This window comes from uncultured Methanobrevibacter sp., from assembly GCF_937898925.1.
GTDB lineage: Archaea > Methanobacteriota > Methanobacteria > Methanobacteriales > Methanobacteriaceae > Methanobrevibacter.
In genome coordinates this window covers 1-46,822 of record NZ_CALDKF010000007.1, presented here as the reverse complement: position 1 = coordinate 46,822, position 46,822 = coordinate 1, and the positions used below count along the sequence as shown (strand labels likewise).

41 protein-coding genes and 1 pseudogene are annotated in these 46,822 nt (G+C 32.2%); 11 read left to right on the top strand and 31 right to left on the bottom strand.

Annotation, left to right across the window (positions count from 1 at the left end):
* Positions 1–4 precede the first annotated feature (4 nt).
* The 4 genes and pseudogenes from Q0409_RS10360 to Q0409_RS00570 form a co-directional block, all read left to right on the top strand.
* Positions 5–262: pseudogene (locus Q0409_RS10360) on the top strand (cyanophycin synthetase); the annotation flags it as partial.
* A gap of 36 nt (positions 263–298) precedes the next feature.
* Positions 299–466 (top strand): hypothetical protein, encoded by a 168-nt coding sequence (locus Q0409_RS00580; RefSeq protein ID WP_298533954.1) that lies wholly within the window; start codon positions 299–301, stop codon positions 464–466.
* Positions 467–498: 32 nt separating this feature from the next.
* Positions 499–822, top strand: coding sequence for a 50S ribosomal protein L31 (locus tag Q0409_RS00575; protein ID WP_298533952.1), 324 nt, complete (start codon positions 499–501; stop codon positions 820–822).
* 25 nt (positions 823–847) lie between these two features.
* A complete protein-coding gene (locus Q0409_RS00570; protein ID WP_298533949.1) occupies positions 848–1,453 on the top strand; it encodes a methylated-DNA--[protein]-cysteine S-methyltransferase in 606 nt (201 codons plus the stop codon).
* Between the two features lie 58 nt (positions 1,454–1,511).
* On the opposite strand, the gene nth is transcribed toward Q0409_RS00570, so the two are convergent.
* The 5 genes from nth to Q0409_RS00545 all read right to left on the bottom strand — a co-directional run bounded on the left by nth (position 1,512) and on the right by Q0409_RS00545 (position 6,907).
* On the bottom strand, positions 1,512–2,144 hold the full coding sequence (nth, locus tag Q0409_RS00565; protein ID WP_298533947.1) for an endonuclease III: 633 nt from the start codon (positions 2,142–2,144) through the stop codon (positions 1,512–1,514).
* Positions 2,145–2,182: 38 nt separating this feature from the next.
* Positions 2,183–3,550 carry a 3-phosphoshikimate 1-carboxyvinyltransferase gene (aroA, locus tag Q0409_RS00560; RefSeq protein ID WP_298533944.1) on the bottom strand — a complete coding sequence of 456 codons (1,368 nt, stop codon included), beginning with the start codon at positions 3,548–3,550 and terminating at the stop codon, positions 2,183–2,185.
* Between the two features lie 204 nt (positions 3,551–3,754).
* The gene (locus Q0409_RS00555) at positions 3,755–5,374 is read right to left on the bottom strand and encodes an AarF/ABC1/UbiB kinase family protein (RefSeq protein ID WP_298533942.1); all 1,620 of its coding nucleotides are present in this window, start codon (positions 5,372–5,374) and stop codon (positions 3,755–3,757) included.
* 234 nt (positions 5,375–5,608) lie between these two features.
* Positions 5,609–6,016, bottom strand: coding sequence for a DUF1810 domain-containing protein (locus Q0409_RS00550; RefSeq protein WP_298533940.1), 408 nt, complete (start codon positions 6,014–6,016; stop codon positions 5,609–5,611).
* Between the two features lie 105 nt (positions 6,017–6,121).
* Positions 6,122–6,907: an ADP-ribosylglycohydrolase family protein gene (locus Q0409_RS00545; protein WP_298533937.1), complete on the bottom strand. Its 786-nt coding sequence runs from the start codon at positions 6,905–6,907 to the stop codon at positions 6,122–6,124.
* Between the two features lie 206 nt (positions 6,908–7,113).
* On the opposite strand from Q0409_RS00545, the gene Q0409_RS00540 reads away from it, so the two are divergent.
* Complete coding sequence (locus Q0409_RS00540; RefSeq protein ID WP_298533934.1) at positions 7,114–7,719, top strand: flavodoxin family protein; 606 nt, start codon at positions 7,114–7,116, stop codon at positions 7,717–7,719.
* A 78-nt stretch (positions 7,720–7,797) separates the two neighbouring features.
* On the opposite strand, the gene Q0409_RS00535 is transcribed toward Q0409_RS00540, so the two are convergent.
* The 5 genes from Q0409_RS00535 to Q0409_RS00515 form a co-directional block, all read right to left on the bottom strand.
* Positions 7,798–9,234: an ABC transporter ATP-binding protein gene (locus tag Q0409_RS00535; protein WP_298533931.1), complete on the bottom strand. Its 1,437-nt coding sequence runs from the start codon at positions 9,232–9,234 to the stop codon at positions 7,798–7,800.
* A gap of 1 nt (position 9,235) precedes the next feature.
* Positions 9,236–9,964 (bottom strand): energy-coupling factor transporter transmembrane component T, encoded by a 729-nt coding sequence (locus Q0409_RS00530; RefSeq protein ID WP_298533928.1) that lies wholly within the window; start codon positions 9,962–9,964, stop codon positions 9,236–9,238.
* A 39-nt stretch (positions 9,965–10,003) separates the two neighbouring features.
* A complete protein-coding gene (locus Q0409_RS00525; RefSeq protein WP_298533926.1) occupies positions 10,004–10,585 on the bottom strand; it encodes an MptD family putative ECF transporter S component in 582 nt (193 codons plus the stop codon).
* Positions 10,586–10,709: 124 nt separating this feature from the next.
* On the bottom strand, positions 10,710–12,455 hold the full coding sequence (locus Q0409_RS00520; RefSeq protein ID WP_298533924.1) for an ABC transporter ATP-binding protein: 1,746 nt from the start codon (positions 12,453–12,455) through the stop codon (positions 10,710–10,712).
* Positions 12,455–14,245: an ABC transporter ATP-binding protein gene (locus tag Q0409_RS00515; protein ID WP_298533921.1), complete on the bottom strand. Its 1,791-nt coding sequence runs from the start codon at positions 14,243–14,245 to the stop codon at positions 12,455–12,457. Before Q0409_RS00515 ends, Q0409_RS00520 begins: the two co-directional genes overlap by 1 nt.
* Positions 14,246–14,557: 312 nt before the next feature.
* Here Q0409_RS00515 and Q0409_RS00510 point away from each other — a divergent pair, with 312 nt between their 5' ends.
* The gene (locus Q0409_RS00510; protein WP_298533919.1) at positions 14,558–15,049 is read left to right on the top strand and encodes an isoprenylcysteine carboxylmethyltransferase family protein; all 492 of its coding nucleotides are present in this window, start codon (positions 14,558–14,560) and stop codon (positions 15,047–15,049) included.
* A gap of 24 nt (positions 15,050–15,073) precedes the next feature.
* On the top strand, positions 15,074–15,871 hold the full coding sequence (locus Q0409_RS00505) for a class I SAM-dependent methyltransferase (RefSeq protein WP_298533918.1): 798 nt from the start codon (positions 15,074–15,076) through the stop codon (positions 15,869–15,871).
* 45 nt (positions 15,872–15,916) lie between these two features.
* On the opposite strand, the gene Q0409_RS00500 is transcribed toward Q0409_RS00505, so the two are convergent.
* A complete protein-coding gene (locus Q0409_RS00500; RefSeq protein ID WP_298533916.1) occupies positions 15,917–16,867 on the bottom strand; it encodes an AraC family transcriptional regulator in 951 nt (316 codons plus the stop codon).
* Between the two features lie 228 nt (positions 16,868–17,095).
* Positions 17,096–19,858, bottom strand: a complete 2,763-nt coding sequence (locus Q0409_RS00495) for a valine--tRNA ligase (RefSeq protein ID WP_298533914.1) — start codon at positions 19,856–19,858, stop codon at positions 17,096–17,098.
* Positions 19,859–20,120: 262 nt separating this feature from the next.
* Between Q0409_RS00495 and Q0409_RS00490 the strand changes: the two genes are divergently transcribed.
* Together Q0409_RS00490 and pheT are read left to right on the top strand one after the other, a co-directional pair.
* Positions 20,121–20,477 (top strand): hypothetical protein, encoded by a 357-nt coding sequence (locus Q0409_RS00490; protein WP_298533912.1) that lies wholly within the window; start codon positions 20,121–20,123, stop codon positions 20,475–20,477.
* A gap of 160 nt (positions 20,478–20,637) precedes the next feature.
* Positions 20,638–22,290, top strand: a complete 1,653-nt coding sequence (pheT, locus tag Q0409_RS00485) for a phenylalanine--tRNA ligase subunit beta (protein WP_298533908.1) — start codon at positions 20,638–20,640, stop codon at positions 22,288–22,290.
* Positions 22,291–22,433: 143 nt separating this feature from the next.
* Here pheT and Q0409_RS00480 read toward each other — a convergent pair whose 3' ends face one another.
* Both Q0409_RS00480 and Q0409_RS00475 read right to left on the bottom strand, forming a co-directional pair.
* Positions 22,434–22,673 (bottom strand): DUF3781 domain-containing protein, encoded by a 240-nt coding sequence (locus Q0409_RS00480; protein WP_366940033.1) that lies wholly within the window; start codon positions 22,671–22,673, stop codon positions 22,434–22,436.
* Between the two features lie 43 nt (positions 22,674–22,716).
* Positions 22,717–23,145, bottom strand: a complete 429-nt coding sequence (locus Q0409_RS00475; protein ID WP_298533906.1) for a secondary thiamine-phosphate synthase enzyme YjbQ — start codon at positions 23,143–23,145, stop codon at positions 22,717–22,719.
* Between the two features lie 232 nt (positions 23,146–23,377).
* Between Q0409_RS00475 and ade the strand changes: the two genes are divergently transcribed.
* Positions 23,378–25,102 carry an adenine deaminase gene (ade, locus tag Q0409_RS00470; protein ID WP_298533903.1) on the top strand — a complete coding sequence of 575 codons (1,725 nt, stop codon included), beginning with the start codon at positions 23,378–23,380 and terminating at the stop codon, positions 25,100–25,102.
* Between the two features lie 70 nt (positions 25,103–25,172).
* Here ade and Q0409_RS00465 read toward each other — a convergent pair whose 3' ends face one another.
* Both Q0409_RS00465 and Q0409_RS00460 read right to left on the bottom strand, forming a co-directional pair.
* A complete protein-coding gene (locus Q0409_RS00465) occupies positions 25,173–25,412 on the bottom strand; it encodes a hypothetical protein (RefSeq protein ID WP_298533901.1) in 240 nt (79 codons plus the stop codon).
* Positions 25,413–25,575: 163 nt separating this feature from the next.
* On the bottom strand, positions 25,576–26,085 hold the full coding sequence (locus Q0409_RS00460; protein WP_298533898.1) for a hypothetical protein: 510 nt from the start codon (positions 26,083–26,085) through the stop codon (positions 25,576–25,578).
* Positions 26,086–26,321: 236 nt separating this feature from the next.
* Between Q0409_RS00460 and Q0409_RS00455 the strand changes: the two genes are divergently transcribed.
* Entirely contained in the window at positions 26,322–27,209 is an 888-nt protein-coding gene (locus Q0409_RS00455; protein ID WP_298533895.1) for a DMT family transporter, read from the top strand.
* A gap of 153 nt (positions 27,210–27,362) precedes the next feature.
* Here the strand turns inward: Q0409_RS00455 and Q0409_RS00450 are convergent, their stop codons facing one another.
* From Q0409_RS00450 to Q0409_RS00380, 15 genes are all read right to left on the bottom strand, one after another.
* Positions 27,363–28,382: a transcription initiation factor IIB family protein gene (locus Q0409_RS00450; RefSeq protein WP_298533893.1), complete on the bottom strand. Its 1,020-nt coding sequence runs from the start codon at positions 28,380–28,382 to the stop codon at positions 27,363–27,365.
* A 583-nt stretch (positions 28,383–28,965) separates the two neighbouring features.
* The gene (locus Q0409_RS00445) at positions 28,966–29,493 is read right to left on the bottom strand and encodes a carbonic anhydrase (RefSeq protein WP_292787443.1); all 528 of its coding nucleotides are present in this window, start codon (positions 29,491–29,493) and stop codon (positions 28,966–28,968) included.
* A gap of 359 nt (positions 29,494–29,852) precedes the next feature.
* The gene (locus Q0409_RS00440) at positions 29,853–30,722 is read right to left on the bottom strand and encodes an Mrp/NBP35 family ATP-binding protein (protein WP_298533890.1); all 870 of its coding nucleotides are present in this window, start codon (positions 30,720–30,722) and stop codon (positions 29,853–29,855) included.
* 373 nt (positions 30,723–31,095) lie between these two features.
* On the bottom strand, positions 31,096–33,963 hold the full coding sequence (locus tag Q0409_RS00435; RefSeq protein ID WP_298533888.1) for an Ig-like domain repeat protein: 2,868 nt from the start codon (positions 33,961–33,963) through the stop codon (positions 31,096–31,098).
* 860 nt (positions 33,964–34,823) lie between these two features.
* The gene (locus tag Q0409_RS00430) at positions 34,824–35,333 is read right to left on the bottom strand and encodes a hypothetical protein (RefSeq protein ID WP_298533885.1); all 510 of its coding nucleotides are present in this window, start codon (positions 35,331–35,333) and stop codon (positions 34,824–34,826) included.
* Between the two features lie 125 nt (positions 35,334–35,458).
* The gene (locus Q0409_RS00425) at positions 35,459–36,073 is read right to left on the bottom strand and encodes a flavodoxin family protein (protein WP_298533883.1); all 615 of its coding nucleotides are present in this window, start codon (positions 36,071–36,073) and stop codon (positions 35,459–35,461) included.
* Between the two features lie 93 nt (positions 36,074–36,166).
* The gene (locus tag Q0409_RS00420; RefSeq protein WP_296856393.1) at positions 36,167–36,559 is read right to left on the bottom strand and encodes a C-GCAxxG-C-C family protein; all 393 of its coding nucleotides are present in this window, start codon (positions 36,557–36,559) and stop codon (positions 36,167–36,169) included.
* 264 nt (positions 36,560–36,823) lie between these two features.
* On the bottom strand, positions 36,824–38,872 hold the full coding sequence (locus Q0409_RS00415; RefSeq protein WP_298533881.1) for a cation-translocating P-type ATPase: 2,049 nt from the start codon (positions 38,870–38,872) through the stop codon (positions 36,824–36,826).
* A 376-nt stretch (positions 38,873–39,248) separates the two neighbouring features.
* Entirely contained in the window at positions 39,249–40,070 is an 822-nt protein-coding gene (locus tag Q0409_RS00410) for a nicotianamine synthase family protein (protein WP_298533879.1), read from the bottom strand.
* A gap of 147 nt (positions 40,071–40,217) precedes the next feature.
* Positions 40,218–40,736 carry a GNAT family N-acetyltransferase gene (locus Q0409_RS00405; protein ID WP_298533877.1) on the bottom strand — a complete coding sequence of 173 codons (519 nt, stop codon included), beginning with the start codon at positions 40,734–40,736 and terminating at the stop codon, positions 40,218–40,220.
* A gap of 402 nt (positions 40,737–41,138) precedes the next feature.
* Entirely contained in the window at positions 41,139–41,759 is a 621-nt protein-coding gene (locus tag Q0409_RS00400; RefSeq protein WP_298533875.1) for an ABC transporter ATP-binding protein, read from the bottom strand.
* A 5-nt stretch (positions 41,760–41,764) separates the two neighbouring features.
* A complete protein-coding gene (locus Q0409_RS00395) occupies positions 41,765–42,709 on the bottom strand; it encodes an ABC transporter ATP-binding protein (RefSeq protein ID WP_298533872.1) in 945 nt (314 codons plus the stop codon).
* A gap of 8 nt (positions 42,710–42,717) precedes the next feature.
* A complete protein-coding gene (locus tag Q0409_RS00390; protein ID WP_298533869.1) occupies positions 42,718–43,578 on the bottom strand; it encodes an ABC transporter permease in 861 nt (286 codons plus the stop codon).
* Entirely contained in the window at positions 43,571–44,563 is a 993-nt protein-coding gene (locus tag Q0409_RS00385; RefSeq protein WP_298533867.1) for an ABC transporter permease, read from the bottom strand. Before Q0409_RS00385 ends, Q0409_RS00390 begins: the two co-directional genes overlap by 8 nt.
* A 375-nt stretch (positions 44,564–44,938) precedes the next feature.
* Positions 44,939–46,546: an ABC transporter substrate-binding protein gene (locus Q0409_RS00380; RefSeq protein WP_298533865.1), complete on the bottom strand. Its 1,608-nt coding sequence runs from the start codon at positions 46,544–46,546 to the stop codon at positions 44,939–44,941.
* Between the last annotated feature and the right edge of the window lie 276 nt (positions 46,547–46,822).

Here is a 46,822-nt window from a genome sequence, read left to right as displayed (position 1 = left end):
ATCTATACATCGAGCAATAGCAAATTATACAGGCATTGCACGACGATTTCAGTCATTTGCGCGGATAAATAAGACGCCCTTGATTCTAGATTACGCTCATCATCCGCGTGAGTTGATGGTCACGATACAAACGGCACGTAGTCTTTATAAAAAATTTTTAATTGTTTTTCAGCCACATACATATACGCGGACAATATCATTATGGCAAGATTTTGTAAATGTGCTTGAACAAGTACCTAATTTAGTATTGTATAAAACATATGCAGCTAGGGGTAAATCTATTATCGGTGGGCGAGCTTTGGATTTAAGTAGGTGTTTACATGCTAAGTATATCGCAAATCCTGAAAAGTTGGGAGAATTCTTACAACAACAGGCTCCATTGTATGATGCAATTATCCTTTGTGGCGCAGGTGACGTGGTAAGTGGTGAATTTTTAAGAAAAACAAGTTTTGTAACATTTGATTGACAAGTTTTGTTTATCGTGTTAATATCATCTTTATGAAAGAAAATATTCATCCTAATTATCACGAAGCTGAATTCGAATGTGCTTGTGGAAACAAAATTGATAATGCTGCCCATAATTTTTCAAGTTGGAAAATAGTATCTGAAGATGCTAATGGAAAAAAAGAAGAAAGGGTTTGTGAAACTTGTAAATATAAAGAAACAAAAGTTTCTGATTGTGAACATAATTACGTTGATGAAAAACAAGAATCGACATGTACTGTTAAAGGTTATGAAAAATCAACTTGTAGTAAATGTGGACATATTAAGGAAAATAAAGAATTAATATTATACAATAAATATAAGATTATATTAATTTAACTATTATATTAAAAAAGATGATAAAATGACTCTCTTTAAATACATTATTAATCCAAGCCCAATTGGAGAAATAACAATTATCTGGAGGAAAAAACCTAAATTCCAAATTGAAGAGATAATCCTCTCAAGACCAGATAAAAGCTCAACACAAATAGCTGAAGAAAAATATGAACAGGAAGCTAAACTCCAGATCAATAAGAAATCAAAGCAATTGAATAATGTATTGAAAGAATTAGATAATTACTTTAAAGAAAAAGACGCTAAGTTTTCACTTGAATATCTCAATTTGGAAAAATTTACACCATTCCAAAGAAAAGTATTGGAAACTGAATTCAATACCAAAAAGGGAACAATAAACACCTATAAGGATCTTGCAAAAGCTGCTGGCAGTCCAAAGGCATACAGGTCAGTAGGCACTGCACTTTCAAAAAATCCATACCCTATAATCATACCATGCCACAGAACAGTTAAATCAGATAGAACCATCGGAGGATTCGGTGGTGTTGCAGAAGGACTTGAATCTAAAAAAATACTTCTTGAATTAGATGGTTTGATGATTCAAGATAAAAAAGTGGTTGGTGACAGCCCTATAATTGCACTTGACAAAACAAGCCAGACAAAGTTAGTTTAAAATTAGAAATAAAAAATGATAAGATTAAAAATAAGTAAAAAAAAGTTAAAAAAAATATTTATTCTAATTTACTTACATCATATTCACAAAGGTCTGTAAGTGGACATTTATCACATTGAGGACCAATCGGTCTGCAAATGGTCTGACCAAACTGAACCATCAAATCATTCAAATCCACCCAAAGCTCTTTAGGAACCTTTTCCATCAAAACAATTTCAGTCTCTTCAGGTTCCTTTGTATCAGCAATTCCCCATCTATTGGAGATTCTATGAACATGAGTGTCTACAGGAATAGCCGCATCCTGGAAAGCAAATACAATTACACAATTAGCTGTTTTTCTGCCTACACCTGGAAGCTTTAGCATTTCATCCATTTCTCTTGGAACTTCACCGCCATATTGGTCAATCAATATTCTTGAAACTTCCAATATGCGAGCAGCTTTTACCCTATAGAATCCAGCAGGCTTGATCAATTCCTGCACATGGTCTACAGGAGCATCAGCAACTGCATAAATGTCTGGATAAACATCAAACAAAGCATTTGCGGCTTGGTCTGTATTTTCATCCCTTGTCCTTTGAGATAAGATAGTTCTAATCAAAACTTTATAAGGGTCATGGTCATGGAAAGTACGGATAGTGTAAATTTCATTCAATCTTTTAAAGATTTCTCTTATTCTTTCTTCATCATTCATATTATAATCTCCAATATTGATTCTCATAAAGATTTCAATTATTTTAATTCCATTTCAATGCCAATTTCACCCATAAGCTCAATGAAATTAGGGAAGGATACATCGAAGCATTCACCATTCTCAACTTCAACATCATGTTTCAATCCAAGCAAAGAAAATGCCATAGCCAATCTATGGTCATTGTGTGATTCAACTGTTCCATCACCAATAGTTTGGCCATAAATAGTCATTCCATCCTCAAACTCTTCAAGCTTGCATCCTAACTTTTCAAGCTCTCTGCATGTGGTGTCAATTCTATCGGTTTCCTTTAATCTGCCATGCTTGACGCCAGTAATTGTTGTTTTCCCTTCTGCAACTGCTCCAAGAACTGCCACAGTAAGCAATAAATCTGGCGCATTTGATAGGTTTACATCAATTCCCTTAAGATTTCCATCAGATCTAAGTGAAGCGTAATCATCAAACTGAGTTACATTAGCACCCATTTTCTCTAAAATATCTAAGATGAATTTATCCCCTTGCTTGGAATCACCAAATAGATTTTCAACTCTCACATAACCTCCAGCAATAGCTGTTGCTGCAAGCAAATATGAAGCAGAGGAGAAATCCCCTTCAACAATATAATCGCTAGCAATGTATTTTTGTGGCTTTACGTTAAACTTAACCCCTAAGCAATCAGTATGCTCTTTCTTGCAGGTTTCATGGAATTGATAATTATCCTCTTCAATAGCTATTCCAAATTTTTCTAAAATAGAGATGGTCATATCAACATAAGGTTTAGATACGAATTCTGGATAAACCTCAAGTTCCACTCCTTCTTTAGATAATGGGGCTGAAATAAGAATAGAAGATATGAATTGGGAACTTATACTTCCCAAAATATCTGCTTCCCCTCCATCATAGCCAGGGTAAATCTTAAGAGGGGCCTTATTATTATCATTTAATGATTCTATCCTAACACCTAAATCCTCTAAAGCATCAATCAATGCTCCCATAGGCCTTGATTTGAGAGAATCATCACCTGTGAAAATCACTTCATTATCAGATAATGCAGCTACACTTGTCATGATCCTAAGTGTAGTGCCTGAATTAGCGAGATCAATCATGTCTTCAGATGGATTCTCGCTTATATTATGTAATTTACCGCCAGTTCCTTCAACTTCCAAATAGTCAACAGTTTGACTTTTATCCCCTTTTAGGATGATCTCTTTCTTCCTATCAATTTTAGCGCCAAGAGCTTCACATGCCCTTATGGTTGATAAGACATCTTCAGAGTAAAGCACATCAAATAGCTTGGATTTTCCTTCAGCAAGTGATGCAAGAATAACTGCCCTATGGCTATAGCTTTTAGAAGAAGGAGCTTTAACGGTTCCATTAATTTTAGAAAAGTTTTTTATTTTAAGATTCATTTAATACATCCTTTGATTAATTAATAAAAATTAATCTATTTTTTAATATAATTATCTATTAAACTATTAGATTAAAATTAATAATAAACTTATCTAAAATAGAAAAATTAAAGAATATACAAATAAAAAAAAAGAAAATGAAAAATAGAAGAATAACTAAATAAAAAAGAAAAAGTTTTGATCAAACTTTTTCTAAAAGTTTGTCTAAAACTCAATGAAATACCTTACGACAGTGAATACACCAAGCACAAGGCTTATCGTAAACCCTACAAAACCAAGTACAGGCATTTCATAGAATCTAGGCCCTACATCAATCAACATTACTAGTGAAGAACCGACTAAAAGTGCTGCAATAATGATTGCAAGAGAAAGCTGGTTTGCTATTTCACTAATATGCTTTATTTCAATATTTACAGTCACTTCACCTTCTTCAACCTTATATATTGTTTTTGAAATAAGACTTGGCAATGCCCTAAGGGCATGTTCAAAGGCAAAAAAACTGTTTTTTGCATTGCTTGCCATTTTTAAAGGATTGTATCTTTGAACCATTAGCTTGCGAGCAAATGGCTTAAGAAGAGCTACAACATCAATATCCGGATCTAAACTCAATCCTGTATTTTCAACCATTGACAATCCTCTAGCCATTAAAACAAATTCATTTGGCAATCTTACATCGAATTTTTGCATTAGGAAAAGCAAGTCTTCAATAATACCATTGAAACGACTAAGCTCTACACCATAATACTTTGCAAACAAATCATTAAGGTCGCTTTTTAAAATGTTGATGTCTGTTTTTTCATTTAGAATGTCCATACGGATTAGCTGATTAATCAATCCATCAATATTACGGTCAGAGAAATAAATCATCAATTCAGCCAAATCTTGCCTGAAATCCTCATCAAGAGATCCCATCATTCCAAAATCAATATAACATATCGCATTGTCCTCTGTTACAAAGATATTGCCTGGATGAGGGTCTGCATGGAAAAAACCATCAAGGAATAGCTGTTGGAAATAGGAACGAACTATCCTATCTGCAATAAGTATCTTATTGTATTTTGGGTCATCACCAGCTATGACTTCAGATAATTTAATGCCATCAACATATTCCATAGTCAAAACTTTTTCAGTTGAATAATCAGGATATGTGGTTGGAACGATTATCTTATCATTATATTTGAAATTGTCATTCAAATGTCTGATATTCATTAATTCATTGTCAAAATCCATTTCCTTATGAATTGACTTATCGAATTCATGAAGAACAGCTGGAAGATTTAGGTGCTTGAGGCTTGTGTTGAATCTATCGGATTCATTGGCAATGAATTTCATTATGCTTAAATCAGTTTCTACAATCTCAGCAACATTAGGCTTTTGAACCTTTACAGCCACTCTCTCACCAGTAGGTAATTTAGCCTCGTGAACTTGAGCAATTGAAGCTGTGGCAAGTGGTTTTTTAGAAAATTCAGCAAAGAGTTCTTCTATATTTCCTCCAAGTTGAGTTTCAATCATTTCCTTAATCTCTTCATAGCCAACTGGAGGATTATCATCATGCAGCTGTGAAAGCTCTTCACTAATTCTTTCACCAACTATATCTGGCCTTGAAGCAAGCAATTGACCAAATTTAATGAATGTTGTTCCAAGCTCTTGAAGCATTAATCTTAATCTTTCTGGAAAGTCTTCCTTCAATAATTCCTTATTATCAGCATCACTTCTAAATGGACTTATCTTATTACGAGTAGTTTGACCTAAAAACTTATCAAAATCGTATTTCCTAAAGACTTTTATAATCTCATCAAAACGTGATAATGTTCTTCTTTGCATTATTACCACCATTTAAATTAGATGCATATTATTTATTATTTGTTTATTACGAAATGTTTTTTTAAATTGAACTTCAAGTTCAATAATATTATGAATATATTTGAATAAAAGTATAATTAAATTTATCTAAAAATACTAAAAAAGATAAAAAAATTATAAAAATTTTTAAAAATAATTAAAAAAAAATTAAAAAAATTAAAAAATATAAAAATATTTGAAAAAATGAAAAATTAATTATTTCATCAAATCCAGAGTAATTTGGTCTCTTTTTCCATCAAAATATTTTTCCAATACTAAAGAGAATACATCATTGTCACTGACCAATTCAAATAATGTCATGGAACTTCTTAATTTTTTGCTATCTATATCGCCAAATATCTCTACAGGATCATTGGTTTCCAATTTCAATAATTCATTGGATATGGCAATCAGATTATTTCCCAAATATTCATTTTCCATATATTCCCTTGCTTCATCCAAACCATCAATGCCATAATATTTAGCTGTAGAGCTCCTGCCTAAACCTTTGACTTGAGGAAATATATACCACATATAATGATTTCTTTTCTTACCGTTGCTGATTTCCCTAAAAGCAATATCATAATCTGCTTTTTGTGCATCTATAAACCTTTCAACACTCATATTATACCCCCTTTATTTGTTGAGATTCCATTTGAAAATGAATAGAAATAAAAAATAAAAAAATGAAAAAAAGAAAAAAGAAAAAATAATAGAAAGAATTTGAGATTATAAAAACTTATTCTCAAATTTTATTAAAACATCTAAAAGGTCATCAGATAACCTATTAATTGATTTAGAGTGTATATCGTTTGGAACTTCCCAGAATGCAGATGCAATTCCTCCTGCAATAGCAGCCATTGTATCTGCATCTCCACCTAAGGAAATGCAATTTCTAATTGCATCCTCATAATCCCTAGCCTCTAAAAAGCAAATGATAGATTCTGGAACAGACCCTTGACATGATACATCAAACTTATAGTAAGGCCTTATTTCATCAACTGTCCTACTTAAATCATAATCATATCTTATTTCTATATGGTCTCTGATTTCTTCCTTTGAGGATCCAAGTTTTGCCAAATAGATAGCATCTGCAGTGGCTAATGCTCCCTTGATTCCTTCCGGATGATTATGGGTTACTTCCGCGGAAATCCTTGCCAACTTTTGAACTTCCTCCAAGGAGTCTCCAACCCATGCAACAGGAGAAACCCTCATTGCTGAACCGTTCCCCCAACTATCATAAGGCTCTGGATTTTCAGTCCTCAGCCAATTGTTGAACATTCTGCCATATCCTCCTTTAGGATACCTGTGTCCAAAGATTTGAAGTTGTTTAACCAATTCTCCTTTTGAATTTTTATCATTGAGTAGCCATTGAGCTACAGCAAGTGTCATGATTGAATCATCTGTAAATGAAGAATTTTTTTTAAAAAGAGAGAATTCCTTAGTCTTGATAGGATGGAACTCATAAACAGACCCTATAATATCTCCAGCGATTGCGCCAATAATTCCTTTCATATTTTACCCCCATATTATTATATACTATAATTATGAACTCCGTTACTTATAAAAATATCTAAAAAGTATCTGAAAAGTATCTAAAAAGTATCTGAAAAGTATCTAAAAAGTATTAAAAAGTATTAAAAAGAAGTTTAGAAAAAGTTTAAAAAAGCAATTTTTATAAAGCCCATTATTTATAAATTTAATAAGAAAAAGGTGGAAAGATGAAAACTATTGTAATTAATGCAGACCCAAAAATTAAACAGGAAATAGGAAAACTATTGAAATCCGCAGCTGAAGGTGCTAAATCTGTAGGCAGTGAAGTTGAATACTTTGATTTATACAAAATAGATATGAGAGGTTGCATGATCTGTTCCATATGCAAAAAGAAAAATAAAGAAAACTTCAAATGTTACTGGAAAGATGATTTATCTCCAATAATTGAAAAGATTCTTAATGCGGATACACTTTTAATAGGTTCTCAAATATTCTTCAATGAACCAACTAGCCATTACAGGGCTTTAGTTGAAAGATTAATATATTGTATTGTTTCATATGATAGGAATTACTATTACAAAGGAAAAGTCAATGTAGGTATCTTTTATAGTGTTATCTCTCCAAAAAAGCATTTTGAAAAAAATGTTCGTCCACATCTCAAATCAACAGAAGACCTATTTAAAATGTTAAATGGTGAAGTTAAAGTTTATGAATCATACAAAGGAATGACAAGCAAGAAAAAGACTGAAGATGAAATTAAAGAAAAAGAAAAAGAGTTTGAACTGGATTTAAAAAATGCCTTTGAAATAGGTGTTGAATTAAGTAAAAAATAAAAAAAATTAAGAAAAAGAATAAAAAAAATAAAAAAGAATAAAAAAGAATAAAAAAGAATTAAATTATAAAAAATATAATTAATTTCTTAAGAAGAATTCCTTTAGTTTTTCTTCATCCATTTTGTAATTATCAATTATTCTACCCTCTTCAATATGAATTATATGTGAACATGTTTCCATAATCAATTCATAATCATGAGTGATAATGAAGGAACTTACCCCAATGCTTTGAAGATACCTTAAGTTTTCACTTACTTTCATCATATTCTTTAAATCTAATCCGCTGGTTGGTTCATCAAAAATCAATATTTCCTTTCCAGAAGCAATAGCTGATGCAATAGCTACTCTCTGCTTTTCTCCACCTGATAAAGCCATTGGATGAGCATCTTTTAAATGGATTAGATTTAAATTGCTCAAAATCTCTTCTGCAAAATCAATATCCTCTTCATCCATACTCAATAGCACTTCATCAATTACACTTTCAGAGAACAATTGATGGTTAACATCCTGCATTACCATATAAGTGCTCTTTAATCTATCCTTCCTATTAAAAGACTTGCCATCATAAATTAGCTCACCATTACATGATCTTTTAAGGCCGCATAAACAATTTGCAAAAGTTGATTTTCCAGCCCCATTCCTTCCAATGATTGCTATTATCTCATTTTTTGGAATCTTAATATTGTCAATTTTTAAGGCATGTTTCTTGCCATATTTAAAATTAAAGTCTTTAAGCTCAAAAAATTCATTATCTTTAGAATAGTAATCGTTTCTTTTAACCTTTAGATTCTCCAAGTTCAATTGCCTTAAGCCTAAATTCCTATGGTCAAGACCTTTGAATTCATCAATTGCCCATTTATTAGAAATCTTCCCATCCTTTAGATAGATTACCCGGTCTACTACATTTGGCAAAAAGAATAACTTATGCTCTGCAATGATTACAGTTTTGCCCTGTTCCTTCCATTTTTTGACTATTTCCTCAAAATGCCAACTGGACTCAGAATCTAAATTAGAAGATGGCTCATCCAAAACCAAAACCTCAGGAAAAACAGCAGAAACGGAAGCACAAGCAATTTTCTGCTTTTCACCACCGGATAACTTGAAAATATTCTTATCTAGCAAATTTTCTAGATTGAAGTCACTGACAACAAGATTTAATCTCTTTTTGATTTCATCCTCATCAATGCCTAAATTTTCACAACCAAATACCAATTCACTTGTTGTATCAACATTGAAAAATTGTGTTTTAGGATTTTGAAACACGGACCCCATATGTTCAGCTATTTCATAAATAGGCATTTCACTTATTGCATCATAATTCAAATAAACCTCCCCGTCTCTTTTTCCATCAAAGAAGTTTGGAATGAGACCATTTAAAAAACGGGTCAAGGTTGTTTTGCCGCAACCGGATTCACCGCATAATAGGATGACTTCACCCTTTTCAATCTTAAGATTGATGTTTTCTAAATTGGCCTCATCATTGTAGGAAAATGAAATATTATCAATATTAATCAAATCAATGCCCTCCTATAAAATAAAATGCATAAACCAAAAATCCAACAATTGCAATTGCAATCAATATGTAATCCAATAGCATGAATTTCACTTTAACCAAATGAGTCCTTTTTTTAGGACTGCTGAGACCTCTTGTGAGAGATGCTGCAGACAATTCATCACTTGTTTTAACAGCACTGATTAAAATGGGAACCATGTAAAATTCAACCATCTTTAAGGGATTCTTCAATGATTTCAATGTTAATCCAAACCCTCTCATTTTCATTGCATTTGTGATTGCCTTAATCTCTTCATATACTGATGGAATATATCTGAATATGACAGAAAATGGAATTGTTATGTCCTTTGGAACATTGCTTCTTTCCATAGAAGCTATAAATTCACTTACCTTTGTAGTGCTTATTGTATAATAACCCATCAAAAGAATAGGCAACATTCGAGAAGCGGTATAGCTAACAGTTATCAATATAATTGCAATTATGCCTGTAGAGCTTGGAAGCAAGTAAATTTGAATATATTTGGCAATTAAATATAACACAAAGTAAATTATGGCTGTTTTTTTATGATTTGAAAATAATAAACATAAGAATGGAATTAAAACTAAAATTCCACTTATATAAAAGGGCACATCATTAAAAACCATGAAACTTAAAATCACGAGGAGGAAAATCTTTGTACGTGGATCCAAGTTAAAGAATGTTTTCTCTTCATTATTCAGTCCTAATTCCATTTAGTCTCACCAATTTGTCAATTAAATCTTTTACAATTCTTAAGCAATACCCGCTTTTTCAAAATGCTTTTTAAGAACGATTTTTCCAATATATGCACTGATTAAACCACAAATGAATGTTAAAATTATTAAGACGATTAAAAATTCATTTGTTATGAATGGTGCAACTGTATTTACATAATCTGCTCCCATTGAAGTGCGCATAGATTCCATATAAAAGTCTCTTAAGATGAAAAACGGTAACATATTACCCATGATTCCAAGTATAAAGACACCATGACTTATAATGGAATTCTTTAAAGAGGAATAATTTCCCATCTTTAAAATGCAATCAGCAATGAATGCACATAGTGTGAATACAAGTATAGGAACCCAAGTATGGCCTGACAAAAACATTACAATTCCTAAAATCAAACCCATTAAAGTTACCATTCCAAACTTATTGACCCTTGTTAGGAACAGCATATATGGGATTCCACAAACCAATGCAGCTATAATTGGAAGTGCTAACATCACTATAGGGATATAGCCAAGCATTCCAAAAATAAATACCAAAACGATTATAATCACTGAGAAAATACCTACAGTGATCAAATCCTTTACATTTAATCTTTCACTCATAATTTTTCTCCTTAATTTTTTTAAAGTGGATAAATTTTATTATAAAAATGGAAAATGCAGTTACTCTTATTATAAAAGAGGAAGGGGAAATTAGATTTCCCCATTGCAATTATGGAAATAAGAATCAGATTTTCCAGTCTCCACTTAATTTTTGTAATTCAACCATGCGTTTGAATAAACCATCACAAGCAATTAACTCATCAGGTGAACCTTGCTCAACAATTCTACCTTCATCTAAGACAACTATTTTATCAGCGTTTGCAATGGTACGCATCCTATGAGCAATAATAATAACAGTTTTGCTTTTGATTAAAGTTGAGATTGCCTTTTGAATCTTGGATTCATTTTCAACATCCAAAAAGGAAGTTGCCTCATCCAAAAGGATTACATTAGCATCCTTAAGCAAAGCCCTTGCAATGGAAATCCTTTGCCTTTGGCCTCCAGACAATAGCTCACCATTTTCACCAATGACAGTATCATATCCATTTGGAAGCTTTTGGACAAATTCTTCACATTCTGCAAGTCTTGCTGCTTCAATTACCTCTTCATCACTTGCATCCTTTTTACCTACACGAATATTCTCCATTATAGTATCATTGAACAATATTACATCCTGGAAAACAATTGAAAAGTTCTCAAGAAGCTTTTCACTGTCAAGATCCGCCAAGTTTTGCCCACCAAGTGAAACTTCACCGGAAACAGGATCCCAGAATCTTGCTGCAAGCTTTGAAACAGTGGATTTTCCTCCACCAGAAGGCCCGACAAGTGCTGTGACTTCACCTTGCTTTGCAATGAAATTGATATCAGTCAAGACATTTTTCAAGTCATCATAATTGAAATTGACATCATTAAATTCAATATCATAACTATCCAAGGAATATTCAGTTAAGCCACCTTCAATAACAAGTTCTTCAATCTCTTTTGCCCTATCAATCTTAATATCCATCATCAATATTTCAGTTAAGAACAACAATCCGTTTTCAACTGGTGCATAAACAGTTGCAGAAGCTATCAGGAATATCAAAAGAGTAAAAATAGAAACTTGCCCATTCATGATTAGACTTGAGCCAACCACTATCACAGAAACTATTCCGAGATTCAATACAACTTTGCCTGTAACTACACCAACAGAAGCCATCAATTCAGATTTGATTCTTGATTTTTCTATTCTTCCAGTGATTTCGGTTAATTTAGACAAGTATTCATTCTCATAGTTATATGATTTCAAGTCACGAATGGATTCAATGCACTCCTGCATGGAATCCCCACATTCAAGCAAATCTGCGGTTATGATTTCACTGCCCTTATAAATCATTTTCCTTGAGAAATAAATTATTATAAAAGCTATTGGAACTACCCATAATAAGGCAATAGCCAGTCTCCAATCAAAGAACAGCAAACCGATAGCCACAAGAATCAGAGATAGTATTGAACCTAATAGTTGTGGAATTGCATGTGAGAAAACATGCTCCAAATCAGTGCAGTCATTCATGATAGTTGCAGTCAAGTCAGCCAAATCCCTTCTTTCAAAAAAGGAAAGAGGCAATTTTCTTAAGTTTTCGCCTAAATTTATTCTCCTGTTTTCACTTTCAACATAGGTTGTATTGAATACAAAATGATACTGTTTCCATGAAAATGCGAAAATGATTCCCAATACAATCAATATGGCAACAATGAACAATCCTAAATTAGGCTCAATAATTTCACCGCCAATTAATGGATTGATCCAAATATAAAGAAGCAATGAATAAAGCCCTACTGGAAACATGAATGAAATATTTTGAAGTGCAGTATATAAGATGCCTTTAAGCAAATTATCTGAACCCTCTTCTGTAAGGCCAAACCTTTCACTGAAGTACTCTCTTATCATTATGCCACCTCACTTTTGACTTTCCATTGAATGGATTGATTAAACTCATCCCACATTCTTGAATAGAGACCATCAGCCTCTACAAGAGAATCATGATTTCCCTCTTCGACAACTCTTCCTTTATCTATTACATAAATCCTATCAACATTTTTTACCGTAGACAACCTATGAGCAATCATAATGACAGTCTTATCCTTAGTGATTTCAGAAATTGCCTTTTGAATCATGTATTCATTTTCAGGGTCTGCCAAAGCGGTAGCCTCATCTAGAATGATAATTGGAGCATCTTTTAAAATAGCCCTTGCGAGAGCTATTCTCTGTTGCTGGCCTCCTGAAAGGTATGTTCCTTCAGTTCCGATTACAGTATCAATGCCATCAGGCAACTCATCAATGATATCATCACATTGTGCCAAACTCAATGCCTTTAAAACATCTTCTCTTGAAGCTCCTTTTCTACCAATAGCTACATTATTGTAAATGGAATCCTTAAATAGGGTAGTGTTTTGGAATACGAATGAAATGTTTTCCATCAATTCCCTTGTGGAAATATCCCTCACATTAACTTCTCCTACCTTGATGCTGCCTTCATCCACATCCCAAAATCTTGGAATGAGTGAAGCGATTGTGGTTTTTCCACCTCCAGATGGTCCAACCAATGCAACGGAATCGTTTTCATTAATCCTTAAATTGATATCATTTAGAATATGCTCATCATTATCAGATTTCTCATAGTCAAAATATACTCCTTCAAACTCAATTGAATGACTTTTAGGTTTTTGAGGATTGCTTGATTCGGCTAAAGGCTTTTCATTAAGGATCTCTTCTATTCCTTCCAAAGCATAGCTTGCCAACATCCAATCCTGTGAAACAGTCATGATCCTATTCATCATCACAGCACAGACTGGTGTGAAAATAATGTAAAACATGAAGTCGGCTAAGAATTTAACATCAGCCAAACCTCCAACAAGCAATATTCCTGCAGGAATCAATAAAGCGAAAAACCCATTGATTGATACAGTGAATGCAGTCATAGGAAGCTGGGTTGACAAAGAATAATTTGCTGAGAATTTTCCATAGTTTCTTATTGCATCAATGAAGTTCTTAAATGAATAGACACTTTGTTGGAATGCCTTTGTAACCGGTATTCCCCTTACATATTCCACGGCCTCTGCATTCATCTTTTCCAAATACATCTGATATTGAACCATGATATTCTGTGATTCAGCAGAAAACATTGGATACATGAAGACGAAACATAATATTATTGGAATAAGGCAAATTAATCCTAAAAGCCAATCAAAACTGAATAGCAATATTAAAAATGCTATTGGAGTTACAATAGCTCCAACCAGATCAAACATTTGATGGGCCAAGAATGTTTCAGTTTTTGCAGTGCTGTAATCAATTACCTTTCTAAGCCCTCCGCTTGTGTGGGTTGAGAAATATCCCAATGGCAATTTCAATAAGTGATTCAATGCTGCATCTTTCATATTCCTTTCATTCTTAAATGCAGATAAGTGAGTACACATTAAACCGCAAAAGTTTAATGCGATTCCTAAAACTGCAAATATGAATGCATTAAAAGCGTAGGTTCCTAAGTTCTGCGCTTTTGCAAAATCTGGAGCAACCATCAATAGTGCATTTACCACATCCCAAATGTAAATAAATGGAATCAATAAGGAAATTGCACTTAAAGCAGATAATATCCCTCCTAAAATGGTTAGATATTTATAATTTCCAGAATAATTAAGTAATCGTATAAATTTATTTTTATTTTGATTATTTGACATTATAAACTCCTATAAATTGAATTTAGGTTAAATAACATTTAATATATTGAATTTAGGTTTACCTAAACTTTAAATTAATCAAAAAAGACAACCACTAAATAATATGTTAAAAATGAATAAAACAAGTAATTTAAGGGCTTTTTCAAAAATTAAATCAAATAAACCTATTTTTCAATTAAAAATATGATTAAAATTAGTATATAAATATTTTTGAACTAAAAAGACAAAAAATATACCAAAAAGACAAACACGATTTCTTTAATATTTAGGTTTACCAAAAAATATATATTAATAAAACAAATATTTATAAATATGAATAATGAAGAACATTTACCAGTCTTTGGAATAGGGCCTTTTTTGGTATTCCCAATACTTTTACTAAGTTTCATATCTTTAATAGCCTCAATTTACAAAAAAATTCTCGTATTCCAAATTAATGAATTACATTTTCCATTTGCAATAATTGGAATTATTCTCATTTTGGCAGGAATCCTCATATGGATATCTGCTGTGCTTAAATCAAAAATCACCCAAGAGATTATAGACAATAAACTGGTTAAGACAGGAATTTATTCATATATAAGGCATCCAATATATTCTGCTTTCCTTTTTATTTCAACAGGACTGATATTCCTTTCACAGAATATGTTACTATTCTTCTTACCTATTATTTATTGGGTCATTCTAACTATTGGAATGATGAAGACTGAGGAAAAATGGCTATTGGATAAATTTGGAGATGAGTATGTCGAATATTCTAAAGAAGTGAACAGGTTTATTCCCTTTTTTAATTTTTTCAAGTAATATGAATTCTAAAGAAGTGATAAAATGAGTGACTATGAAGGTGTAGAGGATACATTGTTTATCCCGCTAACTGCGAGAGTCAATGTTTCAAAAAAGTTTCCAGAATATTTTTTAGATCCGAAAGCATTGGAAATGGAAGAATTGATTAAAAATAAGCAAATCGAGAAAAAATCATCTGAATATACAATGGTGGCTAATGTTGCTAGAAGTTATAATATAGACCAAATGGCTGAAGAATACATTGGAAGACATGAGCTATGCAATATTGTTAATTTAGGAGTTGGATTGGAAACATCTTATTATAGGATAGATCGAAAGGATTCCCTATTTTATGAAGTTGATTTGCCGGATGTAATCGAACTGAGAGAAAAATATATTGAAGTTGGAGAAAATGAAAAGTATATCAATGGAGATTTGTTTACACTTGATTGGTGTAATGAATTAGACACACGTCTGCCAACTTTAATCATTGTTTCAGGCGTGTTCCAATACTTCCATGAAGAGGACATACTTGACTTTATAAAAAACGTTAAGGAGATATTTGAAAATGCCGAGCTGATATTTGATGCAACCAATAAATTTGGAATCAGATACTGCAATTTCTATGTTAAGCGAACTGGAAACAAGTCAGCGATGATGTATTTCTATATTGAAGATGCAGAGGAATTTGCAAGAAAAGCAAATTGCAAATTGATAGAATGCAGAGGATTCTATAAAGATGCGCTGAAGATTTTAGATAAAAAATTAGGATTGTATTCAAAAATTTCAATGAGAATAGCTGATAAAAGAAGCAATGCAATGATTCTGCATTTAAAATTATAGTAAGTGCCTTAGGAAAAATCCAATAGGGAAAATTCAACACAGGAATTATTTCCTATATTCAGATGGAGTGCATCCAACATAATCCTTAAATGCTTGAGAAAATTTAGAAGGGGAAGTGTAACCTACCTTCCTGGAGATTTCAGTGATTGTTAATTCATCATCTTCAATCAATTTGCAGGCATAATTCAACTTATACTCTTTTCTCCATTTGAAAATCGGTTTTCCATAGACCTCCTTAAAGCAATTTTTCAATGCAGTCTTACTGATATCGTATTTTTCTGCCAATTGGCCTATAGTGATATTGGATTCCAAATCACTTATTAAATCATTTTTGACATTTTCAACAATTTCTGCTTGGGACTTGGACAACTGAATAATCTCAGATCTTTCTAAATCTGCAATTGAAAAAAACAATAATAATTCCAAACACTTTAGCTTAAAGTAAGACTCTTTTATTCGCTCATCAACACTATACAACTCACCGATTACATGGTCAATCTTCTTATTTGCTCTGACCAATACATAGCCATTAGATTTTTCCAGGTTTTCATATATTGCAATCAGGTCAAAGTTTGGAATATATTCTTTAATATGCTCATTTGCAACATCAATGTCAATGAAGATCTCAAATCCTTTATAGTAACCTAATGGAAAATCTGATATGGTTTTTGTCAAATCGTAAATGCTTACACATAAATCCCCTTTACCAAAATAAACTATCTTATCATCACCGACTGCATATGCATATCTGCCATCTGAACAATGATTGATTTCTAAAATGCGGGAATCGATTTTTTCTTCAAGGATTACTTCTTCCATATTTTCTATATGCATATCAATATATGCAATCATGATGCCTGGAAATAAAGAATATGTTTCCATCTTCCCATATTCCTCATTTTTCCCTAGGATAATGATCTTTCTGGAACCATCCTCTACAATATTGAACTCAGATTGAAAAACCTGATCAAATAATCTATATAGATTTTCATTCATAATACTAATCTAATTAATAATGTATATATACTTTTCAAATGGATGGGGGAATATTAGAAAAATAATATAGAAAAATAAGAATTAGAGAAAAAAGAATAAGAAAATAAGAATAAGAAAATAAGAATAAAAAATAAAAGAATAAAAAATAAAAGAATAAGAAATATAAGAAAATAAAAAAAAATAAAAAAAGATTTACATGAAAAGCAATGAACTTTTCATGAAATAAAATTATCTGATTACTTCTACGATTACGCCAAGCTTTTCAGATTGCAATATGTCAACTTTCTTACCGCTTGCACCTACGATTTCCTTTTTCATCTTTAGGAAATCTTCAGTGATTACTCCATCAGCAATAGCTATTTCACCATTTTCAGCTAATTGTTTAGCTATTTCATCAGGATCTGTTGATTTGATGAATCCAATGACTTGACCTGCATTCTTCTTAAAGGTTGGTCCAATCTTACTCATGTCCGGTTCAATTTCAATGACCTTCTCATGAACTTCAGGCTTACCTGTGGTAACTTGGAAGTTTTGGATTTTTAAAGTACCTTTAATGTCATCTGCAAAGTATTCAAATACATCCTTCAAGTCTTCTGTCTTTTCATTCAAGTAAACAGTTGCACTTTCCACATCAGCATTCAATGGGATTTTAGAAGCGGATTTGAATCTTCTAACCTCACCAATGAGTTCAATAGCCAAGTCCCCATCCTCTTCCACTTGAGAGGAATCTAATTTAGGGTCAATTTCCGGCCAAAGCTCATTGTGAATGCTTCCTTCATGGCCAAAGTATTGGTAAACCTCTTCTGCAAAGAATGGTGCAATTGGAGCGAGCAATTTTAAGGTGTCTTCAATTACAGTTCTAAGAGTGTATTTAGCTGCAATTCTAGACTCTTCACTAATATCATCATTGTATAATCTGTATTTTACCGCTTCAATGTACTCATCACAGAAGTCATGCCATACGAACTGTTCAATTGTATTGACAGCAATGCTGTAATTATAATCATAAAATGCTTCATCTACAATCTTATTGACTTTATTGAGTTTTGCAAAGATCCATGTATCCATTGGATTCAAGTTTGCTTTAATAGCTTCAATATCTCCGCTTAAAGCCTTTTCAGACTCTTCATCAAAGATGTGCATACTGATGAATCTGAATGCATTCCAGAATTTTCTAATGAATTTATAACCATGCTTGATGTTTTTCCAATCAAATGCAACATCAGAACCAGGAACACTGTTAGCAGCCCATAATCTTAAAGGATCTGCACCATATTCTGCAATAACCTCTTCAGGACCAGTTACATTTCCACGGGATTTACTCATTTTGTAACCGTCTTCACCGAATACCATACCGTTGATTACAATATCATCAAATGGCTTTTGGCCAGTTAATGCTAAACAACGGAGAGTGGTATAGAAAGCCCAAGTCCTAATGATATCGTGTCCTTGTGGACGAATGCTTGATGGGAAAATGTCTTCCCAACCAGGATTTGGCCAGTTTGCAACAGACAATGGAGAAATGGAACTGTCCATCCAAGTATCCAATACATCCTCTTCTCCAATGAATTCAGTGCATCCGCATTCACATGCATGTTTTGGTTTATCTACTGTTGGGTCTATTGGCAATTGGTCTTCATCAGGCAACATAACCTTACCACATTCCTTACAGTACCATACAGGAATAGGGGTTGCAAACAATCTTTGCCTTGAAATACACCAATCCCATTCCATGGAATCTGCCCAATTCAATAAACGGCTTTCCATATGTTCTGGGACCCAACGCATTTCATTTGAAGCCTTTTTGCTTTCATCAATCAATTTAGTTACAGCTACAAACCATTGCTTTTTGACTAAAATCTCGATAGGAGTCTTACATCTCCAGCATTGGCCTACATTTTGGTCAACTTCTTCCTGCTTGGTTAAGTAACCTTCAGCTTTCAAGTCTTCAATGGTTTGCTTTTTAGCATCAGGAAGTTCCATACCTTCGTATCTTCCAGCTGCTTCAGTCAATTTACCTTGTTCGGAAATAGCTTCAATGACATCCAAGTCATATTTGTTTACCCAAGCAACGTCAGTCTTATCCCCAAAAGTACAAATCATTACTGCACCAGTACCGTATTCCATATCTACTTCTTCATCGGCAATGATCTTTACCTTTTGACCGGATAAAGGAACTTCCACATACTTACCTAATAATGAGTTGTATCTTTCATCATCTGGGTGAACCACTACCGCTACACAAGCGGACATAAGCTCAGGACGAGTGGTAGCAATCAATACGCCAGGAACGCTTGCATCAGCCTTGTCTGGGAAATCAGCATAACGTACATAGGAATTGCCTTCAACATTTGCAAGGACTTCCTCTGGAACATCTGCAGGTGGGAAATTCACATAGTTCAAGAATGTGGTGTTGTCACTGTATTCCACTTCTGCAAAAGCAATAGCTGTTTCACATCTTGGACACCAGTTTACAGGGTGAATTCCTTGATAGATCAATCCTTGATCATACATTTTCAAGAATGATAATTGGGTTCTTTTTCTGTATTCTGGAGTCATGGTAATGTATTCCCTGCTCCAATCCTGTGAGAAACCAACAGAACGCATTTGCCCTCTCATAACTTCAATGTTGTGTGTTGTGAGTTCAGTACACATATCTCTGAACTCTGCTCTTGTTACATCATTCTTTTTAATGTTATGGGTTTCTTCAACTTTTACTTCAGTAGGGAGACCATGACAGTCCCAACCTTGTGGGAACAATACATCCATACCTTTTTCTCTTCTGTATCTTGCATTGAAGTCCATATAAGCCCAGTTAAGGATGTGGCCCATATGGAGCAATCCAGTTGGATATGGTGGTGGAGTATCTATAATGTATCTTGGTCTGGTTCCATCACCAATAAATTTGTAAACTTCATCATCTTCCCATTTTTTCTGCCATTTTTCTTCGTTTTTATGGTCATAATCTTTAGGAATTTCTTTATTTGTCAAAATATTCCTCCAAATAGAATGAATAATAAAAATAATCAAATAAAAATGTAATCTTCGAAACTTCAATTTCAAAATAAAACATTCTAATTTAATATTTATTAAAAGTATTTATTAAATATTGTTGTAAATCATAAGAATTTTAGAAATTTGAAAATAATTTTTAATTTTAATCTTAAAAACAATAATTATATAATAAATAATAGACAAAAAGAAACATAGTATATAACTAACTTTCAAAAATTAATTTTAAAGAGGTGACAAAATGCAATTATTATGGTTTTATGTAGCTATTGTACTTGCTATAAGTGATGAAGTTCACAGCAGACTTGTTTGGGACTATGTAAGAGATTTCTACATAATATTTGGCGGTGTAGTTAGCAGTTCATTAGACTCTGTAATGGAAGCATGGATTGTTCATGAAGCTTTAGAAGCGCTTTTCCATTTTATTTTCGTGTCTTGTGTATTCTTCTCATTGAAAGTGGGATTTTTAGCAGCATTAATACATTTCTTATTGGATGTAAGTCATTCAATTGCAATTAGACATATGCCATGGTTACCTCATAGAGCATTACACTTTGTTTTTGAATCTTTATTCTTTATAGCCGTATTTGGATTATAAAGAATTAATCCTATTTTTAATTAATTCCTAGATAACCCTATGATTGATTAGAAATAGCTTAAATGAAATAAAAATTTAAATTAAACTTAAATTAAGTTTAGATTATACTTAAAATTTAACTTAATACTTATGAAATTTTATAAAGAGATTAGGAGATAATATGCCTGTAATTACATTTAAATATCAAGATTTAAAGGATTTAGGTATTGATATGGAAAAAGATGAGCTTATCGATACCTTACCTATGATGGCAAGTGATATTGAAGATTATGATGATGAAGAAATTAAAGTAGAATTCTTCCCAAATCGTCCAGATAACTTATCTGTTGAAGGAGTGGCAAGATCCTTTAAAGGATTCCTAGGAATGGAAACCGGACTTCCAAAATATGAAATCGAACCAACTGGAGAGAAAGTTTATGTAAGTCCAGAAGTTGCAGAAATCAGACCTTACATCAGATTTGCAAGGATAGAAGGAGTTGACTTCTCAGGAGACAAGATCAAATACATTATGGATTTCCAGGAAAACCTTCACTGGGTAATCGGAAGAGACCGTAAGAAAGTTGCAATTGGTGTCCATAACGCAGACGTCATAAACGGACCATACAAGTACATTGCAACTCCAAAAGACGAAAATTCATTTGTTCCTCTTGAAATGGATGAGGAAATGACTCCTGATGAAATATTGAAAGATCATGCAAAAGGAGAGAAATATGCTCATTTGATTGATAAGTTCGACAAATATCCTCTCATTATTGATAAGGATGAACAGGTATTGTCAATGCCCCCAATCATCAATGGAGAATTAACCAAACTTAAAGAAGACACAACAAACATTATTGTTGATGTTACTGGAACTGATGAAAGAGCAGTTGAACAGTCATTAAACATTCTTTGTGCATCATTTGCAGAAGTTGGAGGACAAGTGAAATCCATGGAAGTGATTTATGAAGATGAAACCATAGTATGTCCTGATTTCACTCCAAAAGTAAGAAATGTTCACGTTGATTTAACCAATGAATTGATTGGTGGAACCAATTTAACTGCAGAAGACATTAAAGGATTGCTTGAAAAGGCAAGATTTGATGCTAACATTATTAATGACAACGAATTGGAAGTGCTTATTCCACCTTACAGAGTTGACATATTGCACGAAGTTGATATTGTTGAAAACATTACTATCCAATACCATATCAATGCAGTTGAAGCAAAATTGCCAGATATCGTTACTGTAGCAAGTGAAGACAACTGGTTTAAAGGTGAAAAAACAATCAGAGAAGTTATGGTAGGTTTAGGCTTCCAAGAAGTAATGAGCTTAATGTTAACAAGTGAAGAAAGCCAATATGAAAAGATGAATCAGGAAGAGATTGACCATGTTCAAGTCTCCAAACCAATTACCATTAGCGGAACCATGATCAGAACCAGTCTTCTCAATAGTTTAATGGAATTCTTGGAAGACAACAAGCATGAAGACCTTCCACAAAAGATCTTTGAAATCGGTGATGTCTTATACATGGATGAGAAATCCGCTAACAAGACAAGACAAGTTAAAAAATTAGCAGGTATGATTTGTCACAGCTCTGCAAACTTCACTGAAATAAAATCAACCGTTTCCAGCGTGCTTTCCAATTTGGGATACAGCATGGAAATCAGTGATTCAAAGAACACTACTTTTATTCCAGGTAGAGTTGCCGATTTCAGTGGTGAATCTGAAAGCGGTAAAATAACCGGATTCTTTGGTGAAATAGCTCCTGAAGTTATTAGAAACTTTGAATTGGAATATCCTGTTATAGCATTTGAAATTGAATTCCTTTAATTGAATTCAATTTATTTTTTTTCTTTTTTTAATTAAATTCTTTTTTTAAATAAATATTATTTTTAATCTTTTTTTAAATACTTTTAACTACTTTTAACTACTTTTAATTACTTTTAACTATTTTTAAAAATCTAAAAAAAAACTTATTTTTTATCTTTATGAGCAGTTATTATGGTATAGCTAGAAGCATTCACAGTGATTATAATCCCATCAACAGTTACATAATAATTCTTTCCTTTTCTTTCAATTACTGCATTTTCCTGTTTTATTTTGTCAATGCAATATGCTACAATATCATCTACATCAACTTCTATGTTTCTTCTTATCCTATCCGCACCCATTTCAGTAGTGTGCACATTTTCCAAATTATTTAATAATTCCATATTTTCCACCAAATAACTTATTACCTTATTATTTATCCTATTATTATTCTTCACCTATGAAAGTTAAATCAACTGTCCTATTTGTTCTAGGACCATCCAATTCTATGAAAAATATAGATTGCCAAGTTCCAAGATCCAATCTACCATCCACTATTGGAATGGTTTCAGATGAACCTAAGAGAAATGCCCTAATGTGTGATGCTGCATTATTGTCAATGAAATCATGTTTATAATCGTCCTTTTCCTTAACTATGTCTTTTAATGCTTTTTCAAAATCCAATAAAAGCCCTTTTTCATTTTCATTTACACAAATAGAACTTGTAGAATGCTTTGTAAATATGTTAACGATACCCTCACTTATTTTATTATCCTTACTTATCTCATTCAAAATAGCTACAATATCGTGTGTTATGTCTATTATCTGAAAATGAGAACTTGAACTAATCCTTAATGATTTGTTTATAACAACCATCTAATCACCATCATGATTATATTTGAATTTATCTTAAAAGAAGTTATCTAAAAGAATTTATCTTAAAAGAAGTTATCTAAAAGAATTTATCTTTAAAAACTTTACTTATGAAAATAATAAAAACCATTTTCATAAAACTTATTAATGCAGAAAATAAAAATTTAACTAAGTAAAAGATTAGAAATATTATGGTTTATATAATATTTACCAAGTTTTTAAGAGAGTGAATAAGATGTCATTTACAGCATATATGTTGGATGTAGTATCTGATACTATTTATCCGGCTAGAATTACAATAGAAGACGGTTTATTTAAAGAAGTGACCCCAATAACAGTTTCTGAAAAAGACATTGTTAAGATTGATGTGAAAGGATTGATGGTTCCAGGATTCATTGATTCCCATATTCATATTGAAAGCAGCATGGTTACACCTGCACAATTTGCTAAAATTGCAGTTCGTCATGGTACTACTGCTGCTGTTTGCGACCCTCATGAAATAGCCAATGTTTTAGGAATTGAAGGGGTTGAAGCAATGATTGAAAATGCAAAGCAGGTTCCTTTTAATTTCTTCTTCACTGCCCCTTCCTGTGTGCCTGCTACTGGATTTGAGACCTCTGGTGCTATATTAGATTCATCTGATATAGAATATTTGCTTAAAAAAGATGAAATTGTAGCATTAGGAGAAATGATGAATTACCCTGGCGTAATTAACGGAGATGAAGAGGTTCATAAGAAAATAGAATTGGCAAAAAAATATGGAAAGCCAATTGATGGTCACGCACCACTCGTTACTAGAGATGACTTGGATAAATATCTTGCTGCAGGTATAAGTACAGACCACGAATGCAGTAATGTTATAGAAGCTCTTGAGAAAAAGATAAAAGGTATGAAAATCATGGTCCGTGATGGATCATCCGCTATGGATATGGAAGGCCTTTTTGATATAGAAGAAGCCGGTAAACAACTTGATTTTTCAGGACCTATGGGCCTTATGTTTAGAGACATATTTGAGAGAAAAATTTACTCTCCTTTATTCGATTTTATAGTTAGTGATGATAAGCATCCAAACGATTTAATTGAGGGGCATTTAGATAAATCCATTAGTAAAGCCGTGAATTTAGGAATTGATCTTCTTAAAGCAGTGAATATGGTAACAATCAACCCAGGATACCATTATAATATAAATTGTGGAGCGATTGTGCCTGGTGCAAGCGCTGATTTTATAGTTGTTGACAGCATATACGATTGCAATATCCTAAAAACATATGTTCGTGGAGAATGTGTATTCGATGGAGAGAATGTTTTATTTGACGTTCCAGAAGTCGAACCTAGAAATACAATCAATACCACTAAAAAGACTGCAAGTGACTTTGATATACATTATGACGGCGGTGACGAATGTGAAGTCAATGTAATAGAATGCTTTGACGGTGATCTGTTAACTAAAAAAGCAACTGCAACATTGCCTGTAAAAAATGGTATAGTGCAACCGGATATTTACCAAGATGTCTTAAAGATTGCAGTTGTGGAACGTTATGGCGGAAACACTATTGCTAATGCATTCATTAAAGGATTTGGACTTAAGAAAGGAGCAATCGCTTCATCAGTTGCTCATGACTCACATAACATAATCGTCATCGGTTATAATTCCCAAGAGATGGCTGATGCAGTCAATCAAGTCATTGATGATAAAGGAGGAATCTCTGTTGTTAGTGAAGACTTCTCTGATTCATTACCTTTACCTATTGCTGGATTGATGTCTAATGAAGATGTGTATGTTGTAGCTGAAAAATTAGGCGTTTTACATAAAATGGCAGCGGCATTAGGATGTCAAATAGAAGCGCCATTTATGACAATGGCATTTATGGCATTGCTTGTTATTCCATCCATTAAAATATCTGATAAAGGATTATTTGATGGTGATAATTTCGAATTTATGGATGTAATTATTAAATAAGGTTATTCCTTTTTAATAATTTCCTTTTTATATCTTTTTTATTTCTTTTTATTTCTTTTTTTAATCTAACTTATTTTAACTTATCTCGAATTTCTAAAATCTTTTTTATGTGCTTGCAATGGTTTTCCTTATCGCTTACTTTGACTCCGCCAAATTTTAGGTTTTCCCTACGGTATTTAAAGTCTTCACAGTCACAGCTAACTGTATCCTCTAGAATGTCAAAAGTGATAATGTAATGCTTATTGGAGGATTTGCTTTTTATAAAGTAGTCTTCCCATTCCTCATTTTTAGAAACTTTTTCTATTATCATAACTAATCATCAAAAATAATTAGAAATTACTAATAAATAAAAGTTTTTGAAAATAAGTAGAATTAATTAAAAAAGTAAAAAATAAAAACCGATTAAATAAAATTAATTTAAATAAAATGATAAAAAAAGTGAAGAAAATGAAAAAATAAAAAGTTAATCAATATTATTCAATATCAATCTTGATCTTTTCATTTCTTTTTTGTTTTGCTTCCTTGATGTCATTTAGCTTTTCGGTAAACTCTTTTGCATTCTGCAATTTCAACTCGATTTCAGAAAGCTCTTCCTTAAGAATCATTTCATCTCTTTTTAATGAGTTGATATAATCTTCACTGCCATTATTGTAATCTTCATAGATTTCCAAAATCTCTCTTGCTGAAAGAATTGATTCCTCTTTAAGGAATTTTTTGGTATGAGGTTTTACTCTAACACTTAAAGGCTGTAATCTTTCCTTTTCACCAGCTTTTCTTCCAGAAGCAACAGTTTTTGAATCTTCATAAGCATCCCAGAATTCAGTGTTTAGATCTTGCAATATCTTAACTCTGTCTTTGAATATCTGTTCTAAATCCCAAATATCAAACTCATCTGCATCCTTGTAATCCTTAGCTTTGAATCCAGAGTTGTCAAATTCATAGTTATTGCTTTTTTGCTCATTATTTTCTTCATTTCCCGGCATTTTTCTCCCCCGATTAAAATTAAAATATTCTAAAAATATAAAAATAATTCAGTAATGTAATACATGAATTACTTTTGTATACTATTAAATTGTCATACAAAATATATAAATGTATTCATTTCTAATTGGAATTTGTAAAAAAATATGGGAATAATCCCCAAATTAATCGATAAAAGATAAAAATTAATAAAATGAAATAAATAAAATATAATGAATTAAAAAAAATAAGTGAAATAATGAAGAAGATATACTTGCTTTTACCAATCATTGCAGGAATAATGTTTGGATCTACCGGAATATTTGTCAGAACATTGACTGAAAATGGCGTGGATTCAACCACATTGCTTTTTTTAAGATTTTCAATAGCTATTTTATATATAGCTATAGCAATATTCCTAACTGATAAAAGCCTATTGAAGATAAATAAAGAGGATATTCCATTATTTGTACTGTGTGGACTATGCATTCTCGGATTGAACTTATGTTACAATAGCTCAATCAATACTGTCCCATTATCCCTTGCAGCTATACTCTTAAGTACTGCACCGGTTTTTGTTTTGGTATTGGAATATTTCCTGTTTAAAGAAAAAATCACTTCAATTAAAGTATTATGCGTGATTCTTGTACTAATCGGGTGTACATTGGTTACTGGACTTCTTGAGGAAAATTCAATTGACATTTCATGGATAGGAATAATTGCAGGTATTGGATCTGCAATTTTCTGGGCAATCTACTCAGTTACATCAAGGAAATCAATTGATATGGGAAGGCATACATTTACAATACTCTTATATTCATTGATTACAATCACAATAGTGACAATCCCATTTACCAGTTTCACTCAAATTGCTAATTTCGTTAGCTTGAATCCAGTTCCAAATGTATTATTCCTATTGTTGCATTCATTAGTCTCATTCGCATTGCCTTATGTATTCATTACTATTTCATTGAATCATATGGATGCGGGAACAGCAGTTATATTATCATCTGGAGAGCCAATAGCTGCTCTTGCATTTGGAATGATATTCTATATGGAAATGCCTACAGTACTGATGGTTTGTGGAGTAGCCATTACAATAGTGGCATTAATACTCTTAAGCAGAAGCTCTGCAAATGAGGTTTAATAAAAATAGAATGGGATGGAAATAGCTAAAAAAATATTTTAAAAATAGGAATTCTCAAAAAAAATATAATACTAAAAAATATAATACTAAAAAAATAGAATACTGAAATACAATAAAAATAGTTAAAAAATTAAATATTAAACAGGATTAAACTTATACAAAGTCTAATTTACTGTTTAATTCCTTAAATCTGTTTCTAATGGTAACTTCAGTTACTCCAAGGGTTTTTGCAATCTCAGTTTGAGTCTTGCGTTCACCAAACAACATGGAAGTTCCGTACAAAGTTGCAGCTGCAACACTTGCAGGATCTTTTCCTGAAGTCAATCCCAAGTCTTTTGCATCGTTAATGATTTCAATGGATCGAACTTCCACTTGGGAAGACAATCCTAATCTGCTAGCAAATCTTGGAATATAATCATTCGGAGAGATAGGGATTAATTTAATACCTAATTCTCTTGCTAAGAACTTGTAATTCCTACTAATGGTCTTCTGGTTTATTCCAGTAGCTTTCTCGACTTCATCTAAAGTACGTGGAACTTTACAGAGTCTGCATGCAATGTAGACGGTAGCAACCAAAATTTTGGAAATGCTTCTGCCTCTAATCAAATCCTCATCCAAAGCATTTCTGTAAATGTTAACAGATTCATATCTTACATCTTTTGAAAGGGACAAATTGGAAACAATCACTCCCAATTCAGTGAATGCTCTGGCTAAGTTTCTACTTTGAGGGTCACTTACACGAGCTTGATTATTCAATCTTCTTAAGCGGTACCATCTAGCTTTATCATTCAAGTGTCCTGAATTGACATCAAAAGTGGTGGACAATCCGCCATCATGAATAGCCATGTTCTTAGGTGCACCATTTTGACCATGGAAATTACCATCCTTATCTCTTGCGGTTCCTCTAAAGGTGGAATCGATAATGTTCTCTTCAACAACCAAACCACATTTCTTACAGGATTTTTCAGAACGAATGGTGTCCAAGAAAAATTCAGTGGATCCACAAGATGGACAAGTGACTACTTGAACTTCACTGTCTTCAAAGCTAGTGGATCTTCTACGTCTGGATTGCTTCCTTAAGAGATTGGAATATTCCTTTTCTCCAAGCCCATTTTTAAAATTAGTTTTTCTGTCTGATACTTTGTTTTTAATAATAGATTCATTTACGCTCATTTCTCTTCCTTAAATCATGTGAATTCAAATTACTACTCCATTATCAAAACTTATGAATAAATAGGTGGAATATGGTTTTATTAATAAAGTGGGATAATAAAGTTGACTACTAAATAGTAATTAAATACTATTGCAATGAAAAATAGAACTAAAAAAGAAAGCGTCCTATAAAGTATGATTTTGATGATGTTTGATTTTTTCTACAATTCAATTAACTGGTTATTAATTGAAAGCTAAGCCTTTGGCATAACTTAGCACGAATCCAAGTCGTGGTATAGTGTATATTTGGGAACTTGATAGCCCCATTACTAATAGCAACAGTACTGCAGTTACAATTATAATAATTAACATTTGCAAAATTGATTATTTTTAGTGATATATGATAAATTAATCTTATTTGGTGAAATAAATTAATTTTAGGTGGTTTCAATAAAAATAAAAAGATTTTAGAAAAAATTTTTCAAAGTTTTCTAAAAACTTTTGATAATTTTAATCAAATATTATAAATATTATTGAAATTAATTTAACTTTTCATACATGTCGGGTATTATATTATAAACACCGTCATATATAAAGGTTTGCATTAATAATCTTCTTTCAAGACTTTTAATTCTCCAGTTACAATGTCAATTATAAGACCGTGCACTGGAACATCTGGAATCAATGGGTGGTTTTTGATCTTGTCAACAACATCAAGGACATTTGCCTCTTCAGATTCAAATCCTCCAATCCATTCTGCCAAGTCATATTTTGCAATGTCTTCCTCTTTAATGCCTCTTGCAAGCATCTTTTCCTTCAATGCATCTGCATCAGCACCAGCCATACCACATTCAGTGTGGCCTACAACCAATACCTCTTCAGCACCGAGATTGTACAATGCAGCACCAATAGATCTTATTGCATCTTCTCCTACAATGGAGTTTCCTGCATTTCTGACTATTTTTGCATCTCCTCTTTTAAGTCCTAAAGCTGGTTCAAAGAAGTCGATTAATCTGCAATCCATACAAGTTAGAATAGCTAACTTCTTTTGTGCATGGTGAGACATTTCCTCTCCTTCAAAGTTTTCGACAAATTTCTTGTTATCTTCTAAAATACCATCTAATATAGTCATACAAACACCTCTAAATACCTTAAGACTAAAAAGATAATTTATTTTTATAACTTATAATTATAGTCTTTAAATTGATTTTTAAAGCATAAAATTGATAAAAAAACCATACAATTTTATATATTAATATATGTTTTCTAAACTATATAAAATTATCTTAATCTGTTTTAAAAAACAGTTATTTGATAATTAATCGTTTAAAAATACTTAATTAAATTAAATAATGATTAAAAAATTAAAAATGAAAATACACGAAGAAACTGGTTAAATTTAAAAAATAGAAATAAAAATGAATTTAAAAAATTAATATAAAAAATTAATAAAAAAATAAAAAAAGAAAAAGAAAAAGATGATTGAATTGATTATTCATCATCTAAAAATGCTAATTTTATATTGTCAATTATTTCGGAAAACTTTTGACTGACTTCAGAATCTGCATAGCTGTTTACCATAGTGCTGTCTTGATTTGCAGATTCAGGAACCTGTTCAGTTAAAGGCAAATTGCCCAAAAATACAACTCCCATGTCATTAGCAAACTTTTCCCCTTGGGACTCGCCGAATATATTGGTTTTTTCACCACAATGAGGACATACATAATAGGACATATTCTCAATAAGTCCAATATCCTCAATGTTTAGCATCTTAACCATACCTACACATTTCAATACATCTTCCTGTGATAGGCTATTTGGTGTAGTAACCATAATGACTGCATCAACATTAGGCAATGATTGAAGCACAGTCAACGGTTCGTCACCGGTTCCAGGAGGATTGTCAATAATCAAGACATCAAGGTCTCCCCATGCAGTGTCTGCCATGAACTGCTTGATTGATCCTGATTTTTGAGGGCCTCTCCATATGATTGGAGTGTCTTGAGATTCTATTAAAAATCCCATTGACATGACCTTGATTCCATTATTGCTCATTACAGGAATCATTTCCCCATGTTCAATCATAACATCCTTACCTTCAACCCCTAACATCTTAGGAATGTTTGGTCCGTGAATGTCTGCATCAAGTATACCAGTTAATAATCCTTTTTTCTGAAAAGCTTCTGCCAAGTTAGCAGCTACTGTGGATTTACCTACTCCACCTTTTCCACTCATAACAGCTATTTTATATTTGATATTTTTCATATGTTCAAAGAGCCTTAATTCCTGTTCAATCATTTGCTTTTGCTGTTCAGGAGTTAAATTTGCAGCTCCATGATGTCCATGTCCATTATTTGCCATTTTATGCCTCATTATTTTTTTTAAACAGTATAATATATCATACTTAAATTATTTAAATATTATTTTTTTAATAAAATTATGTTTTAATATGGTTAGATGTAGATATATGCAGACATCATAACATGAAAACTAGATAAGTATTAGAATTAATTAAAAATCAATTAATTAAATCAATAAATTTATCACAACTATTAAAATTATTATACCTAAAATTAATATAATTGAAGAAAAAAATTATTGAAAAATTATTGGAATATTGAAAAATTAATTGAAAATAAAATTTTATAAAGAAATTGAAAAATAGAAATAAAAATAGAAAAAATAGAAATAAAAAATTAAAATAAAAAAATAAAAGGTTAAAATTCAATTACCACTAGAATGTTAAGTGAACAAGTTGCTCTTTAAGGTCAAATGACTTTGTATTCCAGTTTTGAATATTACCTAACTTGTTTCTGCTACTTGTTGCATCAGCAGAATACCATACACCATCAACATAGATTTGTGCCCATACGTGACCAGTGTTCAAACCACTTGAGAACTTACAGTTCTTACCATGGGAAAACCTTGCAGGTATGTCAGCTGCTCTACAAAGAGCAACAATCAAGTTTGCATGATCACAACAGTTACCTTTTTTCTTGCTTAAAGTACCAGTTGCCTTATATTTGGTGTTTGCATAATATTCATAATTGATATTGTCCCTAACCCAATTAAATATAGCTTCAGCTTTAGCCCAGACAGTAGTTTTTCCTGATGTTAAAGAGTTAGCTAAGGATTTAATTGCTGAGTTAAGTGCATCATTTCCAGAAGCCTTCAAGTATTGGGCAAGTTGAGCGGAAGTAAGTGATTGAACTTCATTTAAACCTTTCTTATACTGAGAAGCATTTCCTTTTTTAGTGACACTTCCACTTCCACCATTCACATCTTTAGCATCGAAAGTCACATAATTAGGCAATCTATTCATATTTGAATAGAAATCTAAAGATTTAGCAAGCCCATAAATGTAAAGGTTAGGGGACATTTGACCAACAACAGTAGTAATATAATATGGAAGTCTTCCTTCTTCTTCTATGAAATCAGTCAAGATTTTTGACATTTCAACATACTTGGTCTTATTCAAGTCAGCATTGACAGAAGTGTTTCCCATATTCTTATAAGTGGAATCCACATCAACTAAAGCAACATCAATTTTTTTACCATTGTTGATATTCTCAACTGCTTTACCTAAAAGATAAGCAAAACTTGACATATTCATTTTAATTCCGTTAATGGAAATGGTAGCAGCCATCTTGCCGTTCTTTTCAACATAATTTCTTAACTTAACTGCTCCAGCTACAATATGATCGAATGTAAATATCTTATCAGACTTTACATCCAAGCTAACAGAACCTGAAGAAACATCATACTTATTGTCACCTGCAAACTTGTAGGTTAATTTAGCAACCTTTGGACTTGTTACATTAATGAGAAGTCCAACAGTTCCATTTTCATCTGTGCTGTTTTGATAAGTTTTGCCATCAAATTTGAAATCTACAGGCTTATTTGCTAAAGCTTTACCATCTGAATCTTTTAAGGAAACTGTGTATACAGTATCATTCATTATGACAGTACCGGAATTCTTTAAGGAAGTTTTAAGTTTAACTGCCAAGTTAATGGTTCCGGAAGCAGACCTGTTATAATAGGATGTTCCTGCAAACTTATATGAAAACTTATAGGTCTTTCCAGCGGCTGCATTAATGGTTAAGCTAGCAACACCTTTCTTATTTGTAGTCCTGGTATAAGTCTTGCCATTGAAAGTGAATGTAATCTTTTGACCTGCTATAGCTTTTTTATCATCACCTTTTAAAGTAACCTTATATGCAGTTCCTTTAATGATGGTAGTTGAAGCAGGGCCAGTCAATGTTGTTGCATTCTTTATTCTAAGGTTTACAGAACCTGAACTAGGACCATAGTACTTGGTTCCTGCAAACTTATACTTAAGAACATATCTTTTGCCAATAGCTGAATTGATCTTTAAGCTAACTACACCTTTGGAATTAGTGGTTTTCTTATAAGTCTTTCCTCTGTAGGTAAGAGTAACAGCCTTACCTGATAAAACATTATTGCTGGAATCCTTTAAGGTAAGATAATACTTGGTTCCTTTACCAATGGAATTACCTGAATTTATTATTTTTGTTGGTGTCTTAACAAATAGGGATACCTCTTTTGCAGATGCACCATAATAGGAACTACCAGCATACTTAACATTTAAATCATAAGCTCTTGGAGATGCTAAACTAATTTTTAAGCTAGCAACACCTTTGGAATTAGTGGTTTTCTTATAAGACTTACCATTGATTGTGAAAGTTACAGTCCTTTTAGCCAATACTTTTCCATTTGCATTCTTCAAGGTGACGCTATATTTATTGCCTTTTACAACAGTGCTAGCTCCAGTTAAGCTTGTAGCCATCTTAACCTTAAGGCTTACGGAACCTGAACTAGCCTTGTAATACTCGTCACCAGCAAATTTATAAGTCAATTTGTAGGTCTTTGCAACTGTTCCAGTAATCTTTATGCTTACAATACCTTTAGAGTTAGTTGTTTTATTGTAAGTCTTTCCATTATATGTGAGAACCACATTCTTTTTGGATAAGACTTTTCCATCCTTATCCTTTAAAACAACAGAGTAAGTTTCACCTTTAACTGCATATTTGGTATCAGTGGAAATGCTTGTTGAAGCCTTACTGACTGTCACTTTGCTTGATGAAGATGAATTTTCATATAATTCATCACCTTCAAATAAGACACTGATATCATAAGTGCCTGCTGCAGCATTAATCTTTATGCTAGCGACACCATTGGAATCAGTAGTTCTTGTATAATTATTTCCATTAAATGTGAAAATTAAATTTTTTCCAGATAAAACGTTGCCGTTTTTATCCTTTAGAGTGACAGAATAATCATTGCCGTAAACCACACTTGAACTTGAAGCTTCAATGCTTGTAGAATTCTTAGTGGTTTCATCTTCAGATAATGGGCCTGATTCCATTTCAGCAGATCCAAGCTTTGAATCCTCAGATTCACTATCACTAACAATAGAATCTGAATCAACAGTAGACTCTAAATCAGCGCTGGATAAATCTACATCTTCACTTATAATATCCTCGCTAATTGAATCTTGATCTGAAATAATCTCCTGATTATCACTTATGTCACTTACATCGCTTGCTGATACTGAAGCCATTGCAAGAATAAACAATGACATTATCAACAAAAGCAATGTTCTGTTTTTTGTTAAAATAATTTCACCTCAATACATTAAAAAAGATGAATCAATATATAATAAAAAAACAATATTAATTAATTATTTAAAAAATGAATTTTTGAAAATCTTTTTGCAAATAAAGAATTTTAGAACATATAGAATGTCTAAAATAATCTTTTTTAATGTTATATAAAAATTTTTATTTAATATAATATAAATGTTTCTCTCAAAAAAAATAAAAAACAAGCAGTATAAATCATTTAAACTCAATATAAAACAATAATTTTGATTAAAATTTTAAAAAAAAATTTGTTTATTTAGATTATAGTGAAATAAGAAAAAATATTGCATTATAAAGAAAAATAAGAAATTTTAATGATTAAAATTAAAAACAAGCAAATAATGCTTTATTAGATAAATAAAGAACTATACATATTTATTTTATTAAATAATAGGCTTATAATAACTTAATAAATGAAATATAAACTAAAATAATAGAATTTAATCAAAAAAGCATTTATTAACACTTTTTAAATTGAAAATCAAAAAAGGAAAATCTAATATTATATATATTGATAATAAATATATAATATAAGTTTTTTTAAAAAAGAAATAAGGACTTTTTTTTAAAATAAAGAATTTTACATTCTTGAAATGAAAAATAGAGAGTTTAGAATTGAAATAAAAAAAATCAATAAGTAAACCAAATTAAGTTTTAAAAATCATGAAAAAACTGTCTAATAATTTCATAAAAACATAATGAAAAATCAGCAAAAACTATTGAAAAAATATTTAAAAAATAATAAAAATAAAATAATAAAAAATAATGAAAATTTAAGTCATGTTAAATTCAATTATTATTACCCTGAATCAGTTGATCCGCTAGAAGAACCGGAACCACCAGAACCTGAATCAGATCCGCCTGAGCCAGAACCACCAGAACTTGATCCGCCAGAACTAGAACCAGACCCAGAATCAGAAGAACCGGAATCAGAACTAGAACCAGACCCAGACCCAGAATCAGAAGCACTGGAATCGGAACTAGAACCAGAATTAGATCCACTTCCAGAATTTGAATTACTGCTGGAACTAGATGAATAGCGGGTACCACTAGAAGAACTAGAGTAATAGCGAGTACCGCTAGAAGAACTAGATGAACTTACAGAACCGCTATCTGAAGAGGTATCCGCAGTGATATTTGTTAAATTTTCAGTATTATTTATTGATGTATTTGTTACATTTGTAACATTCTCTTCCATGCTGGAATCATCTGAGACTAAACCATTGGAAATGAATAGGAAACCACAGACAACTGCAGCGAAAGCAATTAAGATAAGTAAAATAACAATTATTTTATTTCCAGTATCCATAAAATTACTCCTAAATTTTTTAAAAATACTTAGTATGATTAAATCTTTTAAGATTAATACAATTTATATTTTCTTTTTTAATAGATATAAATATTATCCTATTATCAGATTAAAGGAATATCCGATTATCTGATAAAGTTGGTTCTTTGTTTTTCTTCCTCATGCTTAGGCAATTCTCTATTTTCAATTGATTTTAAAATCCAAGCCATATTGGTTGCCAATGTTCTCATGGTTTGAAGACCTTCCAAATCTTGCTTGACTTCTTCAGGAGTGTTTCCATGAACACTATTCCAATATTGTGATGCAACAATAGGCATATTTGAAATTGTGAAGTACTTGTTCAATCTGTCAAAGCTTGCACTTGCACCGCCTCTACGGCAGCTTACGATAGAAGCTCCCGGTTTGAATTTAAAGTTAGCACTTGCAGCATAGAAAACCCTATCAAGTATAGCGCATAATGCACCATTAGGACCTGCATAATAAACTGGAGAACCTACAATAACACCATCAGATTCTATTAGCTTATCAATTATTTCATTTGCTGGATCATCGTCAAATGCACATTTTCCATTGTTATGACCGCATTTAAGACAAGCGATGCAACCTCTAACAGGTTTGTTTCCAATCCAGAATATTTCACTGTCAATTCCTTCCTTTTCCAATTGATTTTTGATTTCAGTTAATGCTGTAAAAGTGCATCCTTCCTTATGAGGACTTCCATTAATTAGTAAAACTTTCATTTTCTCACTCCAAAACTAAAAAATTAACAATTATTAATCTAAATAATAAAAAAATAATAAAAAAATAAAAATAAAAATAAAATAAAGAAAAAATTATTCTTTTAAGTATTCGCAGACCTTTTCACCTGCAAATAAGCATACTTCAACACATGGAGATTTGTCATCACCATCTTTTGAGATGTATCCGCAAGTTACAGATTCATACTTATCCTTGAATTCATTGAATAACTTTTTGGAAGCGGAAATGATTTGCTTTTCATCTGCGCCTAAAAGACCTAAAGCCATTACCGCTCCAGTTACAGCACCACATGTCCCTTCAGAGAATGTTCCACCAATTCCTCCAGAGAATCCTTTTGCAAGAAGAGCCAATTCTTCAGTAGGCATACCTGCAACATCACAAATTCCCATAAGAGTTGCTTGTGAACAACTGTAATCCTTTCTGTATTCTTCAATTTTCTTTACTACTTCATTTGAATCCAATTCCATAATAATCCCTCACAACTAATTTAAATCAAATTTTGAATAATTCGAATTATTTAAAACATTGTTATAGTTAGTATAAACTTTAATGTTAATAAATTTTTATAAATCAATTAAATGAAAAAGCAGATTGGAAAACAAGTAGAATAAAAAATAGAAAAAAGATAAAAAAATAGAAATAAATTAAATAAAAATAGAATTGAAATAAAATAGGAATAGAACTAAAATAAAATAAAAATAATAATAAAAATTATTTAAAAAAAGAAAAGACTAGTTGTGATAAGCTTCACAACTTTGTCTGCTTAAAGCATGCTTGTGAGCATGCATATGCTTAATTCCACTTTCTGTTTTGATTTCATCCATTATCTTAATGCCGTCATGAGAATGTGAGTGCTCTCCATCATTGTGGAAATGATAATGGCTGTGTTCCACATTTTCAGTATCGATTTTCTTAATTGAATCATCAAATTTCCTGTCATACAGCAATGCTGCATTAAGCACTACAAGACAGGATCCTGCATTGTGAACAATAGCTCCAGTAACCGGATTCAATAATCCTAAAACGGAACATACAATAGCCACTGCATTGATTGTCATGGAAATGATAATGTTTGCCTTGATTGTAAACAAGGTTGAATTTGAAAGCTTTTTAAGATATGGAATCTTGCCGATATCATCACCTAAGAGTGCAATATCTGCTGCTTCAATAGCAACATCACTTCCTACAGAGCCCATTGCTACACTTACATCAGCAGTCTTGAGTGCAGGTGCATCATTTACACCATCACCAATCATACAGACTTTTTTGCCTTCACTTTTGAGCTTTTCAATCCAATCAAGCTTTTCTTGAGGAAGCAAGTTTCCATATACCTTTCCAATTCCAACTTGAGAAGCAAAATAATTAGCAGTTTCTGTATTATCTCCTGTAAGCAATATTGTTTCAGTTCCCAAATCATGCAAGTTCTCAATCATGTTTTTGGAATCTTCACGTATCACATCAGACAATCCGATCAAACCAACTACGCTATCATTCAAAGCAACGATAATTGAAGCCTTACCTTCATGTTTTAACTGGTTTAGTTCACTATCAACATTAAAATCAATATTATTTTCTGATAAAAATTTGGAGTTTCCTGCATATACTTGACCATAAGAGCTCTTACAACTTACCCCTTTTCCAGGGAACATCTTAAAGTCTTGTGGTTCTTCAATATCAATTTCAACTTCTTTTGCTTTGTCTACAACAGCTTTAGCCAATGGATGCTCACTTAATTTCTCACAAGAGGCAACTATGTTCAAAACATCCATTTCATCCAAATCATCTTTCAAGGAAATAATATCTGAAACTGCTAAATTACCGTAAGTTAAAGTACCTGTCTTATCGAACACTAAGGTATTCAATCCACCCAAGGTCTCTAAAGCTTCACCAGATTTAATGAGAACTCCATATTTTGTTGCTTGACCAATAGCTGCCATAATTGCAGTTGGTGTAGCAAGTATCAATGCACATGGACAGAATACTACGAGGACTGTTACTCCCCTTTCAATGTTTCCTGTAATGAGCCATGCTGCAATAGCGATTATCAATGCAACAGGAACAAGCCATGTTGCCCATTTGTCTGCAATCCTTTGAGTTGGAGCTTGCTTTTCATCAGCTGCCTTTACAAGGTCAATCAACTTTTGAAGTGAAGAGTTTTCACCTAAACTGGTTGCTTTAATGTCAATTGAACCATACAAATTCATTGTACCACAGAATACCTCATCCCCTACATCCTTATCAATCGGCAATGATTCACCAGTCATGATGGATTGATCAAGAGAAGAGGTACCGTTTATAATTTCACCATCAACAGGTACGCTTTCACCAGGAAGAATTCTTAAAGTATCTCCGATTTTAATCTCATCTACGGAAATCATTTCTTCCTTGCCATCCACAATTCTTCTACCTGTTTGTGGAGTTAAATTAATAAGATTTCTTAAACCTTTTTTAGCTCTTTCAACTGTCCAGTCTTCTAAAAGAGCACCTAAAGCCATAATCCATGCAACTTCACCTGCTGCAAATATCTCACCAATCAAGAGTGATGCCACCATAGCTATTGCAATAAGAAGTGCAGATGAAATCCACTTTTCACGGATTAATCTGGTTAAAGCCAATAATAACATTGGAATACCACTTATTATTACCGCACCCCATGCAGGGTTTAAGTAAATTGGAGTGTCAATTCCAAGTATCATGAAAATAACAGCGATTACAAGAAATATAGCTGAAATAATGGTCATTTTCAAACCAAATAAGAAATCAGTTATTTCATCAATCAATATAGACACCTTCTTTTATAATAATTTCATTAAAATTTATCGTAATTTTAAAAAGTATTACTTTTTTTAAGATTTTTGTATATTTAGTATTACTAATAATAATATATGCAATAGATTATATAAATGTTATTACTTTTTTGTAGTTTTTTGGGTAAAAAGTATTACTTTTAGAAAAATTTGTAAAAAAATATGGAAATAGTATTACTTTTTTGCCTATTTTTGTATAAAAAGTATTACTTTTAAATAAATTTTAAAAAAATTAATTAAAAAGAAAGTAATTAATATGGAAATTAAATAAAAATAGAAAAAAAGGAGACTTGTAAAAATAAAAAAACGAAAGAAATAAAAAAAGAATAGAAATTTAATTAATATTTAATTAACTAATCTTTCTAATTAATACAGAAGTGTTGTTTGTCTTTCCTTTAGGAAGCAACATGACTTCCTGATGGAATCCTCTGGTATCCTTTTCAGTTACTGGAGAGTAAAGAATAGCCCTCATACCAGTATAGGTTCTGTAAAGAACAGGAGTCTTCTCATCAACAACATCCCAAACATTAGCGAACACTCTGTCTTTAGGTTCTGCAAATGCTGCAATCATCAAGATGTCATAATCCAAATCAGCAATGGTCTTTTCATCCCCTGTAATTATTTCAATTCCATCATCAAGGTCTAATCTTTTCAAGACTTTTCTGGACAATTCTGCAACTTCTTCAAATTGTTCAATTCCAATACATTTACAGCCAGTGACCATACGGAACATGATTAATGTTAATGGAAGAGGTCCGCTACCTAAGAATACGAAAGTCTTCTTCTCATTGAACTTGGCCAATTGCCTTTCATTTTCTATTAGTCCAATGTATCTGTCATAAAAATGGAATGAATCCAAAACAGCTTTAGGATCATCAGATTCCAATATTTTCATAGCATTTTCACGTTCCAATCTTGCACCGATATAAACATAGAACTTACGAATCAACTGCAATGCCTTATTCATTTTCTCATCATCAAGGATATGCTTTGCAGAATCAAAATCTATTTCTTTATCATGAGCAATTACTTCAATTTCATCCAAGATCTTTGTAATCTCTTCAATATCAGTACCGTCCAATGCAGAAATACCCTCGCTATCGAGGTCTCCATAGCTTGAAAGCTTATTTGCAATCTCTTCAATTGTTCCCCAATATTTATAGCAACTCATTTTATCACACAAAAAGTCTTTAAAAAAAATATTTTTATCCCTAAGTTTATTTTTTAATTTTATATAAAAAAAATGTAAAATTAAATTTAATATATACTTTATATTAAAGAATATATAAATTTTAAATTAAAATTAATAAAATAAATTTTATTTACTTGATAAATTCTTTACCATATGGACTGTCTGAAGCTCATTATTTGTATCCCAAGTTATATTGAATCCCACTTTTTTCCAAAAGCTAAATCCTGCTTCAAGATTCTTATGGGTATGCAAGTAAATCTCATTGAAGTTATTTTCACAGCAGAACTCTTCAACAACATTATACAACTGTGTAGCCAATCCACAACGCCTATAATACTTATCTACAAAAAGTCTCCAAATGCTTGCTGTGGATTCCTTAGAGTATAAGTCCTGAAATTCCATAAAGTTCTTATCATACTGCCTAACCGCTATGGTAGCAATGATTCTTCCATTACCACTATCCTCAACATAAAACAGACTGTTTTTCTTGCAATCTATATAATACTTGTTCAAATCTATTATGTCCTTATGCCAAGATGGAATGTAACCATAGCCATATTCAGACCTTATTTGGGAAAACAGGAAATTCCTCACCCTAATCTTTGTATCACAATCATCAGACAATTGCTTTATGGTAAAATTCATTTGATCACTTTAATCATTTTTAAGAATAATTAATATAATTCATAAGTAAATTAAAAAAATAAAAAATCAAAAAGTAATACTTATTATGAAAAAAATATTATATTAATACTTTATATTTAATAATTATGATTTAATATATAAAAATATTTCTAAAAAAAGTAATACCAAATAGCTTATTTTAGGTAAATAAGTAATAATTATTACTAAAATCAATTTTACTTATATATTAAGTAATAATTTTTAATTTTAAAAAGTATTACTCTCAATTATTACAAAATAAGCAAAAAATGATAAAATAATACTATAATTTAAATAAAAAATTAAGATTTAAAAAATAAAAAATAAATATTGAAATAAAAAATAGAGAAGATATTAAATGTGAATAATATCTTCAAGACAATATTAGATATCTACATGATTGATATCATCAAGATATATCACTTCATCACAAATAATATCCATCAGATCCCTATCGTGGCTAACAACAAGCAAGCCCATATTCCTTTCCTTGACAATCTTCAAAACTGATTCAAAGATCTGCACTTGGGTAATTGCATCAAGCATTGTAGTCATTTCATCAGCTATTAAGAATTTAGTGTTTGGATTCAAAGACCTTAAAACTGAGAATCTTTGCAATTCCCCACCGGAAAGCTCTGCAGGCCATCTGTTTAGCCAGGACTTTTGAATACCAAAGTCCTCAAGCAAACTATCAGGAACATCCCAAGATTCCTCAAGAACCTCGTGCATCTTCCATTTAGGATTCATAACCTTTTCAGGATGCTGATAAATCAATTGAACAGGATTAAAACCGCTTTTAGGGATTTCATTTCCATCCAATTTCACTTCACCTTCATATCTTTTGATGTGTCCAGCAAGGATTTTACATAAGCTTGACTTACCGCTTCCACTATCACCAAACAAACCTAAAATCTTCTTATTGTCAATGGTTATGTCAACATCCTTCAAGATTTGCCTAGATCCTGAACTATATTTGAATGAGATATTTCTACCAGTTAACTCCATAAAATCTACCCCTCATATTTAAAACATCTGACCCTCTTATTCTCATCAATAGGGAATAAGAACGGCCTTTCCTTATCACAATTCTCCAACTTATGAGGACAACGTTCATAATATGGACAGCCTACTGGAATCTCACCATGCAATGGCTGATGCCCTTTTGTGAGTTCAAATCCATTATGAGGCAATGCCTTGTATAGGGATTTGGTATATGGATGGAGCAAGTTCTCTCCCTCTCCACTGAAATCAGATGCATTGGCAACCTCAATAACATAACCTGAATAGAAAATTGCTATTCTGTTTGCAACCTTCAAAGCGGCATCAATATCGTGAGTAATCAATAATACCCCTACATTGTCTGCTGCCATCTGTCTTAAATGATTCAAGGTTTCCTCTACAGACTTTTCATCCAAACCAGGAGTAGGTTCATCTGCAATTACAAGCTTAGGATTTGAAAGCAAAGCTGTTGATACAAGAACCCTTCTTGCCATACCTCCAGACAATTGGAAAGGATACATGTCATCCACTTCCTCAGACAAGCCGTATTTCTCAAAGATAGCTCTTTGCTTAGCCCTTTTCTCCTTTTCCTCTGCTTCATCAGCACATTCACCAATTACTTGATCTGAAACCTTCATCAAAGGGTCTAAAAAGTTAACGGATTGGGGAATCAATGCAATTTCCTTTCCACGCAATTCCTTTTTGAGTTCCTCTGTTAAAACATCCCCTTTATAGACCATATTACCTGATAAGTTAGCATTATGAGGCAAGATACCAAGTATTGCATGTGCAAGCAAACTCTTTCCAGAACCACTTGAACCTAAAACAGCAACAATTTCCCCTTCATTAATATCCAAAGTCAAATCAGTGATAACCTTCAATTCCCTCTGATTCAATCCTTGAACATATTGGGTAAATGAAATGGAAATATTTGAAACATTAATTAAATCACTCATATTATCACCTAATCATTTGCACTTGCTGGGTCAAGCATCTTCTTAATGTTTTCTCCTGCAATATCAAACAGTAATACAAGAATCAATAATGCCAAACCAGGGAATAAAGCTAACCACCAATTACCAGTTGCAAGATATTTCATGGATTCAGACAAGATAATACCAATAGCAGGCTCATGAGGAGATAATCCGAAACCTAAAAATGTTACACTTGCCTCGTGCATAATCGCATGAGGGAAAATCAAGATTGTGCCTACAATCACTTGAGTGATTACCAAAGGCAAGATCTGTTTTCTTGCAATCCAAAACTTGGATTGTCCTAATTTTTCTGAAATTGTAACGAATTCTGAAGTCTTAATACGTTTTATCTCAGCTCTAAGCACTCTTGCAAGGGATGTCCAGTGAGTGAATGCAACACCAATCAATACACCGAAAGCACCTCCACCTAAAGCAATGGAGATAAGGATAATAAGCAAGATGTGTGGAATGGATAGGAATACATCTATCAACCATGAAACAAAACTGTCCAAATGCTTATTGAAACTTGATAAGAACGCTAAGGCAACAGCAATGATACTGCTTAAAATGGAAGCGAAGAATCCTATTTGAACACTTAATCCTAAACCTTTTAAGGTACGGATAAACATGTCCCTACCTAACCAATCTGTACCGAAGATATGCTCCAAGGAAGGAGGCTGATTCATCATGGTCCAATTGGTTGTGATGCTTTTTGGGTCAATGAAGAAACTGATAACAACAACCAAAATCAAGATGAAAGCGGACAAACCTATTGCAAGCAATGTTTTGGTCCTTAAATTCATGTTGCCTAAAACATCAAACTTATTCACTTTACCCACTGACTCATCCATTTTCCTCACCTTCCCTGATTCTTGGATCTACAAAGTTATAAAGGATATCTGCAATTAAATTTCCACAATAAACGAATATTGCACTGAATATAACAATACCCAACAATAGTGGAACATCACTTCTCAAACCTGCAGAAACCGCCGCCTGACCGATTCCAGGATACATGAAAACCTGTTCAACAAGAACGGTTCCACCAAACAATTCGCTGAAGGATAAGAATTGCAATGTGATAGCAGGCAAAAGAATATTTCTTATACCATGCCTTTTAATCAAAGTCCATCCGTCTTCCCCTCTTGCCTTAGCAAAAAGGAAATAATCAGTTGACATGACTTCAATAAGCTTGTCACGAGTATACAATGCAATTGATGCAACACCTAAAATGCTCAAAGTGAATGCCGGCAAAATCAAATGCCTTAACCAATCCCAGAATGAAACATCTTGGCTCAATGCACCAATCGGCACTCCCCCGCTTACAGGGAATAGTCCTAAATAAACACTGAATACCATTACAACAAGCAAAGCAATCCAAAATGTAGGGGCAGATTGCAATATGTAACAATAGACTTTCACTGCCTTGTCTACCCAAGTGTCTCTTTTAAATCCTGCAAGAACACCTAAAGCAAAACCTAATACACCGGAAATCACCCAAGAGGTTAACATCAAAATTAATGATGCAGTGAACTTTTCACCAATAACATGCAATACTGGAGTCCTATAAATTAAAGAAGTTCCAAAATCACCAACGATAATATTTCCTAACCAATTCAATAGCTTTTCAGTGATCGGTTGATTTACACCCCAATAAGCTTCCAATTGAGCAATTTTTTCAGGACTGGCAACCATATTGGAAATATAAGCATTCACTGGATTGATAGGAGACATGTCAATTAATATAAAACTTAATAATATTACAACAACTAATAATATAGCAAAACGGACAAGTTTATATCCTAGAAATTTAAGTATTTTCTGTTTATCTAACAAAAAATAACCTCCCATAATTAAAATTTACACATAGTGAACAATTAAATTTGAAAATCTAATAATAAGAATAACTCTAAACTCATAATAAAATAAAATCAATAAACATACTCAAAAAATACGATTTACTCGTTCTTTCCTTAATGCATTAAAAAAGCTTAAATAAACGATATTTTTAGAAATTATAATCCAAATATAAAAATTGGAATCTGAATATGAAAACTATAATTCAAATATAAATATATCTATAAAATTTTCTTTTATTGAAAGTTAAAAGGAAACTAATTCTTTATTTAAATAAAAAACTTAAAAAAATTAGAAGGAAGTAGAAAAAAGTTTTTTAGAAAACTTTTCCTACCCCAATTATTTATACATTTTTTATGCAGTAGAGTTAGTCATGGTCCAGTCGTATATGTTACTGAATAAGTCTCCTCCGTGAGGTTGTAAGAGAGCAGTGTCATTGGAAATGTCTACTCTATCATTTACAAAGTAACCGTATTTGATTTCACCTAACCATAACCAGTTTGCATCACCTTTTGGAGAGATACCAGTGGTGCCGTCCCATGATACTGCAGCCCAATCTTTGTATGAAGCTTCACGGGATTCAGCAAATGCAGCATCCATGTGAGCGTCTACAGCACTGTTGTTTACTCTTGCAGGGTTGAAGTCAGAAGAACTGTAGTATTCTCCGTACATGTCAGAAGGATCTGTGGAACCGTATCCCCAGAGAACTCCTTGAGAGTATTGATTTGGATAGATTTCATCCCATTCAGCACCGACAGGTTCAACTTCAATACCGAATTCTTTAGCTTGTTCTGATAATCCTAAAGCTAATGCTTGTCTTTCTGGAGCATTTGCAGAGTAGTATACTTTAAATGATGCTTTTGTACCATCTTTTTCTCTTATTCCATCACCGTCAGAGTCAACCCAACCAGCTTCTTCCAAGGTTTTGTTAGCATATGCAACGTCACCGTCTTCAATTGCTGCTTCTGGGTTAGCCCATGGCAATTGATGTGCAATACCATCGTAGGATGGAACACCTAATCCATTTAATGCACCTTCTGCTAAAGCGGTTCTGTTAATACCGTAGTTCAATGCTTTTCTTACTGCAATGTCTGCAGTTACATTGTTACCAATGGTGTAGTTATCTTCTGGAGATAGTTCACCAGTGTCAGGCACACTTGGTAATGAAATACCACGAACGTCAATGGTATCCATCAAGTACATGGTGTATCCGTCAACCTTTTCTTTACCATATTCGAGAGGTACTGCTACGATATCAGCTTCTCCGTTTTTAGCTAAGTTGAATGCTGCTTCGTTTTGAGCAAAGAGAATGGTTATTTTTTCGATTTGAGGCATTTTACCGTAGTAATCAGGGTTTTTCTCTAAGATTACTTGTTGACCCTTATCCCATTGTACAAATTTGTATGGTCCAGAACCGACAGGGTTTTCACCATAGGTTTCGTTGTTGTATGAGTCAGAAGGTACAATACCGATGTAAGCTAATTTATCTAAGAAAGTGGAATCGGATTTGTTTAAATCAAATTCTACAGTGTAATCATCTACAGCTTTAGCTTCATTTAAAGCAGATAAATCTAAGCTTGCACCACTTTCTTTAGCTGCATTGAATGTGAATGCTACATCTTCAGCAGTAAGTGGTGTACCATCGGTAAACTTGACATCGTCTCTTAAGTTTACAGTATATTTCTTATAGTCACTAGAAATATCATAGTCTGTAGCCAAATCATTTGAGTAAGTACCGTTTGTATTCATTTTAAGTAAGGTACTTTGAATCAATGGCTCTGCATAATAGTTCCAACCTGCAATTGGATCAAAACCAGCTTCTGGTTCTCCTCCGTGACTGTAAGCCGCAACTACAATTTCACCAGGTCCTCTTTCAGTAGTGCCCCCTCCCATAAGAAGGGCACCACCAATAAGTACAAGAATTATTGCGATAATCGCACCAATTATATATTTTTTATCCATATAGACACCTTAAGTTAAAGAATAAAATATTAAAATAACAACCTTAAAAAATGAAAATTTTAAAAATAAAATTTCCAATTAAACAAGCGTAATAATAATAGTAAAATTGTTATTAATTTAATACTTTACATAATATAATTATTACTTTACTATATAAAAATATTTCTAAAAAAAGTAATACTAAATTGCTTATTTTTGGCAATAAAATAATAATTATTACTAAAATCAGTTTTATTTAAATATTAAGTAATAATTTTAAATTTTAAAATATAAATT

Bases quoted from the DNA above. Each gene is read 5' to 3' on its own strand.
- Q0409_RS00450 (WP_298533893.1), bottom strand. From the start codon at position 28,382: ATGAGCGTAAATGAATCTATTATTAAAAACAAAGTATCAGACAGAAAA.
- Q0409_RS00550 (WP_298533940.1), bottom strand. From the start codon at position 6,016: ATGAGTGTTGAAAGGTTTATAGATGCACAAAAAGCAGATTATGATATT.
- pheT (WP_298533908.1), top strand. From the start codon at position 20,638: ATGCCTGTAATTACATTTAAATATCAAGATTTAAAGGATTTAGGTATT.
- Q0409_RS00430 (WP_298533885.1), bottom strand. From the start codon at position 35,333: ATGGATACTGGAAATAAAATAATTGTTATTTTACTTATCTTAATTGCT.
- Q0409_RS00555 (WP_298533942.1), bottom strand. From the start codon at position 5,374: ATGCAAAGAAGAACATTATCACGTTTTGATGAGATTATAAAAGTCTTT.
- Q0409_RS00405 (WP_298533877.1), bottom strand. From the start codon at position 40,736: ATGAATTTTACCATAAAGCAATTGTCTGATGATTGTGATACAAAGATT.
- Q0409_RS00445 (WP_292787443.1), bottom strand. From the start codon at position 29,493: ATGACTATATTAGATGGTATTTTAGAAGATAACAAGAAATTTGTCGAA.
- Q0409_RS00395 (WP_298533872.1), bottom strand. From the start codon at position 42,709: ATGAGTGATTTAATTAATGTTTCAAATATTTCCATTTCATTTACCCAA.
- Q0409_RS00410 (WP_298533879.1), bottom strand. From the start codon at position 40,070: ATGAGTTGCTATAAATATTGGGGAACAATTGAAGAGATTGCAAATAAG.
- Q0409_RS00435 (WP_298533888.1), bottom strand. From the start codon at position 33,963: ATGTCATTGTTTATTCTTGCAATGGCTTCAGTATCAGCAAGCGATGTA.
- Q0409_RS00570 (WP_298533949.1), top strand. From the start codon at position 848: ATGACTCTCTTTAAATACATTATTAATCCAAGCCCAATTGGAGAAATA.
- Q0409_RS00390 (WP_298533869.1), bottom strand. From the start codon at position 43,578: ATGGATGAGTCAGTGGGTAAAGTGAATAAGTTTGATGTTTTAGGCAAC.
- Q0409_RS00400 (WP_298533875.1), bottom strand. From the start codon at position 41,759: ATGGAGTTAACTGGTAGAAATATCTCATTCAAATATAGTTCAGGATCT.
- Q0409_RS00420 (WP_296856393.1), bottom strand. From the start codon at position 36,559: ATGGAATTGGATTCAAATGAAGTAGTAAAGAAAATTGAAGAATACAGA.
- Q0409_RS00490 (WP_298533912.1), top strand. From the start codon at position 20,121: ATGCAATTATTATGGTTTTATGTAGCTATTGTACTTGCTATAAGTGAT.
- Q0409_RS00425 (WP_298533883.1), bottom strand. From the start codon at position 36,073: ATGAAAGTTTTACTAATTAATGGAAGTCCTCATAAGGAAGGATGCACT.
- Q0409_RS00540 (WP_298533934.1), top strand. From the start codon at position 7,114: ATGAAAACTATTGTAATTAATGCAGACCCAAAAATTAAACAGGAAATA.
- Q0409_RS00510 (WP_298533919.1), top strand. From the start codon at position 14,558: ATGAATAATGAAGAACATTTACCAGTCTTTGGAATAGGGCCTTTTTTG.
- Q0409_RS00475 (WP_298533906.1), bottom strand. From the start codon at position 23,145: ATGGTTGTTATAAACAAATCATTAAGGATTAGTTCAAGTTCTCATTTT.
- Q0409_RS00505 (WP_298533918.1), top strand. From the start codon at position 15,074: ATGAGTGACTATGAAGGTGTAGAGGATACATTGTTTATCCCGCTAACT.
- Q0409_RS00520 (WP_298533924.1), bottom strand. From the start codon at position 12,455: ATGATAAGAGAGTACTTCAGTGAAAGGTTTGGCCTTACAGAAGAGGGT.
- nth (WP_298533947.1), bottom strand. From the start codon at position 2,144: ATGAATGATGAAGAAAGAATAAGAGAAATCTTTAAAAGATTGAATGAA.
- Q0409_RS00460 (WP_298533898.1), bottom strand. From the start codon at position 26,085: ATGCCGGGAAATGAAGAAAATAATGAGCAAAAAAGCAATAACTATGAA.
- Q0409_RS00480 (WP_366940033.1), bottom strand. From the start codon at position 22,673: ATGGAATTATTAAATAATTTGGAAAATGTGCACACTACTGAAATGGGT.
- Q0409_RS00575 (WP_298533952.1), top strand. From the start codon at position 499: ATGAAAGAAAATATTCATCCTAATTATCACGAAGCTGAATTCGAATGT.
- ade (WP_298533903.1), top strand. From the start codon at position 23,378: ATGTCATTTACAGCATATATGTTGGATGTAGTATCTGATACTATTTAT.
- Q0409_RS00500 (WP_298533916.1), bottom strand. From the start codon at position 16,867: ATGAATGAAAATCTATATAGATTATTTGATCAGGTTTTTCAATCTGAG.
- Q0409_RS00530 (WP_298533928.1), bottom strand. From the start codon at position 9,964: ATGGAATTAGGACTGAATAATGAAGAGAAAACATTCTTTAACTTGGAT.
- Q0409_RS00465 (WP_298533901.1), bottom strand. From the start codon at position 25,412: ATGATAATAGAAAAAGTTTCTAAAAATGAGGAATGGGAAGACTACTTT.
- Q0409_RS00545 (WP_298533937.1), bottom strand. From the start codon at position 6,907: ATGAAAGGAATTATTGGCGCAATCGCTGGAGATATTATAGGGTCTGTT.
- Q0409_RS00455 (WP_298533895.1), top strand. From the start codon at position 26,322: ATGAAGAAGATATACTTGCTTTTACCAATCATTGCAGGAATAATGTTT.
- aroA (WP_298533944.1), bottom strand. From the start codon at position 3,550: ATGAATCTTAAAATAAAAAACTTTTCTAAAATTAATGGAACCGTTAAA.
- Q0409_RS00440 (WP_298533890.1), bottom strand. From the start codon at position 30,722: ATGGCAAATAATGGACATGGACATCATGGAGCTGCAAATTTAACTCCT.
- Q0409_RS00380 (WP_298533865.1), bottom strand. From the start codon at position 46,546: ATGGATAAAAAATATATAATTGGTGCGATTATCGCAATAATTCTTGTA.
- Q0409_RS00515 (WP_298533921.1), bottom strand. From the start codon at position 14,245: ATGTCAAATAATCAAAATAAAAATAAATTTATACGATTACTTAATTAT.
- Q0409_RS00525 (WP_298533926.1), bottom strand. From the start codon at position 10,585: ATGAGTGAAAGATTAAATGTAAAGGATTTGATCACTGTAGGTATTTTC.